The following is a 54,944-nucleotide window of genomic DNA, read 5'->3' on the forward strand; positions in this document are numbered from 1 at the left end:
TTCTGCTGTCGGCCGAGGCTCCCCGGATCGAAGATCTGGATATTCTGGTCGATGATCTGGCCAAAATCCCCGGCGTTTTGCGCACCAATACCAGCGTGGTGTTCGGTCGGCGCATCGACCGAAAATGAACCGCCGATAACCGCCTGTAAACCAATGCTTGGCTAGCTTGGCCGGGACAGATCAGAATCCCGGACCGGCAGAATGCCAACACGCCAATTTTTGTTTTCTCTTTTAGTGACGCAAGTGCTGACCGCACAGGCGGGTTTTGCCCTGCCCGATGCGCGCACCGGTGATATCTGCGATCAGGCGGCGCGCAGGGCGTCATTGTCCGAAGATGTTCCGCTGGATGTGCTGCGCGCGATAACGCGGGTTGAAACCGGTCGCAGCTTTGGCGACCACTACACCCCTTGGCCCTGGACCATCAATGTCGAAGGGCAAGGGGTTTGGTTCGATACCGAAATCGAGGCTAAATCTTATGTGTTCAACGTGTTCAAAGCGGGCAAACGCAGCTTTGATGTCGGATGTTTTCAACTCAACTATCGTTGGCACGGCGCGGCATTCCGCTCCATCGACGCTATGTTCAATCCGGATGAAAATGCCCTTTATGCCGCGCGATTTCTGAAGGACCTGTATACGGAACTGGGGTCCTGGCCTGCCGCCGCGGGGGCCTATCATTCGCGCACACCTGATTTGGCGCGCGCCTACAAAGGCCGATTCCAGACCGTGTTGGCCCAGTTGGATACAGCACCCGCGGCACAAACTGCAGCGATGTCACGCGATCCATTCACCGACGCTGCCGCCCCGCTGATCCCGCTTCAGCCCACGCAATCGGGGCAGGGAATGCTGGGATCACTGGTGCCAAGCGGCGGCGGCGCCACGGCCTTCATCGCCTTCAACTAGGAGTTCAGCTTGCTTAAGATCGACCCCCGATCCCTGTTCTCGCCCACCGTTTTGCTGGCGCTGGCGCTGATGACGATCATCGTGATGATGATCCTGCCCATGCCCGCCTGGGTGCTGGATGTGGGGCTGGCCGCCTCTTTCGCGCTGGCGATTCTGATCTTCACGCTGACCTTGTTCATTGAACGCCCGCTGGATTTCTCGTCCTTTCCGACGATCCTGCTGGCGTCGCTGATGCTGCGGCTGTCGTTGAATGTATCCTCGACCAAGCTGATCATCGGTCAGGGCCATACCGGTCCCAACGCCGCCGGGGATGTGATTGAAGGGTTTGCCAATTTCGTCATGGGCGGCAGCATCTTTCTGGGTCTTGTGGTGTTTGGCGTGCTGCTGATTGTGAACTTCATGGTCATCACCAAGGGCGCCGCCCGTATGGCCGAAGTTGGGGCCCGCTTTGCGTTGGACGGTATGCCCGGCAAACAGCTGGCCATCGACAGCGACATGTCCGCCGGGGCTATTGACCACCAGCAAGCCAAGGAGCGGCGCGAGCGTGAGCAACAGGAAACCACCTTCTTCGGCTCGCTCGACGGGGCTTCGAAATTCGTTAAAGGGGACGCTGTTGCCGGGCTATTGATCACCCTGCTGAACCTTGTCATGGGGCTGGTGATGGGCGTGATCGTGCATGGAATGCCGGTGGCGTCCGCGTTCGAGACCTATGCCATCCTGACGGTGGGTGACGGACTGGTCTCGCAAATTCCGGCTGTGATCATCTCAATCGCCTCTGCCCTACTGCTGGCGCGCGGCGGCACCCAAGGGGCCACCGACAACGCGATTTTCTCACAGCTGGGCAAGCACCCCGCAGCGCTCGCCACGGTAGCGCTGCTGATGGTTCTGTTTGCCTTGGTGCCCGGCCTGCCGTTTTTGCCCTTTATCCTCGGCGCGAGCGTGCTTGGCTATGCGGCGTACCACGTCCACCGCAGCCAAAAGGCAGAGGCGCTTGCGCCAGAACCTCAATCGAACGAGGCAGACGCGCCCGTATCGCAAGCCATCGGGGATATTCTGGACCTCGACGATGTCCATCTGGAATTTGCGCCTGATCTGGTCAGCATGGTGCTGAACCAGGGCACCGGGTTGGATGCGCGGATCGCCAATATGCGAACTTATGTCGCCTCGACCTTCGGCCTGATCCTCCCCGAAATTCGCCTCACCGACCGCGCCGACCTGCCAACCGGTACCTATGTGATCAAGGTACAGGGCGTGGAACAGGCGCGTGGTGTTCTGAATCCCGATCTGGTCCTTGCGCTGGTGCAGGACGGGTTTGACCTGCTGCCTGACGGCAATGACGTGACCGAACCTGTCTACGGGGCCCCTGCACGCTGGATATTGCCCAAAGATCAGGAAGATGCCGCGCTGAGCGGCGCCACCATCGTCTCACCCCCCGAAATACTGGCGACCCATCTGCTGGAGATCATCAAACAGAACTTCTCGCGCCTGTTGACGCTGAAATCACTGCGGCGTCTGCTCTCTGAAATGACCCGGCTGAGCGATCCGGTGCGGGCCGAGGCGAATAAGAAACTGCTGGACGAACTGATCCCGGACAAAGTTCCGATCGACACGTTGCACGCGGTTCTCCGGCTGTTGTTGGACGAGCGCGTTTCGATCCGCAACATGGCCCTGATCCTGGAAAGCGTGGCCGAGGCACGGCTGACCACCACCCAACCCGAAGGCATTTGCGAGATCGTTCGCCAGCGGCTGGGCTTCCAACTGGTCGCCGAAATGAAGCGCGAAGACGGATCGATCCCCCTGATCCAACTTGCGCCGGAGTGGGAGGATACGTTCGCCAGCTACCAGATCGACGCACCCAATGCCGGGCTAGATGTCGCGCTGCCCCCCAATCTGTTCAACAAACTGGCCGATGGCGTGGTCAGCAGCGTTGCCAAGTCTGCAGATAACGGGCTGTTTCCAGCCGTCGTAACCTCGACCCGGCGGCGTCGGTTGCTGCGCACAATCATGCAGGCGCGGGGCATTGCAAACCCGGTTCTGTCGTTTGAAGAGATCGGGCTAGAGGCACGCCCGTCCCTGGTCGGAACCATTCCTGCATGATCGCCTTACCGCCAGAATTATTGGGGCCGATCGGCCAAAACCTCTGGCATCTGTTTGCGGTTTTATTGCGGGTTTCGGCCTTCGTGTCGCTGTTGCCCGCCTTTGGCGAACGCAGCATTCCCGTGCGTGTGAAACTGGGCATTTCGATTGCCTTCACACTGATCATCTTATCCGCCGTTCCACCGCCAGACCTTGCGCCCGGTTTTTTGCCCATGGTGCGCCTGGTGGGAACGGAGGTTCTGGTCGGAATGGTCCTTGGTATCGGGCTGCGCCTGTTCGTTCTGGCCTTACAAACCGCTGGAGCCATCGCCGCGCAGTCCACCTCGCTCTCGCAACTACTGGGTGGGGCAGCTGACCCTCTTCCGGCGATGGGGTACTTTTTGATGCTGGCCGGGCTGACCCTGGCCGTCATCCTGGGGCTTCATATCCGCGCCGCCCAGTTCCTGATCCACAGCTATGCGATGTTCCCGATGGGCAGCCTTCCCGCCTCTTCGGACCTGTCGCAATGGGGGGTCGCTCAGATCTCGTCCAGTTTCAATCTGGCGTTTGCGCTGGCGGCCCCGTTCGTGATCGCCTCACTGATCTACAACCTGGCGCTGGGCGTCATCAACAGAGCGATGCCGCAGCTTATGGTAGCCTTTGTCGGGGCCCCTGCGATCACGTTCGCAGGCCTGTTTCTGCTCTTTGCCGGTGCGCCGCTGATCCTGTCAGTCTGGTCTGACGCCTTGAACGGCTTTCTGATCAACCCGGCCGGAGCTACACCATGAGCGCCTCGGATGATGACAGTGACAAGTCATTTGAACCCACCCCCCAGAAACTGCTAAAAGCACGTGAAAAGGGTGAGGTGGCCAAATCCAGCGACCTGTCCGTGGTCGCCGGCTATACCGGGCTGATCATCGCGCTGTTAACCGCCGGTCAGTACACGGCCCAGCATCTGGGCACATTGTTTATGGTCATGATTGATCAGTCGGATACTCTGGCGCAGCTATTGACGACCGGGCCAGCCACCACACCAGTAGCCGGACTTTTGCGAGGAGCCTTGATACCAGTATCCATGCTTTTTGCGATCCCTGCGGCCGCTGTCCTGCTGAGCCTGATCGCCCAGCGCGCGCTAATCTTTGCGCCGACCAAACTGAAACCCAAGATATCGCGCATTTCGATCGTTTCGAATGCAAAAAACAAATTCGGGCGCGGCGGGTTGTTCGAGTTTGCCAAAAGCTTCTCGAAACTGCTGATCTACGGTATCTGTCTGGCCTTGTTCCTAAAGGCAAACCTGACCGAGATCGTTTCGGCAAGCGCAGCGCCTGCGATATCATCTATCCTGCTGATGATGAACCTTCTGTTTCGGTTTCTATTCATCGTGATCACCATCGCATTCGCCATCGGCGTCATCGACTACATTTGGCAATATGCCGAGCATATGCGCAAAAACCGCATGTCCCGCAAAGAAATACAGGACGAAACCAAAGACGCCGAAGGTGATCCGCATGTGAAACAACAGCGGCGTCAACGCGCTCAGGAAATTGCAACCAACCAGATGATGTCTGACGTGCCCACGGCGGATGTCATCATTGTCAACCCGACCCATTTCGCCGTGGCCCTCAAATGGTCGCGCACGCCGGGTTCCGCACCCGTTTGCGTGGCCAAAGGTGTGGACGAAGTCGCAGCTGCAATCAGATCGACCGCCAGTGAGGCCGGTGTTCCCATCCATTCTGACCCACCTACAGCCCGTGCCCTGCACGCAACGGTGGATATCGGCGAGGAAGTTCCAGAGGAACACTACCGCCCTGTCGCGGCTGCGATCCGATTTGCCGAAGCAATGCGCAAACGGGCGAAAGGTCAGATCCGATGAATCTGAAAAAACTCTCGGCCTTGCAGATGGCAACCGATGCCATGTTTCAGAAGCACCATCAGGCGCTGCGCCCGGTGATCGAGGCAGAAGCACAGGTACAGACACAATTGGTGCGGTTGGACAATCAGGTGACACAGGCACGACAGGACAGTGCAGGGGCCGAAGGCTATCGTGTTACCGGAACGGATATCCTTTGGAATGCCTGGGAATCTGCGACGCGCCGCCAATTGAACATGGAGCTGGCGCGTGTGCGTGCTCAGAAACTGGTCGCGATGCAACAACTTCGGACTGCGTTCGGGCGCCAGCAGGCCATCGCATCTGTATCCGAGACCATGCGTGATGCGCAGCAAAAAGCAAAAGACAAGACGCGCTCGAACCTTTAAAGGCCTGGCCGTGACCGGTCAGGCAAGAACGAAATCAGCTATCTTGCCGGTTCACGCTCATGATCAAAACCTGAGAGACATCTGAGCCCAAATCCTTGCGCGCAACTTCCAGCAGCGCTTTGCGCAACACGGTCAGATTGTCGGACTCGGTAAATATCCCGTCAAATCCGCCGGTATTGGCATGATCAAAAAGCACCTGCAGAAACCTGTCCCTCAATTTGGGTTCGATAGCATAAAATGTTTCGGTGATCGCCGGATCAGCCTCGATGCTGAGAGACATCGTTACCATCGCCGTGATCTGGTCATCCTTGACCACGGGAACAACAAACTGCTTGGGCAGCTTTAGATACTCAAAGCCGCCTGCCTCATCGTCTTTCGCAGCTTTTTTTGATACTTTTTTCTTATCATTTTTGTCTTTCTTGTCGCCTTTATCCGGCTTTTCCTTGGTCTCTTTTTCCTCGGAAACAGCCTCGGGTGCTTTTTCAGGCATCAAGAACACACCGGCACCAATCCCGGCGCCCAGACCCAGCACAAGAAACACGACTGGAAGCAAGATCTTCATCATATGCAATCCTCAGAAGGGCAATAGCGAGTCGAGCACTTGCTGACCCAAACGAGGTTGCTGAACATCGGTGATCTGGCCGCGCCCACCGTAAGACACGCGGGCGGACGCGATTTTGTCATAGGTGATCTCGTTCTTGCGCGAGATATCTTGGGGGCGGACATAGCCAGCAACCAAAAGCTCTCGCAGTTCAAAGTTGACCCGCAGTTCCTGCGATCCCGATATCGACAAAACACCGTTTGGCAACACATCCAGAACGGTCGCGGCGACCCGCAAGGTCAGCTTCTCGTTTCGCCGGACCGATCCGCGGCCGGAACTGGCGGAATCGGATTCAATCCCAACCGCATCTTCTAACGTTACCCCTTCGGGCAAGTGGTCTTCCGCACGCTGAGGCAGGCCGAACAGGTTAGGAACCTCAAGGGATTCCGAACCCGAACGCGAGCGGCTGGTATTGTTCGAGAATTCCGCCTCTTCGTCCAGCTCAATGACGACCGTCAGAATATCGCCTTTCTTGATCGCCCTTTGATCACCCAGAAGGGATTGCTGGCCACCACTCCAGAGCGATGATCTATCGACCGCGCGCTGGGTTTGAGTATGCAAAGGCAATCCCGGCCACAGCATCGCCACCTGCTCGGGTGAGTCGTCTTTGGGTGTAAAGCTGGGCGGTTTGCCCAGGTGATCAAAGCGGCTGCAGGCCGAAAGCGCGAAAATCGTCAGCAGAAAGGGTTTAGACAGTCTAGACATTACTTTACCTCGATTTGACCATCGGGCCGGATCAGACCGGTGACCGTTGTGCGGGACGACAGGTTCATGACCCGGATACGTTCACCCACGGCACCGCGCCCAAGGGCCCGCCCCTCGGTGGTGATCGACAGGGGTTGCCGCTTGAAGACCAAGACCACCAAATCATTCCGATCCACGATGGCCGGCGGGCCGACATCTGCCGCACGTACCGGCCGGCCCGGATACAAGGCGACCCGTGCCTCAAACCCGATCAGCTCCTCGGGGTCGCTTACCGCGCCGGGCATATCAGCGTGTTTCAATTCCAGATCAGCCGCCGAAATGACCTCTTTCGCGCGTATCGTGCGGGTCGGGACCACTATATCGGCAAGTGCACTTATCGGCGCCACCATTAGAAAGATCAGACCAAGAACCCTCATCAGCGCACCTGTGTCGTAGCGCTCATCATCTGATCGACGGCGGTGATGACTTTGGCGTTCATCTCATACCCGCGTTGCGCTTCGATCAGTTCAGTGACCTCGCGCACGGCGTCGACTGAACTGTCTTCCAGGTATCCCTGTCGCAAGGTGCCAAGCCCATCCTCGCCAGGCACACCCTGGATTGGCGCGCCCGAGGCTTCGGTTTCTTTGAACAGATTGCTGCCAATCGCCTCAAGCCCTTTGGCATTGGAGAAACTGGCCAGCGAAAACTCACCCAGCAACTGCCCTTCGGGTGTGTCGTCGAAATAGGCGTAGACTTCACCGGAGGCGTTGATCGAGATCGACCGCGCATCATCGGGGATCGTGATCTCAGGCGCCACGGCGAACCCGTCCGACGTGACGATCAGCCCTTCGGCGGATCGCTTCAGGCTACCGTCGCGCGTAAAGGCGGATTGCCCATTTGGCAGCGTCACCTCAAGATAACCGCGCCCTTCGATGGCAACGTCGAGGTCACTACCCGTGGCCGACAGCGCGCCTTGCGCCAGCTGGACCGAGACAGCGGCGGGGCGAACCCCCAGACCCAGTTGGATACCTGTCGGCAGAACCGTACCGTCCGACGCATTGACTGCGCCAGCGCGTGCCATCTGCTGATAGTGCAGATCGGCAAATTCGGCGCGTCGGGCGTTGTAACCGGTGGTGTTCATGTTCGCGAGGTTGTTCGAGATCGTCTCCACCCGCATCTGCTGCGCCGTCATGCCTGTGGCTGCGATTTTCAAAGCACGCATATCAAATTCTCCTTGTTCAGGTCAGCGCATCAGCGCATCGAGGGCCCCGCGCACACGCGCATCCTCGGTTTCCAGAAAGCTTTGACCCAGCTCATAGGCGCGCTGAATCTCGATCAGGCGCGTGACCTGCTCAATCGCGTTCACGTTGGATCCTTCCAGAAAGCGATGCAGGACAACGGGTTCATCAACCGGATCGACATCGCCCTGAGGCCGAAAGCGCGTGTTGCCTTCACGAACCAAAGTCGTAGGATCAGCCACCCGATAGACGCCAATCTGCCCCAACAACTGCCCATTTACGCTGAGCGTTCCATCCGCGCCGACATCGATGGTCGCCGCATCCGGGGGAATGAACACCGGTGATCCATTACTGTCCAGAACGGCGGAACCATCCGCGGCCACCAGATCACCCTGCGCATTTGGTGTGAAACTGCCCGCCCGCGTCAGGCGATTGCCGTCGGGCGTTTCGAGCATAAAGAACCCCTCACCCTCGATGGCGAAGTCAAACTGCCCTCCGGTCTCAGTCAACACCCCCTGTTGCAGAGAGGTATTGCGCGCCTCGGCCCGGCTCATGGACAGGGACGGCGTATTGGGCATGTCACGAATGAATTCCGAGAACACCAACCCCTGCTGACGATAGCCGGTGGTATTGGCGTTGGCGATGTTGTTCGCCACCAGCCGCATTTCGTTCATCAACCCGGATTGACGGGATAAAGTGACATAGGCGGTATCCATCAGCGACCTCCGGCGATCAGCGGCACCAGGGTGCCTGTAAAAAAGGTGACAAGCGTTTGGGTCATGAAGCCCATGGAAATCCAGAACACGATGACGATTGCGATCAGTTTGGGCACGAAGGTCAGGGTCATTTCCTGGACCGAGGTCAGCGCCTGGAACAGACCAACGACCAACCCCGACACCAACGCCACGGCGAGGATGGGAACCGAGGTGATCACCGCGATCCACAGCGCCTGGCGCACGATGTCATAGAACAAACCTTCGCTCAGCATCGCTCAGACCGGCATCCGCAGGATTTCCTGATAGGCCTCGACCACCTTGTTCCGCACGATAACCGCAGTTTCGACGGCCAGTTCGGTCTGGGCCAGCGCCTGCACCAGCGCGTGCGGATCCGCCTGTCCGGTCATCGCGGCCTGCGATATCTGCTCGCTCTGTTTCAGCGTCGCCGCAAAGTCTTGAAAAGACGCGCGCATCCCCTGCGCCATAGCGCTGTGATCAGGGTCGGCCTGCGTGGCGGGGCGTGCGCCGGCATAGTTCTGCGCGGCGGTAAGGGATCGGATATCCATTCTGGCGTTCCTTTATTTCCGGAGTAATTCCATTAGCGACGACGACATTTTGCGCGTCTGGTCGAACATCTTGAGATTGGCCTCGTAACTGCGCTGCGCTTCGCGCGCGTCGGCGATCTCGATCATCAGATCAACATTTGAGCCCAGGTAGTGCCCGCTTTCATCCGCCATCGGATGGCTTGGGTCGTGCACGCGTTGCAGATCGCGACGATCCAATTGCACGCGCCCGGCCTGCACCATGGCTTTGCCGTCCTGCTGCACCGTTTCAAACGGAACCGTCTTGCGCCGGTATCCGGGCGTATCCGCGTTCGAGATATTCTCGGACACGTGACGCAGCCGGGCCGCCTGCGCTCGCAAAGCGCTGGCCGAGGCCGTGAGGGAGTGGGAAAAATCGCTCATCTCACCCTCCGCTTACCCGCGACCCAGACTGGTGCGCAGAACGTTCATCGAGGATTTATAGATGGCCAGCGCCCTGTCATGCTGCCGTTTGACGTCGACGGCTTTCAGCATCTCTTCTTCCAGTGACACACCGTTGCCATTTGGATCACCGCTGGGGTCGGCTGCAAACTCAGCCCAGCTGTGCCCGGTCATGCCGACACCATTCAGATGCCCATGCCGGGTGGCCATCATCTGCGTTTGTGGACCGGTGTTTTCGAAGGCTGATTTAAAGGCCTCAATATCGCGGGGCTGGTACCCCGGTGTATCTGCATTGGCCATGTTGCGCGCGATGACGGCCTGCCGTTGTCCAGCATGGGTTGCCATTGCGTGCGCTGTCTTAAAGACGTTCAGGTCATAGAACATCGGGGCTTCTCCCTCGATCAATTTCAATCAAGGCTTAACCCCGATTCCTTTAGAAACAGTTTTCAGAACTCAGTTGGAGAACCCACGATGTCAGACCTCGACCCTATGCTTCTGAAATGCGAATTTGATCGGATGAATACGGCACGTCATGTCGGGCTGGTGTCTGGCGTTGCACAAGGCACCATAGAAATCAGTGGGTTGAACCAAAAAGCGTGCGTCGGGGATTTGCTGACTCTGCACCGCCGCTCCGGGCCCGATCTGACCGGCGAGGTGTTGCATGTGGATACAGACCATATTCACATGATGCCCGGAGGCACAGCCGATGGCGTGAGCCTGGGGGATCGGGTGATTCTAGACCCTTCGCCGGGTTTTGCACCTGGGATGCATTGGCTGGGTCGGGTGATAGACCCGTTCGGCAAACCGCTGGATGGCAAACCGCTTTTGGGTGGTACGCAGGAACGCGACATCATGCATCCTCCGCCACCCGCTGTTGATCGCAAGCCATTGGGGGCCCGGATGGCGACCGGTCTTGCCGCGCTCAACACCATGCTTCCCATCGTCCGCGGGCAGCGCATTGGTCTGTTCGCGGGCTCTGGCGTTGGGAAATCGACCCTGCTGGCCACGCTGGCGCAATCAATGCAGGCCGATGCGGTCGTGGTAGCCCTGGTGGGTGAGCGCGGGCGCGAGGTGAATGAGTTTGTCACCCATGCCCTTGGCCCTAAGGCAATGAAACGGTCGGTTGTGATCGCAGCCACGTCAGATCAATCCGCCTTGGCGCGACGGAGGTGCGCCTGGTCGGCCATGTCGGTGGCCGAATATCTGCGTGATCAGGGGTTGAGCGTTCTGTTTCTAGCCGATTCGGTCACCCGCTTTGCCGAGGCCCATCGCGAGATTGCCGTTGCGATGGGGGAAGCCCCTTCGCTGCGTGGTTTCCCTCCTTCGGTCACGCCCCTCATCTCAAGGCTCTGCGAACGCGCCGGGCCCGGCACGCCGGAACAAGGCGACATCACCGCCGTGTTCAGCGTTCTGGTCGCCGGATCAGATATGGACGAACCGGTCGCCGACATTCTGCGCGGGGTACTGGACGGACATATCGTGCTCAGCCGTGACATCGCCGAACGCGGCCGTTTTCCGGCGATTGATCTGAGTCGCTCGGTGTCTCGATCCCTTCCAGCGGCAGCGTCTGAGACTGAAAATCAGATGATCACCGAAACCCGCAGGCTGGTCGGCAGCTACGAACAATCCGAAGTGATGATCAAAGCGGGGCTTTATACCGAAGGCGCCGACCCGGTACTGGATCAGGCCGTCAAGGTACATCAGGAGTTGGATGGTTTCCTGGGGAGAGCCGATCCTGAGGGGATTGAAAACAGCTTTAATCGTCTGTCTTTGATTCTGCGCCGCGCCTCAGCCAGCCTGCCGATGTAAGGTGAAATCCGAACAGTTTTAAGTGTTAAACCGCCCTTAAGACCTGCACTGCTAAGCCTTTATCCGGGTGATAAAAAAGGTGGTGGAGATGGGTGCGCAGACCAATGCGGCGCCAATCATCATCAAGAAGAAGCGTGTGTCGGGTGGCGATGGCCATCACGGTGGCGCGTGGAAGGTCGCATATGCGGACTTCGTCACGGCCATGATGGCCTTCTTCATGTTGATGTGGCTGCTGAACGCAACGACCGAAACGCAACGCAAGGGGCTGGCGGATTACTTCTCGCCTGCAATCCCGATCAGCCCCGATTCAGGCGGGGGTGACGGGGCGTTTGGCGGCAACAGTGTATTTTCAGAAGAAACCCTGGTCATGGATGGCAAAGGGGCCACCGCCCGGTTCCCAACCGATGCCCGCAAGGCGCGCGGGACCACCGGTTTGGACGCCGATGGCAAAGGCGCCAAGCAGGATTTCTCGACGCTGGAGGCGCAGCTCTTAGGTCGCACCGGCGAAAGCGTAGTGTCGGACAAGCTGCTGAAACATATCGTCACGCGGGTGACGGATGAGGGCCTGATCGTCGAGCTGTTCGATACCGAAGATCAGCCCTTGTTCGAATCGGGTACAGACAAACCCACACCGGTGATGCGGGCGCTGGCCTTGCTGATTGCACGCGCATCAGATCTGGTCACCAACCCCATTGCGGTAGAAGGTCATGTCAGCGCCTCTCCGGTGGTTCTGGCCCATGATCCAGCCTGGGATGTGTCGACATCGCGTGCGCAGTCCATGCGCCAAATGCTGCAGGATAAGGGCGTTTCGCCACCCCGGCTGGATCGGGTGACGGGTCATGCCGACCGCAAATTGCACAGCGATGACCCGATGGCGCCCCGCAACAACCGGATCGAGGTGATCTTTTTGCGCGACCCATAAAGGATAGAACGCATTTTACCTGTTAGCGCGCTGTTAAGGGGCGGTGCGTTAGCTGTTGCATCACTGATTGACGCAACAGAAGGGCGTGCCGATGACAATTTCCTCTTCGCTAAATGCCGGTGTCGCCGCGCTGAAGGCAAATGCCAACAGGCTGGCTACGATTTCGGACAATATCGCGAACTCATCGACTTTTGGATATAAACGGGTCGAGACGGATTTTCATTCCATGGTCACGTCCGGCCAGGGCGGCAGCTATTCCGCCGGCGGGGTCAGAACCACAAGCCAGCGCATGATCGACCAGCGTGGGTCGCTGGTAACAACGAACAACTCAACCGATCTGGCCGTGCGCGGGCGTGGGATGCTACCCGTACGCCATAGCTCGCAAATCGCGGGTGGTTCGAATGAGATGCTGCTGACCACAACCGGTTCGTTCCGTACCAATGACCAGGGCTATCTGGTAACCGAATCCGGTTTGGTTCTGCTGGGCTGGCGCGCAAATTCCGACGGTACAATTCCCCCGGTTCCGCGCGATACCCCCGCAGCTTTGGAGCCTGTACAGCTGAGCGTCAATCAACTGTCGGGCGCACCAACGACACAGATGAACCTGCGGATGAACCTGCCCGCCACAGCAACCGACGCCGGTTCACCCGGCGACACTCAACCCTTATCAGTCGAATACTTTGACAATCTGGGCAAATCCGAGAACATCGATATCGAACTGGTTCCAACCGTCCCGGCAACTGGGTCCAGTAACGAATGGACGATGATCTTGCGCGATTCGGCATCGGGCGGCGCTGTGATCGGGGAATATACCCTCACTTTCACCGACAGCCGCACCGCCGGGGGGACATTGGCAAGTGTGACGGCCGTATCGGGCGGCGCTTACGATCCAGCCACAGGCAGTGTTGTCGTCAATGTGGCGGGCGGCCCGATGGAGGTGAACATCGGTCTGATCGGCGACGCGGATGGCATCACGCAACTGTCCGACACTTTCGCCCCGGTTTCCATCACTCGCGATGGCGCAGCGGTCGGCACCATGACAAGCGTTCAGGTGGATGAAAACGGGTATGTCTACGCGCTCTATGATACCGGCGTCAGCCGCCGTATGTTCCAGATCCCGCTGGCGGATGTCCCCAATCCAAACGGACTTACCGCATTGGACAGTCAGACCTACGCACCCTCACGCGATAGCGGAACCTTCTTCCTGTGGAATGCCGGTGAGGGGCCCACGGGTGAGTTGATCTCATTCGCCCGCGAAGAATCGACGACCGATGTCGCGACCGAACTGACATCATTGATCCAAACCCAGCGCGCTTATTCCTCGAACGCGACGGTGATCCAAACCGTGGATGAGATGTTGCAGGAAACAACAAACCTCAAACGGTAGTAGCGGATTTCAGCCATAGAAAGGGAACGGCGCAATGAACATGTCGACAGCTTTACATAACGCTCTGGGCGGTCTGACTGCGGCCAGCCGTGGCGCCGCCGTCGTATCCGGCAACGTCGCCAATGCGCTCACGCCCGGCTACGCGCGCCGGTCACTGGAACTGACCACCAGCCCGATCTCGGGCAATGGGGTGCGCGCTGTCGGCGTGATCCGTCATCAAGACCCGGTCTTGGTTGCCAATCGGCGCGCCACCGACGCGGATCTGGCACAGCAGTCTTCATTGGCGGCGTTTCAGTCGCAATTCGCAAACCTTGTCGGTCCTGCGGATGATGCAACGTCATTGGCCGCCCGACTTGCGGCCTTTGACGGCAGCCTGATTACCGCATCCAGCCTGCCGGATTCTGCGCAACGGCTTGACCAGGCTGCCCGCGCGGGCCGCGATCTGGCCAATGAGCTGAATGCCGCCTCGGAAGACGTGCGTCAGGCGCGCTCGGATGCAGATCGGCGGATCGGGGCACAGGTGGAAAGCCTGAACCAGACGCTGAAGGATATAGAAAACCTCAACGCAAAGATCCCAGCCGTTCGCAATTCGGGCGGTGATATCGGCGCTTTGCAGGATCAACGCCAGATTCTGATTGATCAGGTGAACACGCTGATCCCGGTCAATGTGATCCCACGCGACAACGATCAGGTCTCGCTCTATTCCGATGGCGGCCTGATCCTGCTTGAAGGCAAAGCGTCACAGTTTGACTTCAACACCACCGGCGAAACAAAACCCCATATGACACTTGGCAATGGGCTGTTGTCGGACCTGGAAATGAACGGAAACCCCATTCGCACCGGCGGCGATACGGCACAAATACGAGGCGGGGCATTGGCCGCCGAATTTACCATCCGGGATGAGCTGGCGGTTGAAGCCCAGCTTCAATTGGACACGGTCGCGCGCGATCTGATTGAACGTTTTGAAACACCCAGCCTTGACCCGACTGCGACCGCAACCGATCCGGGGCTGTTCACCGATGATGGCAGCCGGTTTGATCCTGCGATGGTCACCGGGCTGGCCGCACGCCTGTCGCTGAATACGATCGTTGATCCGGATGCTGGAGGCGACAGTTGGCGACTGCGGGCAGGTCTCGGCGCAGCCACCCCCGGCAACCCAGGCGATTCGACGCAGTTGCAAGCTTTTGGCGCTATACTGAGCGACGCAAGACCTGTCCCAGGCTCCTTGTTTGGCACCGGCAACCTGCGCGCCGCCGAAGTGACCGAAGCGTTGCTGTCCGAAGCAGGCGCGCAGGCGCATCGCGCCGAGCAGCGCGTGACCTTCGCAACTGGCGCCCAGCAGCAGATGGCCCAGATCGAAGCCGAACAGGGCGTGGATACCGATCAGGAACTGCAGCGCCTGATGCAAATCGAACAGGCATATTCCGCCAATGCACGGGTGATGACGGTCGTTGATGAACTTATGGAAACATTACTGAGGTTGTAAGCATGACACTGACCGCAATAGGTGATCTGGCGCGCGGCATGACGTTACGTACACGCGCCTCTGAGATCAAAACCCAGATCGAAACACTGTCTTATGAGATGTCCAGCGGTAAGGTTCAGGATGTCTCAGGGCATCTTGGTGGTGATCTTTCGCATCTTCTGGATCTTGATCGCAATCTTGCCCGCCTGGATGCCTACAAGATCGCAACATCCGAGGCCGGGTTGTTTACAGACGTGATGCAGCAGAGCCTGACCACCTTTGACACCTCACTGGGGGAAATGTCGGCAAGTTTGCTGGCCTTCGGCACTGCAAACCAGACTGTCACACACGAGCAGGCATCGGTTCAGGCCCGAAACGAACTGGATACGATGATCTCGGCCCTGAACACACGCGTCGGCGGGCGCAGCCTGTATTCTGGCGTGGCAACCGATGTTTCTCCGCTGGCCTCAACTGAAACCCTGCTGAGCGCGCTTGAAACCGAGCTTGCTGGTCTGACGACGATGACCGATATCCGCACAGCAGCTGAGAACTGGTTCAATGATCCGGCCGGTTTTGACGCCGTGATCTATCAAGGCTCTGATACGCCTTTGGCTCCGATGCAAATTTCGGAAAATGAACGGATTACCATACCAATCACGGCAACCGATCCTACGTTCAAGGCGGCTTTGCGCGACACGGCACTGGCCGCGCTGGCATCGGAAGACGCGTTGGCGTGGTCTCCGACCCTGCGAACAAGCCTGTTCACACAGCTGGGTGTCGATCTGGCCAACGCAAAAGATGAAACAGTCAAGCTGCGGGCCGAGGTCGGCGCGGCTGAGGCCCGGGTCGAACAAGCCGCAACACGAAACGCCGCATCGCGCGTGGGTTTTGAATACAGCCGGAATTCCCTGATCGCGGCCGACCCATACCAAACAGCAGCGCAGCTGCAAACTGTCCAGTTTCAGCTGGAAAGCCTTTATTCGGTTACGGTGCGCAATGCCAACCTGTCACTGGTGAACTTCCTGAGATGAGAATTCTTGCTTTCCTTTTGATCCTCCTTCTTCCCGGCCTTGCCTCTGCTGGGGCAATCAGGCTGAAGGACCTTGTGGATTTCGACGGTGTACGCGGCAACGACCTGGTCGGATATGGCTTGGTCGTTGGTCTGAATGGTACTGGCGACGGCCTGCGTAATTCGCCGTTTACCGAAGAGATTATGTCCAACATCCTTGAACGTTTGGGCGTCAACGTTACCGGCGAAGACTTCAGGCCCAAAAACGTCGCAGCCGTTCTGGTCACGGCCAGCCTGCCCCCATTCGCGCGCGTTGGTGGGCAGATCGACGTAACCGTTTCGGCGATCGGCGATTCCGGCAGCCTGCTTGGCGGAACCCTGATTATGACCCCTCTGAATGCGGCGGATGGTCAGATCTACGCTGTGGCACAAGGTACGGTTCTGGCAGGTGGGGCAGTTGCCGAAGGCGATGCCGCCTCAGTCGTACAAGGCGTTCCAACCTCTGGTGTCATCCCGTCGGGTGCGCGGGTCGAGCGAGAAATTGACTTCGACCTCTCGGCCCTGACGCAAATGCGCCTGGCCTTACGCGAGCCGGACTTCACCACCGCCGGGCGGATCGAAACTGCGATCAACGCCGAATTCAACCGCGCGGTGGCTATAATGCGGGATTCCGGCACGGTCGAACTGAACATCGCGGCCACGCAATCGGTATCAACCGCCCACGCGCTCGGGCGAATTGAAAACATACTTGTTGAACCGGAAACCAAAGCACGCGTGGTGGTTGATCAGAGATCGGGCACCATTGTCATGGGTCAAGAGGTTCGTATCTCCAGGGTTGCGGTTTCACAAGGTAATCTGACCCTGACCGTGGAAGAGGCGCCAATCGCCGTTCAACCCAACCCGTTTGCACGAGGGGAGACCGTCGTGGTGCCCCGCACCGTCGCCGGGATCGAGGAAGAAGAGGGCACAGGCCTGGCTGAAATCCCCGAGGCCACGACCTTGTCTGAAGTTGTCGCCGGGCTGAATGCGCTCGGCGTGTCGCCCCGCGACATGATCGATATCCTGAAGACGATCAAAGCCGCCGGAGCGCTTCACGCAGAGTTCATTGTGCGGTGATACGGGGCTACACCTTACTTGGATTTCCAGCTATCCAACCAACGGCGGAACCCGTTTTTCCGTTCCTCAATCGCATCACCCGCCGCATATAGACTATCCTCAACACTCTCAAACATCGGGTCAATGCGGCGCTGGCGGAACCTGCGCCAGCGCACCCAAATTGCCCAGACAATGGCAAAGAAAACGGTCAGGAAGATGATGTTGAACCATGGGATCAGGCGTACATCTGGGCCATCAACATGTTTGATGGAAATGGCATTGGGGAAGATCGACATGAACTCGTTGCGCCAACCATAGTGTGTGACAGCAACCCATTCCGGATCATCCTTATCGGAAATCGCAACGTTGGCTTCAGTATAAAGGTTTGCCGTATCGACCTTGAAGTAGGGTGGCCAACCCCACCCGGTGTCCTCATTACGGTAAACAATGGGCTTGCCATTGGCCCGTACGGCCTGAATGAACTGCACATCACGGTTGGTCAGGCTTGTAGATTGATCATCCGGCTCTGACCAGAAGATACGGGTCCAGTCGTTCAGATCCTGCCGCTCCTCATAGGTATTGACGATCCAAACGATATCGCGCTGTGGCAGGGAGTACTGCAGGACCACCGCAATCGTGCCCCAGAAGATGATGATCAATGCCCATTTCAAATAGGCCATGCCCTAACCCTCACATATAATTCACAATATAGATCAGCGCGCCAATCGCCACCCACGGCACTATATAGACACCCAAGATCAGTTTGCGTCGGAACGAATTGTCATACACGTGCAGACCGCGTTCGACGAAGGCCTGCTTATTGCCTTGCTTGCCCTTCTCATCCCACCAGGTCTCCAGCTTGCGGCGGCGCGCGCTGCGTGAGTAGAGAGACAGCACAAAATAGGCAACCGTCTGGATCACCAGCAGGATCAGAAACAGGCGCATCGCTCCGAACATCTTAGCCTTTCCTTATCGAGCCCCAAGGCCCAACCCGCGCAATCACATCCTCGCTGACCCGATCCTCGCCCGACATATCTGGTTCATGCCCGAACAAAGCTGCGCGAGCGCCAGCTTTGTCCACCTGATACTCGCGCTCAAGGAAATCAGCAACATAGGCTTTCTTGGGTTCCGACCAGCCCGTGTAGGTTTTGTAGAACAGTTCTTTGTGACAGATGAACAACTGGCGCGGGTCCAGGGGGGCCAATTCAGCCAGCAGCATGTTGACCAGATCACGCTGTGGCGTATCCGCCGCGCGCAATGTGTAGAAATAGGCCGGATGGTCCGAGGTGATCCGCGGCCAAGGCCCTCCGTCAGTGGCCCAGCGCAACAGCTGGGCCAAACCGTGATAGGCATCGGGCAAACGGTCCGCATGGGTGCGCGCCAGACGCCGCATATCGCTGCGATCCAACCCCGTTAGATCAACATCCGCATCTGCGGCGGCGGCAACGGTCAGGAAATCCATCTTTTGTTGAAGGATCGCCGCCGCGTCCACGCCGCGCGCCTTGACGATGGGTTCGACAAGATCGTTGTAATTGAGGAATTTGGCTATTTGGTTTCGCTGCGACGGGTCAAAGACATATTTGATCGGCATATCGTCGGGCTTTTCGCCCATGCAAATCGCCGCCGGGTGATCCAGATCCGGGAACAGGTACAAGCCACCGAAATGCGCCGTCCAAAAGTTGCGCTGCTCGAATGCGGTGTGACGCAGGCGAACAGGGTTGCGAGTAACGTCGCCGGTTTCCTTGGCTGTCTCGATCATTTTCGCGATCAACACATCGTCGAACCAGGCGTCCTCTTTTGTCTTGAACCGCTCGACCATCCCTGCCAGTTGCTCGGCCTTGCGCAGGGTGCCGCCTGCGGTATCGGCTTCGATCTCGATCTTGCGCAGGTTCAGCAGGTCCGCAGGGGTCGTGAGTTTGAAAGCCGAGTTCACCAGTTCTCCGGCCACGGCATCGGTGGCGGTCAGGGCAAACAGCTGCGCCTCGTTCATTTCGATGAACTCGCGCAGGATATCGCGCGAGGTCGAGAATTTGACGTTCAGCAGAGGCGCGCGTTTCTGCTCGGTCGTCAGCAGAATGAACTGCCGGTTGATCCCATTGGGGTTGAGGTAGAGCTCATCCTCCAGCTCAATCCCCACCTCCGGCGAATAACCCGAGATATCGACATGGAAATCCGTCAGCGCCGTGGTCTTGCCTGCCAGATGCTGCAGCGCGCGGTTATAGCGCTCGACCAGAGCCGGGCTGGAGATGTGGACGAGGTTGCCGAACATCAGGCCTTTTTCGATGAGGCGGATCAAAGGCTTTCCTCTAGGTTTTTGTAGTCGCTCAGCTCTTTTTTCAAACGGACCCACTCAGATTTGAGATATAGGTTCACCAAATTCATTAAATCGAAAGCGATACTCTCTTTCTCGCTCTCTTTCTCATTGATGAGTTTTAGCAGTTGTTCGAAGATTTCCTTAGGTGCATCTTCATTTGGGTTCATTCTCAATAGAACGCTCTGAATTCGCTCGTTTACTTCTGCAAACTTAGCGCCGTCCCTTTCGTCATATTCAGGCACAAACGCTAATATGACCGCAAAGTCGTCTCGCAGTTGGTCGATCCAATTTTGGCGAAAATCTGCAAGTTTCATGCGCCTAGAGAGTTCGAGTTGTAACCTCCGCTCCTGAGCAGCTCGATGCTCTGCTTCTTTAGCCGCGGCCGTTGAACGCCTATCAGCGGAATGATTAATTATTGCCGTCACGGCAAGCGTGACGACAGGTACAACCACAAGGGTTACCAGCTCCTTATGGCTAGAAATCCATTGATTCCAAGCAGTAAGAAACTCCAAACTCACGCCTTCCCCTCCAGATACCGCCGCTTGGCCTCTTCCATTCGACCCATCTCGCGGACGGCGTTCTCGATGGCAACTTCGTCGCTCTTGTCGGCATAGCGGAATTCGCTGTCGGCGTAGCGGTTGATCTCCTGCATCACCATGTCGACTGTGATCGGCTGGCGCAGCTCCTCGATCATGGCCTTCTTGGTGTCGTAGTCGCGGAACAGGAACAGGTCGGGGTTTTCCATCCATTCGTCGGGCAATTCGAAATCCATCGCGCGGACCTTGACCGCGTCGGTGATGTTCTTGATCGCGCGACCGGTAAAGCGCTCATCCGCCTGCTGGATCGCCTTGAGGTAGGTGCCCAGCTTGGCGATGGTGTCCATCTGGCCGATATTGCCTGAAACACGGTCATAGACCTGCAACAATGCTTCCTCATGCGGGCGGGAATGGCTTTCAAAACTGGCGGCGACGGCCTTTTTGATCTCCTGCGCGGCATAAGCCTCGTGCTCACCCAACGGGATGTCGTGGTTGCGGCCCATCAGCAGGTGCAGGATGTCGACGTAATCCTCACGCGTTTGCGGCCCGTCCACCAGGAACCGCGCACCGGCCCGTTGGCGCAAGGCGTCGTCCACATTCTCGGGGTAGTTCGAGAACATGCCAAAGGTGCAGTTGCCGCGCACAACGGTGTTGGCGCCCGCAAAGCTCTCCATCAGCACGGCGGTGATTTCCAACTGCCCGGCCGAGGACTGCCGGTCGCCGCGTTTACCTGCCAGTTGGTCAATGTCGTCGATGGTGCCAAAGCCGATGACCGAGGGGTCGATGATCGTGTTGATAAACGCCTTGGCATTCTGGCCGGATTTGCCCTGATAGCTGTCGATATTGTCGGTGCTCAGGTTCTGATAGCGGAACGGATAGCCCGCATTCTGACAATAGTCGTTGATCAGCCCGGCCATCATCTGGATCAGGGTGGTCTTGCCGGTGCCCGGCTTGCCATCCCCCATGAAGGTAAAGATGAACCCGCCAAGTTCCGCGAACGGGTTCAGGCGGCGGTCGAAATCATAGGCCATCACCATCTTGGCCAGCTTCATCGCCTGATACTTGGCGATATGGTTACCCACCACCTCGTTCGGTTTCTTGAACGTCATGGTCAAGGTGGTGGATTTGGCTTTGGAGGCGGGTTCAAACCCCCGGATGGTCAGATCATCGGCCTCAATATGCCAGGCCGCGTTTTGGAACGGGGCCAGATCGCCTGCGGATTGGGCGCGCAGGGCTGACTTCTCCATCAGTTGCTCGGCATAGGCGCTGGTGGCCGCGATCAGATGGGCGTCATCGGGCGCGTGTTTGGCCAGCATCTGGTCCAGCTCCCACAAGGCTCCGTGTAACGCAAGCTGGCCATTGTCGGTCAGGACCTCTTCAATCTCGCCGATATCGACGGTGGTCTCTCCCAGATGCGAGGAGATCAGATAGGCCAACGCATTGCCGAACGTGTGCAACGTGATCAGAGCCTCCGCCGTCAGCAGATTCGAAAACTCGGTCTTGCGCGCAACAGGCAAATCCCCGGCCAGATTGGCGCGTTTCAGGTCGGCCAGCGGGGTCTGTTCCGCATAAGCCTCAGCAACGGCCAGTGAGATCGCAATCGCGCGCCTGATCGCTTGCTGCGTGGTCGCTTGTGGTGGAGAAACCAACACATCCCCGTCGTCCGAGGCCTCGATCCGCTCCACCAGATGCACCCCATCCGCCCGCGCAGTTCGGCGTGTCACTAACCCCGGAGTCGTCGACCGAAAGCGACGCCCGGTTGATATACCCGGCGAGCGTTCAACAGTTGCTTCCTGGGCTTTGGCAATCCGCGGCGCGTGTTCGAACCCGTTCAGCAAGGCGGTTGCTGCGGGATAATGCTTGCGAATTTCGTCTTCGCGCAATTCCATCTGATCTGACGTCAAACTCATCTCAATAACCGCCCTTGCTTCATCTTTTCAAAAAATACTCCCGCCGGAGGCGAAAAATTCAATATCTCAACACCTGCCCGGTCTTGCTGACGACGAACTTGCGCACATCGGCAAAACCCGGCGGGTTGCGCTCGGCCAGCACCTGAAACGGACGCTGGGGCAGGATGATCGAGCGCTGAGTGCGCGTGGCCCCGGTCTCGGCCCCCTGCCCGCCGAACGGGTCCAGCGCAAAAATCTCGCGCTCAACGGTCGAGAACCACCCGGAGCGCTCTTCGATCACCTCTTCGCTTTCCAGTTCTTCGGTGGTCCAGGCCAGTGCCCAATCCTGACCTTGCGGAGATTGCGCGTCCTCCAGCACCTGCCGCAGGGGGCCGGATTGCTCGGTATAGGCCGAGGAATACATCGGACCCACATGGATGCGGCGCAGGTGTTTGGGATGCAGGTCGTCGAAATCCTGATCGAAGCCTTTGGCAATCGTCACCAGTTTCAACCCACCCAGCGCTTGCGCCATCAGATGCGCCTGAACCTCGGGCCAGCGGCGCTGATCCTTGGGCAGGGCAGTTTTGCCGCTGTCCTCAAGCTGCATCAGATAGATGACGGGCAGGTTGATCTGGCTGTCATAGACCGCCCAGTGGATCAGGAATTTGCGTCGGTCCCCCTCATTTCCGATCCAGTGGCACTCGGGATCATTACGGGCCCAGAACAGCTGACCCTTCAACAGTTCCTCATAATAGAACCTTTGGGACAGCGCAAATTGCAGCTTGGTGGGAATTTCCTGATCGCCAATGATCGTTCGCACCATGTCGGTTTTCAGGTCGTCTTCCAAGGGCATGTTTGCCAGATGCACCTGCGCCTGCTGCGCGTCATTGGCCATGGTCAGCAACTCGGCCGCCACCGGAAACCCGCTGTCACGTTTGTCCATGGCGAGGCTGCCAAAGAACCGCCCCGTATCGCGCCCGACCAGCAGATACTTCATGGAGAGCGCGCGGAAGGTGTAGAGCAGCCCCGAGAGGTAGCGCGACACGATCCGCACCTCTTGTTTCGAAATCGCGCCTTCCGCCTCCATCGTCGCGGCCACGCGCAGGAGGTGGACGGTGATCACCTCGAATTTGCGGAAATAGCGGCGCGAGGCGAAGGTGTCGGTCAGACCGATATGGTCTTGGTTAGGATTAGTCATTTCATTCCACCCAAATCCAGATCGCGTTGCAGCCAACTATCCAGTTGAGCAGATTTCAGGCCTAACCATGGCCACCAGTACCCAAAGAAGGCGAGCACGAAGGGGACAAAACAAACTAGGAATGTTGTCGACGCCGCGAAAATCATTCCCAGCATGCTCAGCAACGTAAGCCAATGCACCTCTAGTTCACTGCCAATCACAGCCAAAAAGGCAAAGGGAAAGCACGACAGGACTGCTCCAAAGCAAATCTTGAACCATCTGGGCTTAAAGCTTGGGTCAAGTTCCTTGAGGCTCTTTATTCGAGTCGCCCGATACGGGTTCTTGAAACCAAACAGCATTAAGACCCATACAAATTCTTATCATGCTTATCGACAATCGAGGCGAACCGGCGGGCAAAGCGTTCATCCGCCTTGGCCTTTTTCTCCAGCACGTCGCGGGCAAAGACCATGTGGTCCTCATGCGCCTCAAGCATGTCGGCCATCTTCTGGTTGGTCGCGGTGCCGATGGCGGCCATGGCGGTTTGCGCCTCCTGGTCCGTTTGCACGCCGATCTCGTTGATGCGGTGGGCCACGTCCTGCTGCTGCGCGGTTTTCAGCGATTTGGTCAGGGCGTCATACAGCACCACGCGCTGTTGCGTGTCTGTTTGCAGTTTGTTGATCAGCACCATCTGCGTCGCCGCCTGGTTCTGCAGTGAATCGACCCAGGTCTTGCCCTTTTCGATGTACCGCTCCAGCGTCTGCGACTTGGCCAGCTTGACCTGCTCTTCCTGAACCTTGGCGTTGTATTGCTTGTTCAGCTCGGCCAGTTCGGTTTCCAGCTGGGTCCGCGCGGCGGCGTCCTGTTCGACGCTGATCTTGTTTTCCAGCGTGATGATCGTCGGATCCATGCCCTGAATTTCGGCGCGCAACGCCTCCAACTCGGCCACGGTCGCCTCGCGATCGTCCAGTGTACCAGTCAGGTTGTCCTCGACCTTCACACGCTGCTCTTCCAGCACAGAAAGCTGGCCTTCCAGCAGCTTCACGATCACATCGGATTTGGCGATCAGGTCCTGCAACTTGTCATCGATATTGGCCGTGCGCATCCGCTCTTGCCGCATCGACTCAGATTTGCCCTTAGAGAAGACACCGACAAACGATTCCCATCCGGTTTTCGAACGCATATCGTCGAAATCCTTGGAAAACGCACTGGTGACATCGTCCAAACCCATGATCAGCTCGGCGATATTGGCGTTCATCACCTCAGTGTGAGCATGCACATCCTCAAGCGTGGCGTTTTCGATGTCGATATCCGCCTCGGCCGTGCCGATCTTGGCGCGGGCCGCTTCGATCCGTGAAGTCAAATTCTGGATCTGCGACTGGCTTTCGCGCACTTTGCTTTGCGTTTCTTCAATCAGCGCTTCAAATTGCTGGTTCGACATCTCTGCTGTCCCTTTTTTATCTAATTACCCAATAAGATAGGGAATGTTACGGTCATTTACATCCCTTTGGGTCCAAATTTCCACCCGACTTTGGCAAACTCGCAACGAAAAAGATAGGTCCGAAGCTGCCGGGCAACGACTGTAATTTGATCAAATCTGGATTGATCCGATGGCCATAGTGGACATAGACAATGCTCACCCCACCTGATTGAGTGCGCGCAACACTAGACCTGCCGGAGGCTGACCCATGCTGGACGCAACAACCGATCTAAAATCCATCCTGAAAAACCCTGACCTGTTGGTGACCAAAGCCTATATTGGCGGGCAGTGGGTGGATGGGGACGATGGCACCTTCGCTGTCACCAACCCCGCACGCGGCGATGTGGTGGCCGAGGTTGCGGATGTCAGCCGCGCTCAGGTTGCTGGGGCGATTGCGCAGGCTGAGGTCGCGCAAAAGGAGTGGGCCAAGCTGACTGGCAAGGAACGCGCCGTGATCCTGCGGCGCTGGTTCGATCTGATGACGGAAAACGCCGAGGATCTGGGCAAGATTCTGACAGCCGAGCAAGGGAAACCACTGGCTGAAGCTGTGGGTGAGATCGCCTATGGCGCATCCTTCATCGAGTTCTTCGGCGAAGAAGCCAAGCGGGTCCATGGTGAGACCATACCGGGCCATCAGCGCGACAAACGGATCATGGTGCTGAAGCAACCCATTGGCGTGGCCGCGTCGATCACGCCTTGGAACTTCCCGAATGCGATGATCACGCGCAAGGCAGGCCCGGCTTTGGCTGCAGGTTGCGCTTTTGTCGCGCGCCCGGCGGCGGAAACGCCCCTTTCGGCGCTGGTTCTGGCATTGCTGGCCGAACAGGCCGGCATCCCGGCTGGCGTGTTCAATGTCGTTCCTTCCTCCAGCGCCAGCGAGATCGGCAAGGAGTTTTGCGAAAACCCCGGCGTGCGCAAGCTGACCTTTACCGGCTCGACCGAAGTGGGGCGCATCTTGCTGCGGCAGGCGGCGGATCAGGTGATGAAGTGCTCGATGGAACTGGGCGGCAACGCGCCGTTCATTGTGTTTGACGATGCGGATCTGGATGCCGCTGTCGAAGGCGCGATGATGTGCAAATTCCGCAACAACGGCCAGACCTGCGTGTGTGCCAACCGCATCTATGTGCAGGCCGGTGTCTATGATGAGTTTGCCGCCAAGCTGAAAGCGGCCACCGAAGCGCTGAAAGTTGGCGACGGTCTGACCGAAGGCACCACAACGGGCCCGCTGATCAACGCCGATGCGGTGGCAAAGGTCGAAGAGCATATCAAGGACGTCACCGACAAGGGCGGCGCCGTTCTGACCGGCGGCCTGCCCCATGACTTGGGTGGCACCTTCTTCCAGCCGACCATCGTGACTGGTGTAACTCAGGACATGATGGTGGCACAGGACGAAACCTTTGGCCCGCTGGCCCCGCTGTTCAAGTTCGAGGATGAAGATGACGTAATTGCGATGGCCAATGACACGATCTTTGGTCTGGCCTCCTATTTCTATGCCAAAGACCTGAGCCGCGTCTACAAAGTGGCTGAGGCGCTTGAGTACGGCATCGTGGGCGTGAACACCGGCATCATCTCGACCGAGCTGGGCCCGTTCGGCGGCGTCAAGCAATCCGGTCTGGGCCGCGAAGGCAGCCATCACGGCATGGAAGACTACCTTGAGATGAAATACATCTGCCTGTCGGTCTGATTTGACCTGGCCATCGTTCTCGTGCGGTGGCCAGTCTTAACGCGCTTGTCACTAAACTGAATCTAAATCGTCACAAAAACGCAATCAACGGCGGCCATCCCTCTGATGTCCAATCAAGAGGGGATATCTACCGATGTCATTGCGCTTTGTCTGCCTGACATCTGCATTGGCCCTGACCGCCGGTCAGGCCATGGCAGAAATGAATTTCAACCGAATTGCATCTTTCCCGGTCGTCAAGAACATGGCCGAAGGCGCGGATACCACCCGCGAAACCTCGCCCGAGATCATTGCGGCTACCGCCGATGGTATGACGCTGGTTTACACCGACAGCCCGCTGGGTGCGATCGGCATGGTCGACATCACCGACCCCGCAAAACCCGCGCCGCTGGGTGCGATGGAGGTAGGTGGCGAACCAACCTCGGTTGGGATCGTTGATGCGACAGCTTTCGTGGGCGTGAACACATCGGAAAGCTACACCGCCCCTTCGGGCAAGCTGATCTCGGTTGATATCGCTGGCAAGACGGAAACCGGCGCTTGTGATCTGGGCGGTCAGCCCGACAGCGTCGCCATCGCCCCCGATGGCAGCTTTGTCTCCGTAGCGATCGAAAACGAGCGTGACGAAGACCTGAACGACGGCGTGATCCCACAGTTGCCTGCGGGTAACTTGGTGATGGTGCCGGTCAAGGACAGCGCGCTGGATTGCGCTGGCATGAAAGTGACCGACCTGACCGGTCTGGCCGATGTAGCCCCAACCGATCCCGAGCCGGAGTTTGTGGATATCAACGGTTTGGGCGAAACCGTCATCACGCTGCAGGAAAACAATCACATCGCGGTTGTCGACAAAGATGGCACCGTGATCAGCCACTTCTCGGCAGGCAGTGTGGATCTGCAAGACATCGACGCCACGGATGAGCGCGGCGCGCTGATCTTCACCGAAAGCCAGGCAGGTCGCCTGCGCGAGCCGGACGCGGTGAAATGGATCGATGACAATCACTTCGCCACTGCCAATGAAGGTGATTACGAAGGTGGCTCGCGTGGCTGGACCATCTTCCACAAGGACGGCACCGTTGTTTACGAAAACGGCACCGATTTCGAAAAGGCGATCATCCAGATCGGCCACTATCCCGACAAACGCTCGGACAGCAAAGGCGTGGAGCCTGAAAGCGTGACCGCGGCGACCTTTGGCGGCACGCCAATGATCTTTGTCGGGGCCGAGCGCGCCTCGGTCGTGGGTGTCTATGATGCCACCGATCCGGCCAACCCGGTGCTCAAACAGCTGCTGCCCTCGGGTGTCGGCCCGGAAGGTTATGTGGCTATCCCGGATCGCAACCTGCTGGTTTCCGCCAATGAAAAAGACCTGATCGAAGATGGCGGCCCGCGCGCGCATGTGTCGATCTTTGAGTATCAGGAGGCGCCTGCCAACTATCCGCATTTGACGTCCGAAGGCGCGGATGAGCTGATCGGATGGGGCGCCCTGTCCGGTCTGGTGGCGGATGAAGACGGCATGATCTATGCGGTCAATGACAGCTTCTATGGCTTCCAGCCCTCGATCTTCAAGATCGACCCCAGCCAAACCCCGGCGCGCATCGTGGATGTGATCCGCGTGCATCGTCAGGACGGCAACCCGGCGCAGAAGATCGATATGGAAGGCATCACACTGGACGGTAAAGGCGGTTTCTATGTCGCCTCCGAAGGTCGCACCGACCGCGTTATCCCGCACGCGATCTATCACGTCTCGGCGGATGGCCTGATCAAGGACCGCAAGGGTGAAATCGGTCTGCCACCGGAACTGATGGCCGTCGAAAAGCGCTTTGGCTTTGAGGGCATCACCAAGGTGGGCGACACCCTGTGGATGGCCGTTCAGCGCGAATGGAAGGACGACCCGGAAAACCACGTGAAGCTGGTTGCCTATAATCTGGACACCAAGGCATGGGGTGCTGTGCACTATCCCAAAGCGGACCCGGACACAGGTTGGGTCGGTCTATCGGAAATCGTGGCATTCGGAGACCATGTCTATGTCATCGAACGCGACAACCAGCATGACCACCGCGCCGTGACCAAAAAGGTCTATCGCATCCCGCTGTCTGACATGACCCCAGCCCCGCTGGGCGGCGAACTGCCTGTTGTCAGCAAGGAAGAGGTCCGCGACCTGTTGCCCGACCTGACATCAACCGGGGGCTATGTTCTGGACAAAATCGAAGGTCTGGCCATCCTGCCCTCGGGCGAAGCGTTTGTCATGACCGACAATGACGGCGTTGATGACGCCTCGGGCGAGACCATGTTCTGGTCCATCGGGTCGGTGACGGCTGGGAATTAAGCTTCGGAAGAAACGTAGATAAGCCCCGCGCCCACAAGGCGCGGGGTTTTTCTTTACGAACCGATCCGTGACAACGTTACCCGGCCGCTCATTCAGGCCCTGCAAGAACCCAACGTCCCATTCCAACACATCGCCAGAACACTGATGTCTCCTACTTTCGTAACAGTGACCGGAGATGAAAAGAATGGTATTTTATCTGCGCGGAGGACATTGCAATGCGACACTCTTGGAAAACCATCATCGTCATTCTTTTGGCAAGCACCGCTTATGCTGAACCGCGCGAAGTCGTTGAAGATGAGCTTGGGGTTTTAAACCCTCAAGACACCGGGCGCGAGATGCTGATCCGAAAGATCGAAATGGGTGTAATCGACTCGATCACCTGTTCACTGGGCATCAACGCGACAAAGAACGACAATTATGAATTGGCCAGAAAACTGACGGAGCAATGCGCCGAAGCTGGATATACCAAAGCAATGACCTGGATGAGTCAGCTTGAAAACAACGGCCTGGGCGGTGAATACAACCCAGATGCCTCGGCCGAATGGGATCGCAAGGCTGCCGAGGCCGGCGACCCGGTCGGACGCTTCAATCATGGGCTGAATCTGATGCGAGGCCATGGTACCAATCACGACCGGCGTTGGGCCGCAAATACGTCGATCAAGCTGCACAGGATGGGCTGGAAATAGCCAAGCGTCTGCAACAATCGGGCTATGACCTGGACGAGGTGACGCCGGACGCTGACAACTGGAAATACGCGCCTCTTTTTTGACTCGTCGCTTCGTGATGACAATCTGACTTGGTTTTCTGGCCTATAGCCTGACTCATTCCAGCTTTTTTCGGCTCAAAGACAACAACGCCCCGCGTCTGGAGGAACGCGGGACGTGTGTTGCGACAATCAGGGAGGAGGCGACTGTCGCAGGGCTTTCAGGTGTTAGTTGACAGCCTTGGCGTCAACCACATCCTTTTCGATTGCTTTGGACGAAGAAATCTCGATCCGGCGCGGTTTCAGGGCCTCGGGCACCTCGCGCTTCAGGTCGATGTTCAGCATGCCGTTTTCATGGCTCGCGCCGGTGACGCGGACATGGTCGGCCAGCGCGAAGCGACGCTCGAACGCGCGGGTGGCGATGCCACGGTGCAGGTAGCTGCGCTCTTTGTCCTCGGCGGCTTTCTTACCTGCCACGATAAGCGAGTTTTCCTTCACTTCGACAGACAGATCATCTTCGGAAAAACCGGCAACAGCCACGGAAATCCGATAGGTGTCGACATCGGTTTTTTCGATGTTGTATGGGGGATAGCTGGGCTGTGCGACGTCATTGGTCAGAACACGGTCCATCATGTCTGCGATCTGGTCAAACCCAATGGTGGCGCGGTGCAGCGGTGCAAAATCAAAAGTACGCATGTGTCGTATCCTCATCCTTGAGCGATTTACGAGTTTAGCCCTCCAATTGGACGGGCGATTTCAAATACCGAACCCCATTTGTGGCGGCCCGGTAGGATTCACATGGGTAGCATTTTGATGAAGTTCAACCCCCGCCTGAGCTGATGAATTTCGCGCCCGAGCTGGATTTATCCGACCCCACCTGCAACCGGCGGATCGAGGCCTTGGGTTTGGGTGCATTGCTGCGCATGATCGTCTTCAACTCGGACACGACATTCTTCAATTCCATTCCGAACCCGATCTTCTCGCCACCGCGTACACTGACCGCCGAAACAACCGACAGAATCTGCCAGCGCGCGCCGTTTTTGGCCAGAATCGCCGAACCGGAAGAACCAAAGGTGATATCGCAATTGAAGGTGATCAGCCCCAGACGCCGTTGCAGAATACTGCAGGATCGTTCGCGCGTGATCGCCTCGGCCCGTCCGCGCCCGTAGGATGCAATGCTGATTTCCCCATTCGGCACCCGCCCGTCATGCAGGGCAAACGGATCGGCAATCGAATAGGGGATCGGTTCTTCCAGCCGCATTAGCGCAACGTCATCGCGAATGTTCTCAACGGACAAAGCTGCGCCCGCGTCATAGCCCGGATGGGACACGATTTGCACCACTTTGCGTTCAGCCAGCGCAGTGCCATTGCTCAGCCCCGCGCGAAACGTGACCTCACCGGGCTCATAGGGCTTGCCGGTTGCCCTGTCCAAAGCACAATGCGCAGCCGTCAAAACCAGATCCTGCGCAATCAACGTCCCGGTGCAGAACGACCGTGTGCCAACGTCGAGCCTCCCGATCGCCTCCCACCCGTACAGGTCCTCACGATCCGTCAGTTTGCGTTTGTTGGCCTGCGCCTCAGCTATTGTTGCCAAAAGGGCGAGGCTGAAAAGAGCCGTGAGTATCGTCTTAATCATGGCTTGATAAACCTCGCTCCGACATTTTTGCCGCCACTGCCGTTCAAAGCAGATGAATCGATACCACGCCCGGCCTCAAGTTCAGCCTGCAACAACTCGAACGCCTTATCGACAGTTGTACCGATTGCCACACTTTCCCCATTCATGCTGGCCTTTGCAGAGATAACCGAAACGATCTTCGGTTCTGGTTCAGAAAACAGGAACACCGGCGCCCCCGATGATCCGAAATTCACATCGCATGACATGACCACAACATCCGATTGCCGGTTCACGACCGAGCACACCTGTTGCAGCGAAGGGGCTTCGGCCCGGTTTTGTGCATATGAGACCACACCCACGTTTTGGCCCCGTTTTGGCGCGGCACCGATCTCAAAAGGAGATACGGATAGGTTTCTGATAGGCTGCCACAGCTCAACCAAGGCTACATCACAACCGAAGCTATTTTGGGATATCTTGGCTTGGAAATTATAATCGGGATGAATCGCTACGCGCCGTACATCGCGATAGGCCAGCGCTCTACCTAAGCGCCAGCCAGCCAGAAATTCCATATCCGCCGGATCGATAAACTGGCCCGTGGATTTGTTGTACATGCAATGAGCGGCAGTTAGCACGAGATCTGGTGCAACCAGCGTGCCGGTGCAAAACCCAACACCTTTGATGTCCAGTCGCCCAACAGCCATCCAATCCCGCCCAGAATCAGATGTATCAAGGCTTCTTAGCCCACTATCCTGCGCGGTGGCCGCTAAAGGCAGCACACAAAGCGCGATTGCTTTGATCCAGTTTCGCACGCGGTACTCCGCCCGATTCCCCCGGCCAAGTGTCCTACGGGGCGGGTACGGCGAAAATAGGGCGGCAGGGGAATTTAAAGGTCGTGATGCGGCGGGGCATCACGCCGGTTCAGCGCAAAATTGGAACTTCAGGGGCCACGGGCTCAGCACCCAACGCGCGTGGTTTGGGCCCACCGGTGACCCAATCCAACAGCTCGACCGTATGCACAATCGGCACCTCGGTTGCCGAACCGATCTGCATCATGCAACCGATATTACCCGCCGCTATGATATCGGGCTTCTTGGCTTCTAATGTTTTGACCTTGCGGTCTTTCAGCTTCGCTGAGATTTCGGGCTGCATCAGGTTATAGGTCCCGGCACTGCCACAGCATAAATGGCTGTCCGCAGGTTCGACCACCTTGAATCCTGCGCGTTTCAACAGGTCTTTGGGGAAGGTCTTTATCTTCTGTCCATGCTGCAGGGAACACGCCGCATGATACGCGACCGTCAGTCCCCGATCACCCTGCTCTGGCAGGTCCAATTGCATCAGCAACTCGCTGATATCCATCGTCATCCCTGAGACCCGCGCCGCGTCCTCTGCCAGATTCTCGTTGCGAAACATATGGCCGTAGTCCTTGACCGTCGTACCGCATCCGGAGGTGTTGATCACTATAGCATCCAGGCCGTCCCCATCCACCTCGCGCATCCAGGCGCGGATGTTTGCGGCGGCGGCGGCATGGCTATCGCGGCTTTTGCCCATGTGATGGGTCAGCGCGCCACAGCAGCCGGCACCTTCAGCCACCACTACCTCGCACCCCAATCGGGTCAGCAGCCGGATCGTGGCGTCATTGATATCGGTATTCAGCGCTTTTTGCGCACAGCCCGTCATCAACGCGACGCGTTTCTTGCGGGCCACTTTTGGCGCGAAGCTCTGCGGATCATCATTGCGACTGACCGGAGGAATGTATTTAGGTGCCATGTCCAGCATCGCCCGCAATCGCGCATCCGGCATCAACGACCGAAAGGGCCGCCCCAGCTTGGCCCCGATCAGTGCCCAACGAAACCGCATCGGATAAGGCAGAATTTGCGCCAGAACCCAGCGTAACACACGATCCGAGAGCGGGCGTTTATAGGTGTTTTCGATGTATTCCCGAGCGTGATCAACCAGATGCATATAGTGCACGCCTGACGGACAAGTCGTCATACAGGCCAGACACGACAAGCAACGGTCAATATGTTTCACCGTCTTTTCATCCGGCACACGCTCATTCTCGAGCATATCCTTGATCAGGTAAATCCGGCCTCGCGGGCTATCCAGCTCATCCCCCAGAACCTGATAGGTGGGGCAGGTGGCAGTGCAAAACCCGCAGTGCACACAGTTCCGCAAAATCTCGTTTGCGCGCCGGGTTCCCGGGTCTTTCAACTGGTCTTCGGTGAATGTCGTTTGCATCTGCCTACCCCATCAACCCCGGATTAAACACGCCTTTCGAATCGAACCTCTGCCTCAATCCCTGCGTTATCTTGGCCAGCGGTTCGGGCTCGGGCTGAAACCGTCCGATTGATTGAATTGTCCCGGGCGCGGCTCGCACAAGTGTGGCGTGACCCTCAAAGCCGCCCAATCGGGCGCGAATATCTGATCCCGCATCCACAAGCGCCCAAACCAGCCCGCCGCCCCAATCCAGCAGCAGGTTTTTGGCCTCCAGCCGCGCCGCAACCTCTGCCGCATCCGAGGGCTTTATGGAAATACGCCAAACATCACCGTCCTTGTTGGCAAATCTGCCCACATCCCGGATCGCGCGCCATGTCTCTTCTGGCTCTTCGATCTGGAAAGCCTCACCAAAGTTCGAAAGCTCACGCCGCAACCGATCGGCCCGATACGCGACAGAATCGGCAAACCCTTCGACCCGCAACAGAGTCTGACCCAATTCGGGATCATAAGCGGCACCGCTCACCTCAAACGGGGATTTCAATGCGGTCGACAGTACCTGAACTGTCGCTGACACCTGCGTGACCGGAACGCCCAAAACCGCTAGCGCCTCTGGCTTTGGCAGCACTTTCATTGACACCTCGCTCAGCACCCCCAACGTACCCCACGACCCGGCCATCAGCTTGACCAGATCATAGCCGGTGACATTCTTCATCACCCGCCCGCCATTCTTGATGATCTGCCCCTGCCCATCGACATAACGCACACCCAGCAGAAAATCCCGGCACGCCCCGGCCTGTATCCGCCGCGGGCCCGAGATATTGGCGGCCACAACCCCGCCAATGGTGGGCTCACCCTTGGTGCCCAGCAATGCACGATAATCCGCAGGCTCAAACGCCAGGTGCTGACCTTCCGCTGCCAGCGTTGCCTCAATCTCAGCCACCGGCGTCCCGGCCTGTGCCACCAAAGTCAGCGCACCCGGTTCATAAAGCGTTATGCCACTCAACCCCGCCGTACTCAAAACCGGTTCAGGCCCAAGCACGCCGCGCGTTCCTCCGCCCTGAATACGCACCGGCTCGGTCAACCCGGCCACGATATCGGCCAGTTCCATCTCTGTCTCAGGTCTCATATCACTTCTTCTGTTCAAAAATACCTCGGGGGAGGCGCGCAAAGCGCGGCGGGGGCAGAGCCCCCTATTCTGCCGCCATCTGCGCCACGCGGCGTGCTTCGGACACATCCAGTGGAAACACCTTGGCCGGGTTTAACAACCATCTGGGATCGAACACATCCTTCACCGCCATCTGCGCCTCAAGGTCTGCAGGCGCGTATTGATGCGACATCAAATCCCGCTTTTCTATACCCACCCCATGTTCTCCAGTCAGGCAGCCACCCACATCGACACAAAGCTTCAGGATATCCGCACCAAAGGCCTCGCATTTCTCCAGATCGCCGGGTTTGTTGGCGTCAAACAGGATCAGCGGGTGCATATTGCCATCCCCTGCATGAAAAACATTGCCCACCGGCAGACCATAGTCTTCGCTCAACTCTCCAATCCGACGCAGCACTTCTGGCAGCGAGGACACCGGGATCGTTCCATCCAGACACATGTAGTCGTTCAGCTGCCCCATCGCGCCAAAGGCTGATTTCCGGCCCAGCCAGATTTTGGCACTTTCCTCGGCCGATTGGCTCTCACGCAGTTCTACCGGGTTATGGCGCTTGGCGATCTCGATGATCTTGGACAGCTGATCATCGATCTCGGCCTCGGATCCTTCAACCTCGACGATCAGCAAGGCCGTGCAATCGGGATAGCCTGCATGGGCGAAGTTTTCGCAGGCCTTGATGCACAGCGTATCCATGAACTCTATCGCCACGGGCAGAATGCCCGATTTGATGATGTCCGAAACACATTCCCCGGCCACTTCATTGTCATCGAACCCCATCAGCACAGGCCGCGCGCCTTCGGGCTTGCGCAGGATACGCAGCGTTGCCTCGGTCACGACGCCCAGCTGCCCTTCCGACCCGCAGATGACGCCCAATAGATCCAGTCCGCCAGAATCCAGATGCGCCCCGCCGATCTCGACCACGCGACCATCCATCATCACCATCTTGACGCCCAGCAAATTGTTCGTCGTCACGCCGTATTTCAGGCAATGCGCCCCGCCCGAATTCATAGCTATGTTCCCGGCAATGGCGCAGGCCAGTTGCGACGATGGGTCTGGCGCATAAAAGAAGTCCCCCTCTTCAACCGCGCCGGTTACACTCAGATTGGTGCGGCCGGTCTGAACGCGGATGAAGCGGTTGTCATAATCGGTTTCCAGCACCTCATTCATACGCGCCACACCAAGGATCACACTATCTGCCGTTGGCAGCGCCCCGCCGGCGAGCGACGTTCCCGCACCGCGCGGAACCACGGGCACGCCTTCTTCATGGCAAATGCGCAAAACGTCCGAGACCTCCTGCGTGGTTGAAGGCAGCACTGCCAGCATCGGCGGGCAGCGATATGCCGTCAGCGCGTCACATTCATAAGCGCGTGTCTCCGCCGGGTCGTGGATTACCGCGTCCTCGGGCAAAACCCGCTGCAACCGCGCCAGAACGCTGTGCTTTCGCGCAAGCACATCGGGATTTGGCTGCGGCATTTCCATGGCTGATCCTCCAATTTGGTAAAGTAATATTACCAATTTCTGCATCTGGCAAGTTTCGATCTCCCGACGTAGTGTCGCAGTCATGTCTTGGATCGCTCAATCCCTTCCTTTTTCCCTGCCCGACTATGGCGCTTTGCTGCTGTTGCTGGGGTCCTGGCTTTGGATCGGTTGGCGGGTTGAAAACGCTTCTGCTCAGACGCCCTCGGTCAGTCGTATCATGGATGGCTATCGCCGGGATTGGATGAAGGAAATGGTCACCCGGCAGCCGCGCATGTTTGATGCGCAAGTGGTTGGCACGATGCGGCAGGGAAGCACGTTTTTCGCCTCGACAACCATGATCGCCATCGGCGGTGGGCTCGCCTTGTTGGGCAATCCTCAGCGGTTGGCCGGGCTGGCTGAGGATTTGGCGCTGGGTACAGCACCCGCATTGGTATGGGAGGTCAAGATATTGATCATCCTTCTGTTTCTGGCCAATGCATTCCTGAAATACGTCTGGGCACATCGCCTTTTCGGTTATTGCGCGGTACTGATGGCCGCAGTCCCGAACGAGCCAGATGATCCCACGGCTTACCCGCGCGCTGCACAAGCGGCCGAGATCTGTGTCACCGCAGCGCGCAGCTTCAATCGCGGGCTACGCGCTACCTATTTTGCCCTGGCCGCGGCGGCTTGGATATTGGGACCAATCCCGTTGATTCTGGGCACGGTGATCACGATGGCCATGCTCTATCGGCGGGAATTTGCATCGCAATCGCGCACGATTTTGCTCGACACCGGATCGTGATCGTCATGTCGGACAAGACAAGGTAAGATCACCATATGAGATACCTTGTTCTTTGCGCCCTGCTGGCCAGCCCCGCCTTTGCCGATGCTCCGGTGATCGAAAAGGTCACCGCCCACCGCAGTGGCGAGACCTGGCGATTCGACGTCACCATCCGTCACCCGGACACAGGCTGGGACGATTATGCTGATGGCTGGCGCGTTCTGGACATGGACGAGACCGAATTGGGAATGCGCGTTTTGCATCACCCGCATGTGGATGAACAGCCCTTCACCCGGTCCCTTGGCGGAGTTGCCATTCCAGAAGGCACCACACAGGTCCAGATCCAAGCCCGCGACAATGTCGGAGGCTGGAGCGACAATACCACCGTGATCGACCTGAACTGAGGGTCAGAACACCCCGAGGCTAAGACCTGCTGCCATCGCCGCGCCAATATCACGACATTTATCCAACTGATCTTGGGGGATGACTTTCTCGGCAAGTATCGCCTCGGGTGTTTGCGCATGGGTACACAAGATCAGCGGCGGCTGTACCTCTTTCAATCGCCAGCCGGTGGCGATCCGTGCTGTTTGGCGGGCAGCGTTCTCTCCATCCGATCCGGCGCAGATCATCTGCGCATAGGGGCGACCCTCGATCTGACCCAAAACGGGGTAGTAGCAGCGGTCGAAGAACTCTTTCATCAGGCCCGAAATCGCGGCGAGATTTTCGGGCGCACAGAATATGTATCCGTCAGCGGTTAACATGACCTCGGGGTCTGCCTGATCCGCAGTTTTCAGCAGGACATCGGCCTCATCTCGCGCCGCCTCGGCCGCGGCTTCGGCCATTTGCCGGGCACCGCCGGTGCGCGAGTGATAGACAATCAAAAGCTGCGCCATGTCAGACCCGGTGATAAGGGCCGCCCGACAGGATGGTTGCGGCCCGGTAAAGTTGCTCGGCCAGCATCACACGGACCAGCATATGGGGCCAGACCATTGACCCGAAAGAGATGGAAAAATCCGCCTCGGCCCGCAGCGAGGGGTCTATGCCGTCTGCTCCCCCGATGATCAGAGCCAAATCCTGCCGCCCGGCATCACGCCAATTGCCCAGCTTTCGCGCAAAATCCGGTGAGGACATGACACGCCCACGCTCATCAAGCGTGCAGATCACAGCCCCTTTGGGCAGCGCCTTGCGCAGCAATACGGCCTCGGCGCCCATCCCTGCGTTTTTCTTGTCCTCAACATCGATTACCCGCGCAGGACCAAGGCCCAGCGCGCGGCCGGTTCGATCAAACCGGGTCAGGTAGTCGTCAAGCAGGGTTTTCTCGGGTCCGGCGCGCAATCGCCCGACCGCAACTATGCTGATACGCATATCTCTCTCGCCTCCGGCCCCTCAATGCAGGCCGGGATGGCGCCTCAATTGGCTGAGGCGCTGCCGCCCGCAGGCTGCCACATCTTTTCCAGCTGGTAGAATTCACGCACTTCGGGGCGGAAGATATGGACGATCACGTCGCCCGTATCGATCAACACCCAGTCGCCGGCATCCTTGCCTTCGACCTTTGAGGTGAAACCAAACTCCTGCTTGATGCGATCCGTCAGCTTTTCCGCCATGGCCGCGACCTGACGGGTCGACCGACCCGAGGCAATTACCATGTGATCCGCAACCGAGGACTTACCACGCAGATTGATCTGCACGACATCTTCGGCCTTGTCATCGGAAAGTGAGGAAAGGATGCGTTCAAGCAGCTTGTCGCTGATTGACTGAGAGTGGGCCATCACTGCGACCCCGTCTTCGGCAGGCAAACCCGCCTGAGTATGTAGAGACAGGACATAGTCCTCCTTTGCTATGCGCCGCCAAATCCCCGGCGCCGGGATAGTCATAAAGTAACAAGCGCCCCGTGACATTTCAATGAAGGCCCGAATGCAATCTTTGTTCAAATCGAATCTGGTGCATCGATGCATAATTTGTTGGCCAAAAAAGCAGGGGCATAGCACCAATAAGAGCCTAAAATTTCATTCTTTCTAATCTTTCTTTATTGTTATACAATAATTTATTGTATGAAGGAGATAAGCTCATGCGACACCGCGTTACACATATGGCGAAATGGCTTAACCGACTAACCAATGGCGCGATCTTCGTGATCCCGGCTTTGGCGATCTACGCAGCCGTCAGCGGTGAAATTCCTTCTTTGTCCAAGGCATGGTCCGATGCGCATTTCGTCCGTTTCATTGCTTTGGCGGTGATCGCAGCGATTGGGTTGGCATTGTTGATCCGAATGCTATGGATCCTGCGCTCAATCCTAAAAGACTGCGTACGCGGCGCTGTTCTCGTGCCTGAGACTACGGAAAACGTGCAGCGTTTGGGACGGGCGATACTGGCGCTCGCTGTGTTCCAATCCTTTGACAACACATTGATCAGCCTTGCTGAAAGCATCGGAAAAGCCAACGGGGATCGTAGCCTAGTTGTGAGTTTTGGCTCATCAGACCTTCTCATGCTGCTATGCGCGGGGCTTGTCTATCTGATTGGATGGATCTTTGCCGAAGCCGTATTGATCGATCGCGAGAATCGGGAATTCGTTTGATGCAGATAATCGTGCGGCTTGATGTCATGATGGCCAAACGCAAGATCAAAGGGCGTGACCTTGCAGTGGCGATCGGCATCACAGAGCAGAATTTGAGTCTTTTGAAATCCGGCAAAGTCAAAGGGGTGAGGTTCGAAACACTTGCCAAGTTGTGCCAGGTCTTAGACTGCCAACCGGGCGACTTGCTGGAAGCCATGATAGACGACCCGTCCATTTCCCTTGAACCAATCTCAAGCGGATAGTATCTGGTGCCCATGAGACTCAATGTGGCCCAAGAACAAAATCTAGAAGATCGCGCGCGCCTGCGCGAGAGGTTCTATGGGGCTGCCCGCACGGTTCTGGCCCGCCTACCCGCGGCCTAAGCCACCTCGCCAGCTATTTCTCATTACATACGGGGAGAGGACAGATGTCCCCCAAAACACTCTATGACAAGATCTGGGATGCCCATGTCGCGCATGAAGCCGATGATGGCACCTGCCTGCTTTATATCGACCGCCATCTGGTGCATGAAGTGACCAGCCCGCAGGCGTTTGAAGGCCTGCGTATGGCGGGGCGCCCGGTACGCGCACCGGAAAAGACAATTGCCGTACCCGACCATAACGTGCCCACCACTGCGGACCGGGTGAACGGTATCGAGAACCCGGAATCGCGCATTCAGGTCGAGGCGCTGGACAAGAACGCAAAGGATTTCGGCATTCACTATTACCCGGTGAATGATGTGCGTCAGGGCATCGTGCACATCGTTGGCCCGGAACAGGGCTGGACCCTGCCCGGCATGACTGTTGTCTGCGGCGATAGCCACACAGCCACTCACGGCGCGTTCGGTGCCCTGGCTCATGGCATCGGCACGTCCGAGGTCGAACATGTTTTGGCCACGCAGACCCTGATCCAGAAGAAATCCAAGAACATGAAGGTGGAAATCACTGGCAAATTGCAGCCGGGCGTGACCGCCAAAGACATCACTCTGGCTGTGATCGGTCAGACCGGCACCGCTGGCGGCACCGGCTATGTCATCGAATATTGCGGCGAAGCGATCCGCGATCTGTCGATGGAAGGTCGCATGACCGTCTGCAACATGGCCATCGAAGGCGGTGCCCGCGCGGGCCTGATCGCGCCGGATGAGACCACCTTTGAATATGTCAAAGGCCGCCCGCACGCACCGAAAGGTGCACAGTGGGAAGCCGCAATGGACTGGTGGAAAACGCTGTACACCGACGACGATGCACATTTTGACAAAGTCATCACCTTGCGCGGCGAAGACATCGCACCGGTCGTCACATGGGGCACCAGCCCCGAAGACGTGTTGCCAATCACTGCTTCGGTTCCTCACCCCGAAGATTTCGAAGGTGGTAAGGTCGATGCAGCCCGCCGGTCCATTGAGTATATGGGCCTGGAAGCCGGACAGAAACTCAGCGATGTGGAAATCGATACCGTCTTTATCGGTTCCTGCACCAATGGCCGGATCGAAGACCTGCGTGCCGCGGCTGAGATCCTAAAGGGCAAAAAGATCAAGGACGGCATGCGCGCCATGGTCGTGCCGGGATCGGGCCTTGTTCGCGCTCAGGCCGAAGAAGAAGGTCTGGCCGAGATATTCAAGGACGCTGGTTTCGAATGGCGTCTGGCCGGATGCTCCATGTGTCTGGCGATGAACCCCGATCAGTTGCAACCGGGCGAGCGCTGCGCCGCGACCTCGAACCGCAACTTCGAGGGTCGTCAGGGTCGGGGCGGACGCACCCACCTGCTGAGCCCGGCCATGGCCGCTGCAGCTGCCATCACTGGACGTCTTACAGATGTCCGAGAGTTGATGTAAGCTGCCCTCATTAATCAACTTTTGAGGGAATTGAGACATGAGTAACTGGGTCAAATGGCTGTTGCTGGGGCTGCTGTCCTTGGCATTCGGCGTGTTCGCGCTCGGCAATGCCATTGCCGCATCTCTTGCGGTAACGTTGGTCACCGGTGTGTTGCTGCTGATCGCAGGCGCGCTGCAGATTGTCGGCGGCTTCACTGTCGAGGGCACCGGTAACAAGATCCTGTCACTCATCATGGGTGCCGTGATGCTGTTCCTCGGCTGGTCCTTTTGGGCTCATCCACTGGAAGGCACACTAACGCTGGCCACGGTGATGTTGATCCTGTTTTTGGCAGGCGGCATCGCACGGGTCATCCTGTCCTTCCAGATGCGCGGAACTCAATTCTTCTTACCGACTCTGATCTCGGGCATTCTGTCGATCATTCTGGCAGGTATCATCTGGTCTTATGCAAGCAGCGAACCCGCAGCTTTGCTAAGCCTGCTAGGGATCCTTCTGGGTATCGAGATGCTTTTCAACGGGGTTGGATTGGTCTTTATGGCGCTGTTCGTCAAAAACGCGCCCGGTGAAACAACAGAGACTTAAACGCGAGGCATGGGCGCGGCCCTACCCCGCAGGAGTGTAGACATGGAAAAGTTTGAAAAAGTCCACGGGGTGGCCGCCCCAATGCCGTTGATCAATATCGATACCGATATGATCATCCCCAAAGTTCACCTGAAAACCATCAAACGGTCCGGCCTTGGCGTCGTTCTGTTTGACGAGATGCGCTATCACGATCATGGCGGCGAGAACGAAGAATTCATTCTGAACAAACCAGCCTATCGCAATACCGAGATTCTGGTGGCAGGCGACAATTTCGGCTGCGGTTCATCGCGTGAACATGCGCCTTGGGCGATTAAGGATTTTGGCATCAAGGTCGTGATCTCGACCAGCTTTGCCGACATCTTCTTCAACAACTGCTTTAAGAACGGCATTCTTCCCATCGTGGTTGAGGAAGAGCATCACGCAGTGCTGATGGACGACGCGCATAAGGGCGAAAATGCCCGTATGACCGTGCATCTGGAAGATCAGAAGATCACCACATCGGACGGCGTGGTTATCGAGTTTGACATCGATCCTCATCGCAAACACTGCCTGTTGAACGGTCTGGATGATATCGGCCTGACGATGGAAAAAGACCACCACATCGACAAATTCGAGGATCACGCGCGTCAGGCCCGCCCCTGGGTGTGATTCTGTGGATGATTCTGTGGGTACTCAACCCTATGGGGTCGCATACGCGACCCCATTCTCATTTTTGGGGTTGGAACGCTGAAAACCACAACATCTAGGTCTCACTTTGAGATACACGCCGGATTTGCGTCAAAAATGATGCAATCCCGCACCAGTTGCGCCATCTTTTTGCCTGAAATCACGTGTTATCTGCACCCTGGCTTGAGCGGAATGCCGCTTATCGTCCAAGGTGTCGGAAACGAGGCATCCGTCACTTTAACAAACGGGCGGGCACAAGTTGGAACCAAGTTGGCAAAGACCGGCTGGTCCAGTTTGAAAAAGGGTTCGGATAGTGATTGCGCGCACAACAGGGGCGGCGTTACGTGGAATATTGGTTGCACTTCTGGTGCTAACCCCCGCGTTGTACCTGCCAGTAACATCGACGAACGGGACCGAGATAGTGGTCTTTCTCGCGATCCTCGCGTTTATTTTGACATTTGCCGAATATAACTCTGCCTTTCCCAGCTTTATCGAATTCCGCGACGCCCCACCGGTGAACCGGTTGCGGTTTGTCGGGCTGATGTCGATGGTCACCTTCCTGACCTTGATCTGCAAGAATGGCTACGCTCCGACACAGCTGACCACATTCTCGTATTCTGTGGGTCTGGCGGTCGCAAATGTAGTCGATTTCCCGTATTCTCCGGTACGCCTGATCGTGCTGATGCTGCCGGCTGATGCCAGCGCGCCGCTGGTAGAGTTAGTGCGCATCACCGCCAGCATCGCCTATGTTGCGGCACTGGTGACGATTGCCAGCTTCGCCTATGCGGTGAAACTGCGGGGCTGGCCAACCGGGAATGGGGCGTTCAACGTCTGGACCAACCTGCCGCTGTTTGACCCCACCAAAGGCGGAGACGTGGTCAACCGCCTTCAGCGCGATGGCCGTCTGAACATCTGCATCGGCATCCTGCTGCCTTTCCTGATCCCCGCTGTTATCAAGTTGCTGACCAACTTCGCCAATCCGATCTCTCTGAACAACCCCCAGACCCTGATCTGGACTATGAGCGCCTGGGCCTTCCTGCCCGCCAGCATGATCATGCGTGGCATGGCGACCCTGCGCATTGCCGGGTTGATCGTCGAAAAGCGACGCGCCTATTCAACATCCGAGACCGCTCAGGCCGCATGATCCGCGCCCTGATCCTGCTGTTGCTGCCCGTCGTGGCGCAAGCAGACGTGGTGCGTATTGCAACCTACAACACCGAGCTCAGCCGCAAGGGTCCTGGACTTCTACTGCGCGACATCCAGAGGGGTGACCCGCAGGTTCAGGCCATTGTCGATGTGCTGGCAACCGCGCACCCGGATATCGTAGCGCTTCAAGGTATCGATTGGGACATGGACGCCTTTGCGCTGACCGCGCTGGCCAGCGCGTTGCGTGAAGCCGGGTTGGACTATCCCTATCTCTTTACGGCTCAGCCAAATTCCGGACTGGAAACGGACCTTGATCTGGACGGGGATGGCCGAACACACGGCCCCGGAGACGCGCAGGGTTGGGGGTTATTTACCGGGCATGGCGGTATCGCGGTGATGTCACGGTTTGAGATTTTGAACACCGACGTGCGGACGTTCGAAACGCTGTTGTGGCAGCAATTACCCGGTGCAGAGTTACCCGTCTCAGACGGCAAGCCCTATCCGTCAAGGCAAGCGCATGACGCGCAACGCTTGTCATCGACCGGACACTGGATCGTACCGATCAATACGCCACTGGGTCGGCTGAGCTTGATGACCTTCCATGCAACACCCCCGGTGTTTGACGGCGCCGAAGATCGCAACGGGTTGCGCAACCGCGATGAAATCCGGTTCTGGTCTGTGTTGATGGACGGCGATCTTGACCCCGTTCCAAGCACGCCGTTTGTCATCGCAGGCGACGCCAATCTTGACCCGCAACACAGCGATGGCCGGACACAGGCCATCGCCACATTGCTGTCGGATCCGCGCCTGCAAGACCCGCTGCCCAAATCCCCCTCAGGCGAGATCGCAACCGTTTATTGGAAAGCGGTTGGTGCGCTTCGAGTCGACTATGTCTTACCCTCTGCCGATCTGCAGGTGGTGGATGCGGGCATATTCTGGCCGCAGCCCGGTGACGAGATGAGGGGCAGTGCCGAGCAGGCCAGCCGTCACCGGCTGGTTTGGGTGGACGTCACAACCCCATAAGGCTTTGAGGCGACCGAAGACACCAGACTGTGTTTATGCGCGATGGCAGACCGCATCGCCTGATCCAAATCGGTATGCGGTACATCCTCGATCAGTTCTGACAGGAATGCGCCATCCAACTGGTGTGGAAGGTCCCACAAGTATCGCATCTCAAGCAGGTGCGGGGCCATACGCCAGAACGGGCGTACCAACTGTATGGGCCACCACTCCATCTTGGCGATCGCAATCTCCTGCCCGGTAACACGGGACAGCGATTGTGCGATCTCGTTGCCCGTCAGCGTGTAGCCGGGAAAAGGGACATCGCAGAACCGAGGAAGCTCGTGCCGCATCTCGGCCAGCATCACTGCGGTGCGGGTCAAATCAGGCAGATAGGCCCAAGCATGCGGGATATCTGGATTGCCCGGATACGTAAGTCGCCCTTTCGACAAACCTTTGATCATGATCTGATCGAACCAATTGCCCGAAGCGCAAGTGTCGATGAAATCGCCAGCGCGCAAGATTATCGTCCGGACGGATGAGCTTCGATACGCCTCCTCCATCTCTATCCTGATCCGGCCCAGCGGGTTTTGCGCGCGATGCGGGCTACCTCCGTACCAGGGGCCCGGGGTCTCGGTGCCGAAGACATAGACATTGCCGGGTACGATCACGGTTGTCCCTGCCTGCGCCGCCACATCGATCACCTGACGATGCAAGCCAGGCACCAATCGCGCCCAATCCGTGTAGGGTGGGTTCCAGGCGTTGACAATCACATCAACCCCCTGCGCGGCCGTTTCCAGACTGTCCACTTTGCGATTGAATGTGCGAACCGACCAACCAGCCTCTTGAAACGCCACACTGGCGTTGCGGCCAAATCGACCGTTGGCCCCAAGAATGAGTACGGATTTCTGCATAACACTCTCCTTACCCCGTCAATCTAATCATACAAATGATCAATGGAATTGCTGGGAGATGCAGATCGTGTATTCATTTTTGTATGGACAGATCTATCACCCATTCCGACTGGTCCCTGATCCAAAGCTTTCTGGCCGTGGCCGAAACCGGCTCGCTGTCTGCCGCCGCTCGGCGTCTGGACCGCAGCCAGCCGACGCTCGGGCGCCAGATCCGCGCACTTGAGGATGAGTTGGGCGTGTCCCTGTTCGACCGCCATGCGCGCGGGCTTAAGCTGAGCGAGGTGGGCACGCAGTTGCTGCCAATGGCGCAGCAAATGCACTCAGCGATGAGCACCTTTAGTCTGATGGCAGCGGGGCAGTCGCAACAACTGGAAGGCACAGTACGCATCACAGCATCGGTCTTTGCGTCACATCACCTGCTGCCTCCTATTCTGGCACAAATCCGCGCCCAGGAACCTGCCATTCAGCTGGAACTGGTCGCCACGGATGCAACCGAAAACCTGTTGTATCGCGAAGCCGACATCGCCGTGCGCATGTACCGGCCCGAGCAGATGGATATCGTCTCGCGCTATCTGGGGGATGTCCCTTTGTGTTTCTGCGCCGCCACCTCGTATCTCGAGCGGGCAGGACGGCCGGAAAAACCCAAGGATCTGTTCGGTCATGATCTGGTCGGCTTCGATGCCAATGAGCAGATCATCACCAAAATGCGCCAACAGGGTTGGCCCGCGAACAAAGGAAGTTTTGCCACGCGCTGTGACTTGCAGAGCGCCTATTGGGAGCTGATCCGCGCCGGATGCGGTATAGGGTTCAGCCAAGTTCAGGTGGCCGAGGCCGACCCGCTGGTCGAGGTTCTTCCGTTGGATGTTGATATCCCGGTACTTCCTGTCTGGCTGGCCGCGCCACAGGCGATGCGACAAACGCCGCGAATCCGCCGTGTCTGGGACCTGCTGACCGAGGGGTTGAAGGCCTCTCTCTGACCGGTTTCCAGCGCATAAGGTCAAGAAACCCGAATTCCCGACAAGAACCTGTGTTTAAGCCCGCACGTCTCATTGACCCGATGCGGCGCAAGCGCTAGGGCCTTTGCTGTCAAACGCAAGGAGATCCTTCATGTCCAACCCCTCGCTCCTCATCCTGCCCGGAGATGGAATTGGCCCCGAAGTTATGGCCGAAGTGCGCCGCATCATCGATTGGTTCGGCACCAATCGCGGCCTGGAATTCGACGTGAGCGAGGATCTGGTCGGGGGTGCGGCCTATGACGCCCATGGCAAGCCCCTGTCGGACGAGACCATGGCCAAAGCACAAGAGGTCGACGCGGTTCTTCTGGGTGCGGTAGGCGGCCCGAAATATGACGATCTGGATTTCAGCCTGAAGCCCGAGCGCGGATTGCTGCGTCTGCGCAAGGAAATGGATCTGTATTCGAACCTGCGTCCGGCACAGTGCTTTGACGCGCTGGCCGATTTCTCGTCGCTGAAGAAAGACATCGTCGCGGGCCTCGACATCATGATCGTGCGCGAGCTGACATCGGGCGTCTATTTCGGTGAGCCACGCGGCATTTTCGAGGAAGGCAACGAGCGCGTGGGCATCAACACCCAGCGCTATACCGAATCCGAAATCGAGCGCGCCGCGCGCTCGGCCTTTGAACTGGCGATGCGCCGGAACAAGAAGCTGTGCTCGATGGAAAAGGCCAACGTGATGGAATCCGGCATCCTGTGGCGTGAAGTGGTCGAGCGTGTCAGCGCCGATTACCCTGAGGTCGAACTGAGCCATATGTATGCCGATAACGGCGCCATGCAGCTGGTCCGCGCCCCGAAGCAGTTTGACGTGATCCTGACTGACAACCTGTTCGGGGATATCCTGTCGGATTGCGCCGCAATGCTGACTGGTAGCTTAGGCATGCTGCCCTCAGCATCCTTGGGTGCCCCGATGGCCAATGGCCGCCCCAAGGCGATGTACGAGCCGGTACACGGGTCAGCCCCCGATATTGCCGGCGAGGGCAAAGCCAACCCCATCGCCTGTATCCTCAGCTTTGCCATGGCGCTGCGCTATAGCTTTGATCAAGGCGCCGAGGCTGGCCGCCTAGAAGCTGCGATCGAAAAAGTCCTAGCCGAAGGCGTGCGCACCGGTGATCTGTTGGCGGATGAGGGTGTTCAGCCGGTTTCGACCTCGGAAATGGGCGATGCCATTCTGGCAGCATTGGACGCAAGCGTCTAAGTCCTGCCACAGCTGAAATTCAAGAGGCGGTGCCCAGCGCACCGCCCTTTTTTAGTTGCCGCCAAAGATACCTTTGAGAAGATTATTGATATCTTCTGCAAAACCACCCTGTCTGCGGCGAGGCTGCGGCTGCGCCACCTGAACCGGCGGTTCTGGCACGATCATCGGCAAGGCTGTTGGCGTTATCCCTTCGGTCACGCGCACCATCGTCTCTTTCCAGATCTCGGCAGGCAAGCCGCCACCGGTGACACCCGACAAGGGCGTGTTGTCGTCATAGCCCATCCAGACACCGGCCACGTAATCCGCCGTAAACCCGATGAACCAAGCATCCCGCGCGGCCTGTGTTGTTCCGGTTTTGCCCGCAACCTGCCAGCCAGGCAGCTTGGCCCGTCCGCCCGTGCCCTCGGATACCACACGTTCCATCATCCATGTCAGCTGTTTCGCGGCGCTGTCATTGATGACACGCTCACCGATGCCGGTGGTCGTCACCATCACAGGTTCGGTTTCGCCCAGTAGCTTCAACTCGGTCAGGCCATAGGGCTCAACCGAGGATCCGCCGTTCAGGATGCCTGCATAGGCCCCGGTCATCTCGATCAGCGTGCTTTCCGATGCCCCCAACGCCAGCGCTGGTCCTTGTGCCAGATCGCTGGCAATTCCGAAGCCGCTGGCGACGGTCCGCACGTTGTCGAGCCCCGCGACCTCAGCCACTTTCACGGCAGGGATGTTCAACGAGTTCTTCAGCGCATCCGCCAGCGTCACACGGCCATAGAACTTATTCGTGTAGTTCTTCGGACACCATTCGCCCGATCCCGGAATGTTGACACAATAGGGTTCATCCATCACCGTGGCATAAGGTGAATACCCAAGTTCTAGCGCAGTGGCATAGACAAACGGCTTGAACGATGACCCGGTTTGGCGCAGCGCCTGCGTGGCCCGGTTGAACGCGCCTGAAACACGGGTGTTGCGCCCACCGACCATGGCGCGCACCGCCCCATCCGCTGACATCACGACAATCGCCGCCTGCGCCTTGGACCCTTTGCGCACCTTTTCCTGAAAGATGTATTGCAGCGCCTCTTCGGCAGATTTCTGGATGCGCTGATCCAGCGTGGTGCGGATCACCACATCTTCGGTGGTGTTGCGGGTGAAAAACTCCGGCCCGCTGGCCATCACCCAATCGGCGAAGTAGCCGCCCGCCCGCGCAGCGGCAGCGGCAGACAGTTCTGCCGGGCGCGCACGCGCTTCGCTGGCCTGTGCGCCTGAAAGATAGCCCTGATCCTCCATTAGACCGACCACAAGCCGGGCGCGATCTTGTGATCGTTGCAGGCTGTTGGTGGGGGCATAGCGCGTGGGTGCGACCAGAAGACCGGCCAACATAGCCGCTTCGGCAGGAGAAACCTCGGCTGCTGATTTGCCGAAGTACCGCTGGCTGGCAGCTTCGAACCCACGTGCACCAGCCCCTAGAAACGCACGGTTCAGATAGATCGTCAGGATTTCGTCTTTGGAGTATTTGACCTCCATCGCCAGCGCATAGATCGCCTCTTTGCCCTTGCGCCAGAGCGAACCCTGGCGGCAATCCGCTTCATATGCGGCCTCGGACTCCCACTCAGTCGGATCATAAGGCACACCCAGACACAGCAGCTTGGCTGTCTGTTGGGTGATGGTCGAGCCTCCATGGCCCGACAGTGGCCCGCGCCCTTCGCTCAGGTTGATACGCACCGCACTGGCAACCCCACGCGGGCTGACGCCGAAATGGCGATAGAACCGCTTGTCCTCGGTCGCAATCACAGCGTTTTTTAGATGGGGTGAAACCGTATCTGCTGTGATCACCCCGCCAAACTGGTCTCCGCGCCAGGCAAAAACCTTGCCATCCCGATCCAGCAAGGTCACCGATCCGCGCGCGCGCCCATCCAGCAGGGCGTCCGCATCGGGCAACGAGGTATAGACAACGCCAACGGCCAAAGCGACCAGCATCGCGATAACGGCACCCACGCGCCATGTGACACCCCAGATCAGTCGCCAGATCCAACGGAACAGACGGCGGAAAAACCCCCCGCCATTGCCACCCGAACGCTTGCGCGTCTTCTTTCGAGCCGTCTTGCGCGTGGTCGTCTTTCGGGCGGTGGATTTCTTGCCCGCCGGTTTCGCAGCCCGCTTGGTCGTCGAAGGCTTGCGCCCCTTCGACGGGTATCGTTTATCCGCGACCAATCTTGGCTTGCGGCGCTTGGACTCAGTCATGCTCAAACTCTGCCCGGTTATTCTTTTGGCACACCATACCCCGACGACATAGCTATGTAGAGGTCCGATTTTCCGGAATTTCCCCTCTCATATTCGCCTAATTTTTAGTCGTTCGGCAAGTTTTGTGCAAAAATTGTGCAACTTTGCGTCATTTTCGAACCATTTAACGACGGGGAATCGTTCCTAAACGCCCCTCCTCAGGCTCTTTTTCTGCAGGTGCAAACAAGCCGGTGTGACCGGAGAAGCAGAGGGGACTGACGTGAAACTCATCATTGCGACAATCAAGCCGTTCAAGCTCGAGGAGGTGCGCGAGGCACTGACCCAGGCTGGCGTGCGCGGCATGATGGTGACCGAAATCAAGGGCTTCGGCTCACAATCCGGTCACACAGAAATCTATCGCGGCGCAGAATACGCCGTGAACTTCGTACCCAAGATCAAATTGGAAATCGTGGTGCCAGCCACGATGGCCGACCAAATCGTTGAGACCATCACCAACACTGCCAAAACCGGCAAGATCGGTGACGGCAAGATTTTCGTCCTCGATGTCGAGCAGGCCATGCGTGTACGGACCGGGGAAACAAACGAAGAGGCGCTCTGAGCGCCGACACTCATATAAATTCGAGGACTGACAATGAACCTGATGAAATCTCTCATCCCTGCTGCCGCGCTTGTCGTGCTGCCGCAGATGGGTCTGGCGCAAGAGGCCGCTACCGGCGAAGCCGCGCTGCACACCCAGTATATCTTTACCACCCTGCTGTTCTTGATGGCGGGTTTCCTGGTCTTCTTCATGGCGGCAGGCTTTGCCATGCTGGAAGGCGGTTTGGTGCGTTCCAAGAACGTCGCCATGCAGATGACAAAAAACGTGGCGCTGTTTTCCATCGCCGCGATCATGTACTGGCTGGTTGGCTTCAACACGATGTATCCGGGTGACTTCAATGGCTTCTTTGCCATTGGCGGTCCGACCGTGCTGGACCCGGTAGGTGTTGACCCTGCCGAGGCTGCTTTGGACTATGCCTCAATCGGTTCGGACTTCTTCTTCCAACTGGTCTTTGTGGCTGCAACCGCGTCCATCGTATCGGGTGCCGTGGCGGAACGGATCAAACTGTGGCCGTTCCTGATCTTCGTGGTCGTGCTGACCGGTATCATGTACCCAATTTCTGGCTCCTGGCAGTGGGGCGGCGGCTGGTTGTCCGAAGCGGGCTTCTCGGATTTCGCTGGTTCGACCGTCGTGCACTCGGTCGGTGGTTGGGCGGCTCTGGCTGGTTGTCTGATCCTTGGCCCGCGTATCGGCAAGTACAAAGACGGCAAGGTTCACCCGATGCCCGGTTCGAACTTGGCGCTGGCCACCTTGGGTACATTCATCCTGTGGCTGGGTTGGTTCGGCTTCAACGGCGGCTCACAGCTGGCCATGGGCACCGTGGGTGACGTAACCGACGTGTCGCGCATCTTTGCCAACACCAACATGGCCGCAGCCTCCGGTGCTGTTGCTGCCCTGATCCTGACCCAGGTTATGTACAAGAAGCCTGACCTGACCATGGTGTTGAACGGCGCGCTGGCTGGTCTGGTTTCGATTACTGCCGAGCCTCTGGCCCCGTCCCTGTTCGGATCGCTATGGATCGGTGCAGTAGGTGGTATCATCGTGGTCTTCGCGGTCCCGATGCTGGACAAGTTCAAGATCGACGACGTTGTTGGTGCCATTCCTGTTCACCTGTTCGCAGGCATCTGGGGCACCATCGCCGTAATCTTCTACGGCGAAGCCAGCCTGATTACCCAGCTGACCGGCATCGTCGCATACGGTGTGTTCACCTTCGTCGGCGCTCTGATCGTGTGGTCCATCCTCAAAGCGGTGATGGGCATCCGTGTCAGCGAAGAGGACGAGATCAATGGTCTTGATATGGCAGAACTGGGTATGGAAGCTTATCCGGAGTTCTCCAAAGGCTAAGACCTGAGATAACCTCTCGAAGGCCGGGCGTTCTTGCCCGGCCTTTTCTTTTGCTCGACTCTGAAAACAAAAAAGCCGCACTGATCTGAGCGGCTTTTGTTTCGCTATGAAGTGCCGCTTAGACTCCAACGTCTACAATCGCCTTCGCCAGAATAGGCACTGTAGTCGCATTCAGACCGGCTATGTTCAGGCGGCTGTCGCCGACCATGTAGATCCCGTGGTCCGCACGCAGTTTCTCGACCAGTTCAGGTGCAGCACCCAGACGCGAGAACATACCGCGATGTTGGGCGACAAAACTGAACCGATCCGACCCGGTCAGACGCTGAAGCTCATCCGCCAGCTGCTGACGCAGACCCAGCATGGAGAGGCGAACCTCCTCCAGCTCAGCGGCCCAGTCGGCGCGCAAGGCGTCGTCGTTCAGGATGGTGGTCACGACCCGTGCGCCATGATCCGGCGGGAACGAATAGTTCTGGCGGTTCAGGAAGGCAAGCGTCGACTGGTTCAATGACGTCTGCGCCGCATCATCGCTGATCGCCATCAGTAGGCCGGTCCGCTCACGATAGACGCCGAAGTTCTTCGAACAAGACGCCGCGATCAGGCACTCTTTGACAGACGAGGCCACCAGACGGGCTGCCTGCGCGTCTTCCTCAAGACCGTCGCCAAAGCCCTGATAGGCGATGTCGATCATCGCAACCAAGCCTTGCGCATTGATTAGGTTCACGACCTCTTGCCATTGCACCATGTTCAGGTTCGCGCCGGTCGGATTGTGGCAGCAACCGTGCAGCAGAACCACGTCGCCCGCCTTGGCGGTTTTTAGGTCCTCGATCATACCGTCGAAATCGACGCCACGGGTTTCGCCATCGAAATAGCGATAAGCGACCGTCTCGATGCCCAGATAATTCAGGATCGACAGGTGGTTGGGCCATGTCGGGTTCGATACAAATACGCGCGCCTCAGGGTTGGCCATACGGATCATCTCGAACGCCTGACGGCAGGCACCTGTACCACCCGGAGTCGCAACGGCCGCAATATTGGCGCGCGGCACCGCATCGCCAAGGATCAAGCCGATCATCGCATCGGAATAAGCCGGATCACCGGCCAGACCGGTATAGGCTTTGCTCTCCTGCTCCTCCAGAATGCGCTTTTCGGCAGCTTTGACCGCACGCATTACCGGGGTAACACCTTCGGCATTCTTGTAGACGCCAACACCCAGATCGATCTTTTGATCGCGCGGGTCTTCGCGGTACATCTGCATCAGCGCCAGGATCTTGTCGGCTGGCTGCGGCTTAAGGTTTTCGAACATCAGGTCTCTCCAGTTGCGACGGGCAGGGTTGGGAAGGCACCCCATTCAGCCCAGGAGCCGTCATAAAGCGCGTGGTCTTTTTTACCCATGCGCTCAAGCGCAAGGCTAAGGATTGCCGCCGTCACACCCGATCCGCATGAGGTGATTGCAGGCTTGGACAAATCAACGCCTGCGGCTTCGAACACAGCGCGGCACTCTTCGGGTGATTTCATCGTCCCGTTCTTGTTCAACAGCGTTCCGAAGGGCACATTGCGTGAGCCGGGGATATGGCCCGAGCGCAAACCTTCGCGCGGCTCTTGTTCCGTTCCGGCAAAGCGGGCGGCGGAACGGGCATCGATGATCTCATGATCAGCCAGCTTGGCGGCGGCAGACACTTGTGTCACGTCGCGCACCAGATGGTTCTGAACCCGCACGGTCATATGACGATCCCGGATTACTGGGGGCAAATCCTCGATCTCGCGCCCTTCGGCCTGCCATTTTGGCAGACCGCCATCCAGCACGGCAATGTTGTCCTGCCCCATCAGGCGGAACATCCACCAGACGCGCGCAGCTGAGGACAGGCCAGAGCCATCATAGACAACCACCTGATGTCCATCCCCCACGCCCATCGAGCGCAGGCGTGACATGAACTTCTCGACCGGAGGCATCATATGCGGCAGGTCCGAGCGATGATCGGCAATATCGTCGATATCAAAGAACCGCGCGCCCGAGATATGACCTGCATCATATTCGGCTTTGGCATCGCGCCCATGCTGCGGCAGGTACCACGACCCATCCAGCACCCGCAGATCGGGGTCCTTGATATGGGCGGCAAGCCAGTCGGTGGAAACCAGGGTTTTCGGATCGTCTTGCATCAAAGCCTCCCCTAAGCGAGTCTGAGTTTCCCTATATCCGAGCGGCCAAACGTGCAAGCCATGCCAAGGCCTGCACTCCTGGGAACTGGCAATTTTTTCCAAACATACGCGTTTGCCTGCTTGACAGGTGGCACCCGGTGCCAGACACCTGCCTGACATGGTTTCCGAAGGGGAATTTCCCCCGAGGAATGAAAAGGGAATCCGGTGCGACAATACCTGTCAATTCCGGAGCTGCCCCCGCAACTGTAGGCGGAGTTTCACCCCATCATGGCCACTGACCGAAGCAATCGGTTGGGAAGGCCGGGATCGAAGCCAATCCGCAAGTCAGGAGACCTGCCATGTGCAAACCGGGTGAAAGCCCAATTTTGAAACCTTTCTGCCGTCGGGTGTGACGGGAAGGAGACCAAACTATGCATATCGAACCGGGCGTCGTAAATGGCGCCAAACTTGTCCTGAGCTACGCGACCGCAACCGGCGCGGGGCTCTATACCGCTAAACTGGCATGGGACAGTCTGAAAAGCAGCGGCCTTGCCAGCCTCGCCATTCGCTCAGCCCTGACCACGGGGCTGGTTTTTACCTTCTTTGAAGTATTGCCACACTTCCCGGTCGGAGTGTCAGAAGTACACTTCATTCTGGGATCGACCCTGTTTTTGTTGTTCGGTGCAGCCCCTGCCGCCATCGGCTTGATTGCGGGCCTGTTCATTCAGGGATTTTTCCTGGCGCCTTTCGACCTGCCTCAGTTCGGGATGAACATGACAACACTGCTGGTGCCGCTTTTTGCGCTGCAGGCCTTGGCCAATCGCATCATCGCACCGAATACGGCCTACATTGATCTGAAGTATTCTCAGGCGCTTGCGCTGTCGACGGCCTATCAGGGCGGTGTCGTCATCTGGGTGGCGTTCTGGGCCTTCTATGGCCAAGGATTTGGTGCAGAAAACCTCACCGCCGTCGTCAGCTTTGGCGCTGCGTACATGCTGGTTATCCTGGTTGAACCGCTGGCTGATCTGGCCGTTTTGGCCGCGGCAAAATCCATGCGGGATTTTGGCCGGATTGGCCTGTTTACACCACGCCTTCACAACGCTGCATAACCCTGTTGCGCCGCGCTACCCTGCGCGGCGCAACCTGAAATGCTGAATGATACCGATCACGCTAATGACAATCCAGAAGCCTTCAATCAGCATCGACGCCAGATTGAAGTTCTGAAGCAGCGAATAGACAATCAAAACGGACCCCAGCAGAT

The 54,944-nt window shown here is 57.9% G+C and carries 61 protein-coding genes and 1 riboswitch (2 of these 62 running past the window's edge); of the genes, 30 read left to right on the plus strand and 31 right to left on the minus strand.

Annotated elements, in window-relative coordinates:
* The 6 genes from AC2FGE_RS15535 to AC2FGE_RS15560 form a co-directional block, all read left to right on the plus strand.
* Positions 1–128, plus strand: partial view of an Lrp/AsnC family transcriptional regulator gene (locus tag AC2FGE_RS15535; RefSeq protein WP_496820140.1) — the 3' portion only. It extends 301 nt beyond the left edge of the window; only the last 128 of its 429 coding nucleotides appear in the window; its start codon lies beyond the left edge, outside the window; its stop codon occupies positions 126–128.
* A 73-nt stretch (positions 129–201) separates the two neighbouring features.
* Positions 202–900 carry a transglycosylase SLT domain-containing protein gene (locus AC2FGE_RS15540; protein WP_496820141.1) on the plus strand — a complete coding sequence of 233 codons (699 nt, stop codon included), beginning with the start codon at positions 202–204 and terminating at the stop codon, positions 898–900.
* Between the two features lie 69 nt (positions 901–969).
* Positions 970–2,997 carry a flagellar biosynthesis protein FlhA gene (gene flhA / locus AC2FGE_RS15545; RefSeq protein WP_496820238.1) on the plus strand — a complete coding sequence of 676 codons (2,028 nt, stop codon included), beginning with the start codon at positions 970–972 and terminating at the stop codon, positions 2,995–2,997.
* Positions 2,994–3,764: a flagellar biosynthetic protein FliR gene (locus AC2FGE_RS15550; protein ID WP_496820142.1), complete on the plus strand. Its 771-nt coding sequence runs from the start codon at positions 2,994–2,996 to the stop codon at positions 3,762–3,764. The genes flhA and AC2FGE_RS15550 overlap by 4 nt, the downstream gene beginning before the upstream one ends.
* Entirely contained in the window at positions 3,761–4,849 is a 1,089-nt protein-coding gene (gene flhB / locus AC2FGE_RS15555) for a flagellar type III secretion system protein FlhB (protein ID WP_496820143.1), read from the plus strand. The genes AC2FGE_RS15550 and flhB overlap by 4 nt, the downstream gene beginning before the upstream one ends.
* Positions 4,846–5,232: a hypothetical protein gene (locus AC2FGE_RS15560; RefSeq protein WP_496820145.1), complete on the plus strand. Its 387-nt coding sequence runs from the start codon at positions 4,846–4,848 to the stop codon at positions 5,230–5,232. The genes flhB and AC2FGE_RS15560 overlap by 4 nt, the downstream gene beginning before the upstream one ends.
* Positions 5,233–5,266: 34 nt before the next feature.
* Here AC2FGE_RS15560 and AC2FGE_RS15565 read toward each other — a convergent pair whose 3' ends face one another.
* The 9 genes from AC2FGE_RS15565 to AC2FGE_RS15605 are packed head-to-tail and all read right to left on the minus strand — an operon-like array spanning position 5,267 to position 9,838.
* A complete protein-coding gene (locus AC2FGE_RS15565; protein WP_496820146.1) occupies positions 5,267–5,794 on the minus strand; it encodes a flagellar basal body-associated protein FliL in 528 nt (175 codons plus the stop codon).
* 12 nt (positions 5,795–5,806) lie between these two features.
* Positions 5,807–6,538 carry a flagellar basal body L-ring protein FlgH gene (gene flgH, locus AC2FGE_RS15570; protein WP_496820147.1) on the minus strand — a complete coding sequence of 244 codons (732 nt, stop codon included), beginning with the start codon at positions 6,536–6,538 and terminating at the stop codon, positions 5,807–5,809.
* Positions 6,538–6,954 (minus strand): flagellar basal body P-ring formation chaperone FlgA, encoded by a 417-nt coding sequence (gene flgA / locus AC2FGE_RS15575; protein ID WP_496820148.1) that lies wholly within the window; start codon positions 6,952–6,954, stop codon positions 6,538–6,540. The genes flgH and flgA overlap by 1 nt, the downstream gene beginning before the upstream one ends.
* Positions 6,954–7,739 (minus strand): flagellar basal-body rod protein FlgG, encoded by a 786-nt coding sequence (gene flgG / locus AC2FGE_RS15580; RefSeq protein ID WP_496820149.1) that lies wholly within the window; start codon positions 7,737–7,739, stop codon positions 6,954–6,956. Before flgG ends, flgA begins: the two co-directional genes overlap by 1 nt.
* Before the next feature lie 21 nt (positions 7,740–7,760).
* The gene (locus tag AC2FGE_RS15585) at positions 7,761–8,471 is read right to left on the minus strand and encodes a flagellar hook-basal body complex protein (RefSeq protein ID WP_496820150.1); all 711 of its coding nucleotides are present in this window, start codon (positions 8,469–8,471) and stop codon (positions 7,761–7,763) included.
* Positions 8,471–8,743 (minus strand): flagellar biosynthetic protein FliQ, encoded by a 273-nt coding sequence (locus tag AC2FGE_RS15590; RefSeq protein WP_480551472.1) that lies wholly within the window; start codon positions 8,741–8,743, stop codon positions 8,471–8,473. The genes AC2FGE_RS15585 and AC2FGE_RS15590 overlap by 1 nt, the downstream gene beginning before the upstream one ends.
* Positions 8,744–8,746: 3 nt before the next feature.
* Complete coding sequence (gene fliE, locus AC2FGE_RS15595; RefSeq protein ID WP_496820151.1) at positions 8,747–9,037, minus strand: flagellar hook-basal body complex protein FliE; 291 nt, start codon at positions 9,035–9,037, stop codon at positions 8,747–8,749.
* Positions 9,038–9,049: 12 nt separating this feature from the next.
* Positions 9,050–9,436 carry a flagellar basal body rod protein FlgC gene (flgC, locus tag AC2FGE_RS15600; protein WP_170537180.1) on the minus strand — a complete coding sequence of 129 codons (387 nt, stop codon included), beginning with the start codon at positions 9,434–9,436 and terminating at the stop codon, positions 9,050–9,052.
* Positions 9,437–9,448: 12 nt separating this feature from the next.
* The gene (locus AC2FGE_RS15605) at positions 9,449–9,838 is read right to left on the minus strand and encodes a FlgB family protein (protein ID WP_480551469.1); all 390 of its coding nucleotides are present in this window, start codon (positions 9,836–9,838) and stop codon (positions 9,449–9,451) included.
* A gap of 87 nt (positions 9,839–9,925) precedes the next feature.
* On the opposite strand from AC2FGE_RS15605, the gene AC2FGE_RS15610 reads away from it, so the two are divergent.
* The 6 genes from AC2FGE_RS15610 (at position 9,926) to AC2FGE_RS15635 (ending at position 17,162) form a co-directional block, all read left to right on the plus strand.
* Complete coding sequence (locus tag AC2FGE_RS15610) at positions 9,926–11,263, plus strand: FliI/YscN family ATPase (RefSeq protein ID WP_496820152.1); 1,338 nt, start codon at positions 9,926–9,928, stop codon at positions 11,261–11,263.
* Between the two features lie 88 nt (positions 11,264–11,351).
* A complete protein-coding gene (locus AC2FGE_RS15615; RefSeq protein ID WP_496820153.1) occupies positions 11,352–12,185 on the plus strand; it encodes a flagellar motor protein MotB in 834 nt (277 codons plus the stop codon).
* 91 nt (positions 12,186–12,276) lie between these two features.
* Positions 12,277–13,572 carry a flagellar hook protein FlgE gene (locus AC2FGE_RS15620; RefSeq protein WP_496820154.1) on the plus strand — a complete coding sequence of 432 codons (1,296 nt, stop codon included), beginning with the start codon at positions 12,277–12,279 and terminating at the stop codon, positions 13,570–13,572.
* Positions 13,573–13,606: 34 nt separating this feature from the next.
* The gene (gene flgK / locus AC2FGE_RS15625; RefSeq protein WP_496820155.1) at positions 13,607–15,058 is read left to right on the plus strand and encodes a flagellar hook-associated protein FlgK; all 1,452 of its coding nucleotides are present in this window, start codon (positions 13,607–13,609) and stop codon (positions 15,056–15,058) included.
* A 2-nt stretch (positions 15,059–15,060) separates the two neighbouring features.
* On the plus strand, positions 15,061–16,068 hold the full coding sequence (locus tag AC2FGE_RS15630) for a flagellin (RefSeq protein WP_496820156.1): 1,008 nt from the start codon (positions 15,061–15,063) through the stop codon (positions 16,066–16,068).
* Entirely contained in the window at positions 16,065–17,162 is a 1,098-nt protein-coding gene (locus AC2FGE_RS15635; RefSeq protein WP_496820157.1) for a flagellar basal body P-ring protein FlgI, read from the plus strand. The genes AC2FGE_RS15630 and AC2FGE_RS15635 overlap by 4 nt, the downstream gene beginning before the upstream one ends.
* Before the next feature lie 14 nt (positions 17,163–17,176).
* Here AC2FGE_RS15635 and AC2FGE_RS15640 read toward each other — a convergent pair whose 3' ends face one another.
* From AC2FGE_RS15640 to AC2FGE_RS15675, 8 genes are read right to left on the minus strand one after another with little or no spacing between them, the layout of a single operon-like run.
* Positions 17,177–17,821 carry a DUF1523 family protein gene (locus AC2FGE_RS15640; protein WP_496820158.1) on the minus strand — a complete coding sequence of 215 codons (645 nt, stop codon included), beginning with the start codon at positions 17,819–17,821 and terminating at the stop codon, positions 17,177–17,179.
* A 10-nt stretch (positions 17,822–17,831) separates the two neighbouring features.
* Positions 17,832–18,098 (minus strand): hypothetical protein, encoded by a 267-nt coding sequence (locus AC2FGE_RS15645; protein ID WP_496820160.1) that lies wholly within the window; start codon positions 18,096–18,098, stop codon positions 17,832–17,834.
* A 1-nt stretch (position 18,099) separates the two neighbouring features.
* Positions 18,100–19,437: a DUF6638 family protein gene (locus AC2FGE_RS15650; protein ID WP_496820161.1), complete on the minus strand. Its 1,338-nt coding sequence runs from the start codon at positions 19,435–19,437 to the stop codon at positions 18,100–18,102.
* Positions 19,434–19,973 (minus strand): hypothetical protein, encoded by a 540-nt coding sequence (locus AC2FGE_RS15655; RefSeq protein WP_496820162.1) that lies wholly within the window; start codon positions 19,971–19,973, stop codon positions 19,434–19,436. The genes AC2FGE_RS15650 and AC2FGE_RS15655 overlap by 4 nt, the downstream gene beginning before the upstream one ends.
* Positions 19,970–21,901 carry an AAA family ATPase gene (locus AC2FGE_RS15660; RefSeq protein ID WP_496820163.1) on the minus strand — a complete coding sequence of 644 codons (1,932 nt, stop codon included), beginning with the start codon at positions 21,899–21,901 and terminating at the stop codon, positions 19,970–19,972. Before AC2FGE_RS15660 ends, AC2FGE_RS15655 begins: the two co-directional genes overlap by 4 nt.
* A gap of 58 nt (positions 21,902–21,959) precedes the next feature.
* Positions 21,960–23,078: a hypothetical protein gene (locus tag AC2FGE_RS15665; RefSeq protein WP_496820164.1), complete on the minus strand. Its 1,119-nt coding sequence runs from the start codon at positions 23,076–23,078 to the stop codon at positions 21,960–21,962.
* Positions 23,075–23,416, minus strand: coding sequence for a hypothetical protein (locus tag AC2FGE_RS15670; protein ID WP_496820165.1), 342 nt, complete (start codon positions 23,414–23,416; stop codon positions 23,075–23,077). The genes AC2FGE_RS15665 and AC2FGE_RS15670 overlap by 4 nt, the downstream gene beginning before the upstream one ends.
* Positions 23,416–24,495, minus strand: coding sequence for a hypothetical protein (locus tag AC2FGE_RS15675; protein ID WP_496820166.1), 1,080 nt, complete (start codon positions 24,493–24,495; stop codon positions 23,416–23,418). The genes AC2FGE_RS15670 and AC2FGE_RS15675 overlap by 1 nt, the downstream gene beginning before the upstream one ends.
* Before the next feature lie 247 nt (positions 24,496–24,742).
* Here AC2FGE_RS15675 and AC2FGE_RS15680 point away from each other — a divergent pair, with 247 nt between their 5' ends.
* The 3 genes from AC2FGE_RS15680 to AC2FGE_RS15690 all read left to right on the plus strand — a co-directional run bounded on the left by AC2FGE_RS15680 (position 24,743) and on the right by AC2FGE_RS15690 (position 29,221).
* Positions 24,743–26,218, plus strand: coding sequence for an NAD-dependent succinate-semialdehyde dehydrogenase (locus AC2FGE_RS15680; RefSeq protein ID WP_496820167.1), 1,476 nt, complete (start codon positions 24,743–24,745; stop codon positions 26,216–26,218).
* Between the two features lie 133 nt (positions 26,219–26,351).
* Positions 26,352–28,535 carry an esterase-like activity of phytase family protein gene (locus AC2FGE_RS15685; RefSeq protein ID WP_496820168.1) on the plus strand — a complete coding sequence of 728 codons (2,184 nt, stop codon included), beginning with the start codon at positions 26,352–26,354 and terminating at the stop codon, positions 28,533–28,535.
* Between the two features lie 215 nt (positions 28,536–28,750).
* Positions 28,751–29,221 (plus strand): tetratricopeptide repeat protein, encoded by a 471-nt coding sequence (locus AC2FGE_RS15690; RefSeq protein ID WP_496820169.1) that lies wholly within the window; start codon positions 28,751–28,753, stop codon positions 29,219–29,221.
* Between the two features lie 245 nt (positions 29,222–29,466).
* Here AC2FGE_RS15690 and AC2FGE_RS15695 read toward each other — a convergent pair whose 3' ends face one another.
* The 6 genes from AC2FGE_RS15695 to AC2FGE_RS15720 all read right to left on the minus strand — a co-directional run bounded on the left by AC2FGE_RS15695 (position 29,467) and on the right by AC2FGE_RS15720 (position 35,709).
* Positions 29,467–29,934, minus strand: a complete 468-nt coding sequence (locus AC2FGE_RS15695; protein ID WP_496820170.1) for an Hsp20 family protein — start codon at positions 29,932–29,934, stop codon at positions 29,467–29,469.
* Between the two features lie 124 nt (positions 29,935–30,058).
* On the minus strand, positions 30,059–30,874 hold the full coding sequence (locus tag AC2FGE_RS15700; protein WP_496820171.1) for a trypsin-like serine peptidase: 816 nt from the start codon (positions 30,872–30,874) through the stop codon (positions 30,059–30,061).
* The gene (locus tag AC2FGE_RS15705) at positions 30,871–31,554 is read right to left on the minus strand and encodes a trypsin-like serine peptidase (protein ID WP_496820239.1); all 684 of its coding nucleotides are present in this window, start codon (positions 31,552–31,554) and stop codon (positions 30,871–30,873) included. The genes AC2FGE_RS15700 and AC2FGE_RS15705 overlap by 4 nt, the downstream gene beginning before the upstream one ends.
* Positions 31,555–31,771: 217 nt before the next feature.
* Positions 31,772–33,091: a glycolate oxidase subunit GlcF gene (glcF, locus tag AC2FGE_RS15710; protein ID WP_496820173.1), complete on the minus strand. Its 1,320-nt coding sequence runs from the start codon at positions 33,089–33,091 to the stop codon at positions 31,772–31,774.
* Between the two features lie 4 nt (positions 33,092–33,095).
* A complete protein-coding gene (locus tag AC2FGE_RS15715; protein WP_496820174.1) occupies positions 33,096–34,196 on the minus strand; it encodes an FAD-binding protein in 1,101 nt (366 codons plus the stop codon).
* Between the two features lie 64 nt (positions 34,197–34,260).
* The gene (locus tag AC2FGE_RS15720) at positions 34,261–35,709 is read right to left on the minus strand and encodes an FAD-linked oxidase C-terminal domain-containing protein (RefSeq protein WP_496820175.1); all 1,449 of its coding nucleotides are present in this window, start codon (positions 35,707–35,709) and stop codon (positions 34,261–34,263) included.
* Positions 35,710–35,791: 82 nt separating this feature from the next.
* On the opposite strand from AC2FGE_RS15720, the gene AC2FGE_RS15725 reads away from it, so the two are divergent.
* Entirely contained in the window at positions 35,792–36,490 is a 699-nt protein-coding gene (locus tag AC2FGE_RS15725; RefSeq protein ID WP_496820177.1) for a DUF599 domain-containing protein, read from the plus strand.
* A gap of 35 nt (positions 36,491–36,525) precedes the next feature.
* Positions 36,526–36,873, plus strand: coding sequence for a hypothetical protein (locus AC2FGE_RS15730; RefSeq protein WP_496820178.1), 348 nt, complete (start codon positions 36,526–36,528; stop codon positions 36,871–36,873).
* 3 nt (positions 36,874–36,876) lie between these two features.
* Here the strand turns inward: AC2FGE_RS15730 and AC2FGE_RS15735 are convergent, their stop codons facing one another.
* Genes AC2FGE_RS15735 through rsfS form a run of 3 tightly spaced genes read right to left on the minus strand, consistent with a single transcriptional unit; the run spans position 36,877 to position 38,343 of the window.
* A complete protein-coding gene (locus tag AC2FGE_RS15735; RefSeq protein ID WP_496820179.1) occupies positions 36,877–37,362 on the minus strand; it encodes a flavodoxin family protein in 486 nt (161 codons plus the stop codon).
* A 1-nt stretch (position 37,363) separates the two neighbouring features.
* Complete coding sequence (gene rlmH, locus AC2FGE_RS15740) at positions 37,364–37,834, minus strand: 23S rRNA (pseudouridine(1915)-N(3))-methyltransferase RlmH (RefSeq protein WP_496820180.1); 471 nt, start codon at positions 37,832–37,834, stop codon at positions 37,364–37,366.
* A 44-nt stretch (positions 37,835–37,878) separates the two neighbouring features.
* Complete coding sequence (gene rsfS / locus AC2FGE_RS15745) at positions 37,879–38,343, minus strand: ribosome silencing factor (protein ID WP_496820181.1); 465 nt, start codon at positions 38,341–38,343, stop codon at positions 37,879–37,881.
* A gap of 194 nt (positions 38,344–38,537) precedes the next feature.
* Between rsfS and AC2FGE_RS15750 the strand changes: the two genes are divergently transcribed.
* From AC2FGE_RS15750 to AC2FGE_RS15785, 8 genes are all read left to right on the plus strand, one after another.
* Complete coding sequence (locus tag AC2FGE_RS15750) at positions 38,538–39,044, plus strand: hypothetical protein (protein WP_496820182.1); 507 nt, start codon at positions 38,538–38,540, stop codon at positions 39,042–39,044.
* Positions 39,044–39,286 carry a helix-turn-helix domain-containing protein gene (locus AC2FGE_RS15755; protein ID WP_496820183.1) on the plus strand — a complete coding sequence of 81 codons (243 nt, stop codon included), beginning with the start codon at positions 39,044–39,046 and terminating at the stop codon, positions 39,284–39,286. Before AC2FGE_RS15750 ends, AC2FGE_RS15755 begins: the two co-directional genes overlap by 1 nt.
* 12 nt (positions 39,287–39,298) lie before the next feature.
* A complete protein-coding gene (locus tag AC2FGE_RS15760; protein ID WP_496820184.1) occupies positions 39,299–39,406 on the plus strand; it encodes an isopropylmalate isomerase in 108 nt (35 codons plus the stop codon).
* 44 nt (positions 39,407–39,450) lie between these two features.
* The gene (gene leuC / locus AC2FGE_RS15765) at positions 39,451–40,854 is read left to right on the plus strand and encodes a 3-isopropylmalate dehydratase large subunit (protein ID WP_496820185.1); all 1,404 of its coding nucleotides are present in this window, start codon (positions 39,451–39,453) and stop codon (positions 40,852–40,854) included.
* A 37-nt stretch (positions 40,855–40,891) separates the two neighbouring features.
* On the plus strand, positions 40,892–41,434 hold the full coding sequence (locus AC2FGE_RS15770; RefSeq protein WP_496820186.1) for an HdeD family acid-resistance protein: 543 nt from the start codon (positions 40,892–40,894) through the stop codon (positions 41,432–41,434).
* Positions 41,435–41,476: 42 nt separating this feature from the next.
* Entirely contained in the window at positions 41,477–42,082 is a 606-nt protein-coding gene (gene leuD / locus AC2FGE_RS15775; RefSeq protein WP_496820187.1) for a 3-isopropylmalate dehydratase small subunit, read from the plus strand.
* A gap of 331 nt (positions 42,083–42,413) precedes the next feature.
* The gene (locus AC2FGE_RS15780; RefSeq protein WP_496820189.1) at positions 42,414–43,244 is read left to right on the plus strand and encodes a hypothetical protein; all 831 of its coding nucleotides are present in this window, start codon (positions 42,414–42,416) and stop codon (positions 43,242–43,244) included.
* Positions 43,241–44,269, plus strand: coding sequence for an endonuclease/exonuclease/phosphatase family protein (locus AC2FGE_RS15785; RefSeq protein WP_496820190.1), 1,029 nt, complete (start codon positions 43,241–43,243; stop codon positions 44,267–44,269). The genes AC2FGE_RS15780 and AC2FGE_RS15785 overlap by 4 nt, the downstream gene beginning before the upstream one ends.
* Here the strand turns inward: AC2FGE_RS15785 and AC2FGE_RS15790 are convergent.
* On the minus strand, positions 44,233–45,159 hold the full coding sequence (locus tag AC2FGE_RS15790) for a Rossmann-fold NAD(P)-binding domain-containing protein (RefSeq protein WP_496820192.1): 927 nt from the start codon (positions 45,157–45,159) through the stop codon (positions 44,233–44,235). The genes AC2FGE_RS15785 and AC2FGE_RS15790 overlap by 37 nt on opposite strands.
* An 83-nt stretch (positions 45,160–45,242) precedes the next feature.
* Here AC2FGE_RS15790 and AC2FGE_RS15795 point away from each other — a divergent pair, with 83 nt between their 5' ends.
* Positions 45,243–46,136 carry a LysR family transcriptional regulator gene (locus tag AC2FGE_RS15795; RefSeq protein WP_496820194.1) on the plus strand — a complete coding sequence of 298 codons (894 nt, stop codon included), beginning with the start codon at positions 45,243–45,245 and terminating at the stop codon, positions 46,134–46,136.
* Positions 46,137–46,266: 130 nt separating this feature from the next.
* Complete coding sequence (gene leuB, locus AC2FGE_RS15800) at positions 46,267–47,370, plus strand: 3-isopropylmalate dehydrogenase (RefSeq protein WP_496820195.1); 1,104 nt, start codon at positions 46,267–46,269, stop codon at positions 47,368–47,370.
* Positions 47,371–47,421: 51 nt separating this feature from the next.
* Here the strand turns inward: leuB and AC2FGE_RS15805 are convergent, their stop codons facing one another.
* On the minus strand, positions 47,422–49,605 hold the full coding sequence (locus AC2FGE_RS15805) for a transglycosylase domain-containing protein (RefSeq protein WP_496820196.1): 2,184 nt from the start codon (positions 49,603–49,605) through the stop codon (positions 47,422–47,424).
* 259 nt (positions 49,606–49,864) lie between these two features.
* On the opposite strand from AC2FGE_RS15805, the gene AC2FGE_RS15810 reads away from it, so the two are divergent.
* On the plus strand, positions 49,865–50,203 hold the full coding sequence (locus AC2FGE_RS15810; RefSeq protein WP_480500528.1) for a P-II family nitrogen regulator: 339 nt from the start codon (positions 49,865–49,867) through the stop codon (positions 50,201–50,203).
* Between the two features lie 33 nt (positions 50,204–50,236).
* Positions 50,237–51,547: an ammonium transporter gene (locus AC2FGE_RS15815; protein ID WP_496820197.1), complete on the plus strand. Its 1,311-nt coding sequence runs from the start codon at positions 50,237–50,239 to the stop codon at positions 51,545–51,547.
* A gap of 118 nt (positions 51,548–51,665) precedes the next feature.
* Here AC2FGE_RS15815 and AC2FGE_RS15820 read toward each other — a convergent pair whose 3' ends face one another.
* Both AC2FGE_RS15820 and sseA read right to left on the minus strand, forming a co-directional pair.
* Positions 51,666–52,850, minus strand: coding sequence for an amino acid aminotransferase (locus tag AC2FGE_RS15820; protein WP_496820199.1), 1,185 nt, complete (start codon positions 52,848–52,850; stop codon positions 51,666–51,668).
* Complete coding sequence (sseA, locus tag AC2FGE_RS15825; RefSeq protein WP_496820200.1) at positions 52,850–53,704, minus strand: 3-mercaptopyruvate sulfurtransferase; 855 nt, start codon at positions 53,702–53,704, stop codon at positions 52,850–52,852. The genes AC2FGE_RS15820 and sseA overlap by 1 nt, the downstream gene beginning before the upstream one ends.
* Before the next feature lie 141 nt (positions 53,705–53,845).
* Positions 53,846–54,059, plus strand: a riboswitch (cobalamin riboswitch).
* A gap of 55 nt (positions 54,060–54,114) precedes the next feature.
* Here sseA and AC2FGE_RS15830 point away from each other — a divergent pair.
* Positions 54,115–54,792, plus strand: a complete 678-nt coding sequence (locus tag AC2FGE_RS15830) for an energy-coupling factor ABC transporter permease (RefSeq protein WP_496820201.1) — start codon at positions 54,115–54,117, stop codon at positions 54,790–54,792.
* A 15-nt stretch (positions 54,793–54,807) separates the two neighbouring features.
* Here AC2FGE_RS15830 and AC2FGE_RS15835 read toward each other — a convergent pair whose 3' ends face one another.
* On the minus strand, positions 54,808–54,944 hold the 3' portion of the coding sequence (locus tag AC2FGE_RS15835) for a CBU_0592 family membrane protein (RefSeq protein ID WP_496820202.1). 133 nt of this gene lie beyond the right edge of the window; only the last 137 of its 270 coding nucleotides appear in the window; its start codon lies beyond the right edge, outside the window — the gene reads right to left on this strand; it ends in the stop codon at positions 54,808–54,810.

This window comes from Ruegeria sp. YTSA075 (assembly GCF_059610245.1).

Excerpts from the sequence above, each read along its gene's own strand:
- AC2FGE_RS15540 (WP_496820141.1), top strand. The coding sequence starts at position 202 with ATGCCAACACGCCAATTTTTGTTTTCTCTTTTAGTGACGCAAGTGCTG.
- flhA (WP_496820238.1), top strand. The coding sequence starts at position 970 with ATGACGATCATCGTGATGATGATCCTGCCCATGCCCGCCTGGGTGCTG.
- AC2FGE_RS15550 (WP_496820142.1), top strand. The coding sequence starts at position 2,994 with ATGATCGCCTTACCGCCAGAATTATTGGGGCCGATCGGCCAAAACCTC.
- flhB (WP_496820143.1), top strand. The coding sequence starts at position 3,761 with ATGAGCGCCTCGGATGATGACAGTGACAAGTCATTTGAACCCACCCCC.
- AC2FGE_RS15560 (WP_496820145.1), top strand. The coding sequence starts at position 4,846 with ATGAATCTGAAAAAACTCTCGGCCTTGCAGATGGCAACCGATGCCATG.
- AC2FGE_RS15565 (WP_496820146.1), bottom strand. The coding sequence starts at position 5,794 with ATGAAGATCTTGCTTCCAGTCGTGTTTCTTGTGCTGGGTCTGGGCGCC.
- flgH (WP_496820147.1), bottom strand. The coding sequence starts at position 6,538 with ATGTCTAGACTGTCTAAACCCTTTCTGCTGACGATTTTCGCGCTTTCG.
- flgA (WP_496820148.1), bottom strand. The coding sequence starts at position 6,954 with ATGAGGGTTCTTGGTCTGATCTTTCTAATGGTGGCGCCGATAAGTGCA.
- flgG (WP_496820149.1), bottom strand. The coding sequence starts at position 7,739 with ATGCGTGCTTTGAAAATCGCAGCCACAGGCATGACGGCGCAGCAGATG.
- AC2FGE_RS15585 (WP_496820150.1), bottom strand. The coding sequence starts at position 8,471 with ATGGATACCGCCTATGTCACTTTATCCCGTCAATCCGGGTTGATGAAC.
- AC2FGE_RS15590 (WP_480551472.1), bottom strand. The coding sequence starts at position 8,743 with ATGCTGAGCGAAGGTTTGTTCTATGACATCGTGCGCCAGGCGCTGTGG.
- fliE (WP_496820151.1), bottom strand. The coding sequence starts at position 9,037 with ATGGATATCCGATCCCTTACCGCCGCGCAGAACTATGCCGGCGCACGC.
- flgC (WP_170537180.1), bottom strand. The coding sequence starts at position 9,436 with ATGAGCGATTTTTCCCACTCCCTCACGGCCTCGGCCAGCGCTTTGCGA.
- AC2FGE_RS15605 (WP_480551469.1), bottom strand. The coding sequence starts at position 9,838 with ATGTTCTATGACCTGAACGTCTTTAAGACAGCGCACGCAATGGCAACC.
- AC2FGE_RS15610 (WP_496820152.1), top strand. The coding sequence starts at position 9,926 with ATGTCAGACCTCGACCCTATGCTTCTGAAATGCGAATTTGATCGGATG.
- AC2FGE_RS15615 (WP_496820153.1), top strand. The coding sequence starts at position 11,352 with ATGGGTGCGCAGACCAATGCGGCGCCAATCATCATCAAGAAGAAGCGT.
- AC2FGE_RS15620 (WP_496820154.1), top strand. The coding sequence starts at position 12,277 with ATGACAATTTCCTCTTCGCTAAATGCCGGTGTCGCCGCGCTGAAGGCA.
- flgK (WP_496820155.1), top strand. The coding sequence starts at position 13,607 with ATGAACATGTCGACAGCTTTACATAACGCTCTGGGCGGTCTGACTGCG.
- AC2FGE_RS15630 (WP_496820156.1), top strand. The coding sequence starts at position 15,061 with ATGACACTGACCGCAATAGGTGATCTGGCGCGCGGCATGACGTTACGT.
- AC2FGE_RS15635 (WP_496820157.1), top strand. The coding sequence starts at position 16,065 with ATGAGAATTCTTGCTTTCCTTTTGATCCTCCTTCTTCCCGGCCTTGCC.
- AC2FGE_RS15640 (WP_496820158.1), bottom strand. The coding sequence starts at position 17,821 with ATGGCCTATTTGAAATGGGCATTGATCATCATCTTCTGGGGCACGATT.
- AC2FGE_RS15645 (WP_496820160.1), bottom strand. The coding sequence starts at position 18,098 with ATGTTCGGAGCGATGCGCCTGTTTCTGATCCTGCTGGTGATCCAGACG.
- AC2FGE_RS15660 (WP_496820163.1), bottom strand. The coding sequence starts at position 21,901 with ATGAGTTTGACGTCAGATCAGATGGAATTGCGCGAAGACGAAATTCGC.
- AC2FGE_RS15665 (WP_496820164.1), bottom strand. The coding sequence starts at position 23,078 with ATGACTAATCCTAACCAAGACCATATCGGTCTGACCGACACCTTCGCC.
- AC2FGE_RS15670 (WP_496820165.1), bottom strand. The coding sequence starts at position 23,416 with ATGCTGTTTGGTTTCAAGAACCCGTATCGGGCGACTCGAATAAAGAGC.
- AC2FGE_RS15675 (WP_496820166.1), bottom strand. The coding sequence starts at position 24,495 with ATGTCGAACCAGCAATTTGAAGCGCTGATTGAAGAAACGCAAAGCAAA.
- AC2FGE_RS15680 (WP_496820167.1), top strand. The coding sequence starts at position 24,743 with ATGCTGGACGCAACAACCGATCTAAAATCCATCCTGAAAAACCCTGAC.
- AC2FGE_RS15685 (WP_496820168.1), top strand. The coding sequence starts at position 26,352 with ATGTCATTGCGCTTTGTCTGCCTGACATCTGCATTGGCCCTGACCGCC.
- AC2FGE_RS15690 (WP_496820169.1), top strand. The coding sequence starts at position 28,751 with ATGCGACACTCTTGGAAAACCATCATCGTCATTCTTTTGGCAAGCACC.
- AC2FGE_RS15695 (WP_496820170.1), bottom strand. The coding sequence starts at position 29,934 with ATGCGTACTTTTGATTTTGCACCGCTGCACCGCGCCACCATTGGGTTT.
- AC2FGE_RS15700 (WP_496820171.1), bottom strand. The coding sequence starts at position 30,874 with ATGATTAAGACGATACTCACGGCTCTTTTCAGCCTCGCCCTTTTGGCA.
- AC2FGE_RS15705 (WP_496820239.1), bottom strand. The coding sequence starts at position 31,554 with ATGGCTGTTGGGCGACTGGACATCAAAGGTGTTGGGTTTTGCACCGGC.
- glcF (WP_496820173.1), bottom strand. The coding sequence starts at position 33,091 with ATGCAAACGACATTCACCGAAGACCAGTTGAAAGACCCGGGAACCCGG.
- AC2FGE_RS15715 (WP_496820174.1), bottom strand. The coding sequence starts at position 34,196 with ATGAGACCTGAGACAGAGATGGAACTGGCCGATATCGTGGCCGGGTTG.
- AC2FGE_RS15720 (WP_496820175.1), bottom strand. The coding sequence starts at position 35,709 with ATGGAAATGCCGCAGCCAAATCCCGATGTGCTTGCGCGAAAGCACAGC.
- AC2FGE_RS15725 (WP_496820177.1), top strand. The coding sequence starts at position 35,792 with ATGTCTTGGATCGCTCAATCCCTTCCTTTTTCCCTGCCCGACTATGGC.
- AC2FGE_RS15730 (WP_496820178.1), top strand. The coding sequence starts at position 36,526 with ATGAGATACCTTGTTCTTTGCGCCCTGCTGGCCAGCCCCGCCTTTGCC.
- AC2FGE_RS15735 (WP_496820179.1), bottom strand. The coding sequence starts at position 37,362 with ATGGCGCAGCTTTTGATTGTCTATCACTCGCGCACCGGCGGTGCCCGG.
- rlmH (WP_496820180.1), bottom strand. The coding sequence starts at position 37,834 with ATGCGTATCAGCATAGTTGCGGTCGGGCGATTGCGCGCCGGACCCGAG.
- rsfS (WP_496820181.1), bottom strand. The coding sequence starts at position 38,343 with ATGACTATCCCGGCGCCGGGGATTTGGCGGCGCATAGCAAAGGAGGAC.
- AC2FGE_RS15750 (WP_496820182.1), top strand. The coding sequence starts at position 38,538 with ATGCGACACCGCGTTACACATATGGCGAAATGGCTTAACCGACTAACC.
- AC2FGE_RS15755 (WP_496820183.1), top strand. The coding sequence starts at position 39,044 with ATGCAGATAATCGTGCGGCTTGATGTCATGATGGCCAAACGCAAGATC.
- AC2FGE_RS15760 (WP_496820184.1), top strand. The coding sequence starts at position 39,299 with ATGAGACTCAATGTGGCCCAAGAACAAAATCTAGAAGATCGCGCGCGC.
- leuC (WP_496820185.1), top strand. The coding sequence starts at position 39,451 with ATGTCCCCCAAAACACTCTATGACAAGATCTGGGATGCCCATGTCGCG.
- AC2FGE_RS15770 (WP_496820186.1), top strand. The coding sequence starts at position 40,892 with ATGAGTAACTGGGTCAAATGGCTGTTGCTGGGGCTGCTGTCCTTGGCA.
- leuD (WP_496820187.1), top strand. The coding sequence starts at position 41,477 with ATGGAAAAGTTTGAAAAAGTCCACGGGGTGGCCGCCCCAATGCCGTTG.
- AC2FGE_RS15785 (WP_496820190.1), top strand. The coding sequence starts at position 43,241 with ATGATCCGCGCCCTGATCCTGCTGTTGCTGCCCGTCGTGGCGCAAGCA.
- AC2FGE_RS15790 (WP_496820192.1), bottom strand. The coding sequence starts at position 45,159 with ATGCAGAAATCCGTACTCATTCTTGGGGCCAACGGTCGATTTGGCCGC.
- AC2FGE_RS15795 (WP_496820194.1), top strand. The coding sequence starts at position 45,243 with ATGGACAGATCTATCACCCATTCCGACTGGTCCCTGATCCAAAGCTTT.
- leuB (WP_496820195.1), top strand. The coding sequence starts at position 46,267 with ATGTCCAACCCCTCGCTCCTCATCCTGCCCGGAGATGGAATTGGCCCC.
- AC2FGE_RS15805 (WP_496820196.1), bottom strand. The coding sequence starts at position 49,605 with ATGACTGAGTCCAAGCGCCGCAAGCCAAGATTGGTCGCGGATAAACGA.
- AC2FGE_RS15815 (WP_496820197.1), top strand. The coding sequence starts at position 50,237 with ATGAACCTGATGAAATCTCTCATCCCTGCTGCCGCGCTTGTCGTGCTG.
- AC2FGE_RS15820 (WP_496820199.1), bottom strand. The coding sequence starts at position 52,850 with ATGTTCGAAAACCTTAAGCCGCAGCCAGCCGACAAGATCCTGGCGCTG.
- sseA (WP_496820200.1), bottom strand. The coding sequence starts at position 53,704 with ATGCAAGACGATCCGAAAACCCTGGTTTCCACCGACTGGCTTGCCGCC.
- AC2FGE_RS15830 (WP_496820201.1), top strand. The coding sequence starts at position 54,115 with ATGCATATCGAACCGGGCGTCGTAAATGGCGCCAAACTTGTCCTGAGC.